Here is a 55,935-nt window from a genome sequence, read left to right on the forward strand (position 1 = left end):
TTTACGAAAATTAGTCACACCTAAGCTGCTGCTATCTACATGCACTTGAGGATGGTGCTGCAAAAAATCAAAAGCCACATCATTTTTTATCACTGCTATAGAATGCTGGTTTAATTGTGAAAGAGTCAGATCCGCTAAATCCTTTCGACTTGTTAAACGAAACAGAAATATTTGAGGACTCTCAATTAAAGGGCACAACCATTTAAATTGGTCTTCTCGTTCTGAGGTTTTAAAAATTGAAAAGATCATGGTATTGGGGATTTTTTTCGCGTGTTGAAGCGCTCTGACCCATGGATAGCTGTGAATTTCATAACTGACATTTGCATCACGCAAGAGTTGCTCGACCACTAATGTGGCGCGGCCAACAATGCGCCCCTCTTTATTGGTGTAATTAAAAGGAGGCCATTCTTCTGTAACTACCTGCAATTGCACTGACGCATCTGAAAATTGCGAGTAACCTAATAAGAGTGTGGTCAGGTAAAAAAACGTGGTTCGTAAGCTGAGTTTTAAGGAAGTGAACATGAGCGCCCTTATTTAGAATGACAGTGCTCAGAGTTAAACAGAGCAAGCAACCTAATATTTTTACCGCTAAGTTATGCTTTTATAGCATCGCAATTTTGTTATGATAAACCTCAACTTGAGTAAGGTCATCATAATGCTTGAATTAAAAACGCTTTTTATCACTAGTTTTTGTATCGTTATGGTGATGTGCCTACTTAACTTCCTGACTTGGCGAGCGAATAAAAATACACCTGGCACCCTATTATTTGTTTTTTATCCTCTCCTTATTTTACTCGCATTAGCATTATTTAAGTTTCATAACCATGAAAATGGTTGGGAAGATTATGCGTTAAGTTTCGGTTATTTATTGCTTTTTTTAGCATCCATTATTCAAGCTATCGCACTATGTCGATTTTTTCAATTTAAGCACCTAAGTTTAACACTTTTTTTGATTGCCACTCTTTGGTTAAGCGTTACGTTTAACTGGTTTTTGTTTGGCGATAACAACCTTCATGCACGAATTCTGATTTACGATTTGCAACGGATTATTGAAGGGGTTTTTGTAAGTTATTTATTTATTCAAGTTGCCTTAAAGCGCTATCCCAATGCCAGTATTATCTACTTAATTCATTGTTGTTTGTTAATCGGGATATTTAGCCTTCGCACCTTGTTACTCAAAGATTTAACCAGTGAAGAGATTATTAAAGATGGCTGGTTTAGTGCGGCTATCTTATTTATAGGTATTCTAACACCGATGTTTTATGCAACGGGTTTGGCGGTATTGTGTAATGAACGCCGTTCTGAAAACTTAAAAAGCTTAACCGAAAAAGCGCAAAAAGATGCGGAACTGCGCGGGCTTTTTTTATCGACGATGAGTCATGAAATTCGCACGCCTCTTAACGGTATTTTAGGCAGTGCACAATTGATTATGAATCAGTTATCAGACCCAAAAGGTAAGCCTTATTGTGAAGCCATCATTCACTCTGCTGAATCACTTAACTTTTTAGTGACCCAAGTGCTCAACTACGCCACCGTTGACCAAAGTACCAGTGCGTTATATGAAGAAGATGTTGAGCTTGAGCCTTGGTTAAAAAATATTTGTTTATTATCAAGCCCCATTGCAGAGCAAAAGCGCTTAAAGTTTGATCTTAACGTTAATTTGCCAGCCAAGTCTTGTTATTACTTTGATCAAGAGCGTTTGCGACAAGTTTTGAGTAATTTAATAAACAATGCCATTAAGTTTACCGATCAAGGCTCTGTGACTATCCAAGTCGATTTGCTGCATTCAAAAACATTGGAGCACACCTTGCACTTTTCGGTGCAAGACAGTGGTCCTGGTATTGAAGATGATGAAATTGAATATTTAACCGAGCCTTATGTACAAACTAGTAGCGGTAAGAAAAAAGGTGGTACTGGTTTGGGATTGGCGATCAGTAGTCGAATTTTAGCTAAGTTAGGCAGTCATCTTGAAATTCAAAGTGAGATTGGTAAAGGAAGTACCTTTAGTTTTAATTTAACAGCGGCTTTAGGTGAGCTGAGCTTGGTTGAGCAGCGCCATAAATCGAAGCAATACTTAACGGGGTTAAACATTCTGTTAGTGGAAGATTTGCCGCTTAATCAAAAAATTGCGATTGAGCTGATGGCGATGGACGAGCATAAAGTAAAATTGGCAGATACCGGTAAAAGTGCCATTGAGTTGCTGCAGCTTTATAAATTCGACGTTGTATTACTTGATATGAATTTACCCGATATTAGCGGTCAAACGGTGTTGCGTGAGCTGCAAGCTATTGCGCATTTAAATACAACCACACCTATTTTGGCTTTTACTGCCAGTTTAAGTAAATCTGAAACCGATGAGTACGAAGCGTTAGGTATTAAAGATGTCGTTGCAAAACCAATCAAGCAAGACAAGTTACGCCAAGCTATCACTAATTCGCAAAAAGGGTATTTACCAATTAGCGCTGTTGAGTTAAAGCCCGTTTTGTATGATGTAATTGCTGCGCACTCTCTGGCAACGTCGTTTAATGAGGATGAGTTGTCTTCGGTTTATAACGAGTTTGTTTTATCAGCGCGCAGCAAGCTCAATCGCTGCCAAGAAATTGCAACGACAGATCAAGAACAGTGCATCAAAGTATTGCATCGCCAAGCTAGCACCGCTTTGCAACTAGGTTTTAATTTGTACGGCCTTGAGCTTAAAAAACTAGAGCGTCGGTTACTCGATAAAAAAACACCGCTTGAGTTCAGCGAGGCGATTGAGATATGGCAGCAAAGTTTGGCGCAATACCTTCAGCATGTGCGTACCATGCTCTAGTAATCGATGTACCTGTGCTCAAATAGAGAGAAAATAGAGATAGAAGCTATTGTGTTTGTTTAAGTGTTTTGCTCTCATCTATCAGATCAATGTAAATGGAAGTCGATGGATGTTTCTTAGTAAAAAAATTACCTTATTTAGTATTTTTGCGTGTTTTTGCTTTAGTGCAATCACGGTTGCAAATGATGAAAAGCCAGTTAACACTGTACTTTATAACGATGGCCCTTATTTAATTGATGGGCAGGGTGTATTACAGCAATACACGATTGAACAAAACAAACTTAAAGTCTCGAGCTATGAGGGAGAGGCGCGTTTTGCGACCAAATACCCAATCAGTAAGTCAGACATTTACCAAAATGTAGATAAAATTGCAGCAATCAGTGATATCCATGGTCAAGTTGATATTTTTATTCAGCTGCTTGAAAAAAATGAAGTGATCGATGCCAATCACAATTGGCAATTTGGCAAAGGTCACTTGGTGATCACTGGTGATATATTTGACCGCGGCGATACGGTGACTGAGGCACTGTGGCTTGTTTATAAGTTAGAACAACAAGCCGAAAGGGCGGGTGGTAAAGTACATTATTTATTGGGTAACCATGAATATATGGTATTACGTGGGGATGAGCGTTATCTCCATGATAAATACCGCCAAACGTTGGTATTAATGCAGCGAGACTTAAAAAGCTTGTTGGGTGAAGATACTGTGCTTGGCCGATGGTTACGCAGCAAATCAACCATCATTAAAATAAATGATATGGTGTTTTTACATGGCGGGATTCATCAAGATTATCTCGATCTTAAGCTGAGTTTTGAGCAAGCGAATCAGCATTTTCGCGAAAGTATTGGCCTTGTAAGATCTGAGATGGTCGATAACCCAATTTATCAAACCTTACATGGCTCAACAGGGCCAGTGTGGTATCGCGGTTATTTTCGAGACGAACACCTTACTCAAGCCCAAGTCGATACCATACTTAAAGAACTTCAAGCGCAGTATATAGTTGTTGGCCATACGTCGTTTGAACAGCTAGAAACACGCTTTGATAATCGTATTATTGCCATTGATAGCTCAATTAAAAATGGTAAAAAAGGGGAGTTGTTGCTGTGGCAAAAACCACATTTTATCCGAGCGGATATGCAAGGTAAGCAAACCGAATTTATTCCTCTAAAAGCCCAATAATTAAGCGTGAGCAAAACTAAAGTTAGTGTTGCTCAATGCGATTGTTGTCAGTGCAACTTTAAGAGTGAGGTAGCATGACTAATACTGCTGCCCCCGCTATCAATATCAGGCCAATGGTGTCTTGTTTTTTAGGTATTTGTTTTAAAAATAAAACCGCAATAAGTAATGTGAAAAACACTTCAATTTGCCCCACCGTTTTGACAAAAGCAACGTGCTGTAAACTCATAGCACTAAACCAACCAATTGATCCTAAACAACTTGTTAAGCTAACCGCGGAGGTTGTTTTACGATGTTGCCATAGGTCTGTAAATGTTGATCTTTGCGCATAAAAAACATAAGCGCTCAGTAATACAGTTTGTAACGCGATAACTAACACTAACACCCAAGCAGCACTATGTGGAAATGGCAAGCCAAGGCTAATACTTGCTTCACGCACCCATAAAGAAGTAAGTGCAAAGGCGGTGCCACAGGCTAATCCTAGCAGCACCGTAGGTAGGTTGAGTTGTTTAATGCTTTTTACGCCGCTTAAAATGAAAACGGCAATTGTACCAATTAAAATACCCAGCCAGCCGATGGGAGCTAAAGTGCTACCAAAAAACCAGCTGCCAATTAATGCGGCCATTACCGCTTCACTTTTTGCAAGCCCTGCACCCACTGCGTAGTTTTGCAGTTTAAATAGCTTCACCATTAATGCGGTTGCGACAATTTGCATCAGTGCTGCGGCAAAAATAAAACCAATAAACGCGCCGCTAAAATCGGGGATGGTTGCAGGGATAAACCAATAAAGCGAGAGTAAGTAAAGCAACGCAATGGGACCAGCTAAAATAAAACGGGCCAAAGTGACGCCTAATACACTGACATAGGCGCTGAGTTTACTTTGTAAGGCGTTACGAAACGCCTGCATAAAAGCAGCAAAAAGAGTAAATGCAATCCACATTACAACAATGTCCTGTTATAGCAGCAGTAAACTACCTAGGCCTAAAAAGGTCACAAATCCAACAATGTCGGTTACTGTGGTTAAAATCACTGAGCCAGAAAGAGCAGGGTCGATTTTGAATTTATCTAAAATCCATGGGATCCATACGCCAGACATGGCCGCTGCAACTAAGTTTAATAAAATAGCGACCGTAATGGTGAAACTTAGCATGCCATCACTGAACCATAAATAAGTAATCGCACCAATGACTAACGACCACACTAATCCATTGAGCGCCCCGACGCGCAGTTCTTTTTTCAGTAATGCATTGCGGTTAGCGTCGGTGACTTGTCCAAGTGCTAACCCTCTAACAATAACGGTTAAAGTTTGGCTGCCTGCAATCCCCCCCATTGATGCGACTACCGGCATTAAAACCGCAAGTGCGACAACTTGCTCAATTGTGGCGCCAAATAAACCAATAAACCATGACGCTAAGAAGGCGGTGGCTAAATTAATGCCAAGCCAAATACCTCGGTTTTTCGCACTTTTACGTACGCTTGCGAATAAGTCTTCGTCTTTGCTTAAACCACCGGCATTGACTGCAGCAGAATCAATGCTTTCTTGACGTAATTCATACGCCGCAGCAACGGTTAAGCGGCCAATTAAGCGATTGTCAGCATTAACGATTGGAGTGGCCATATTGCCACTATGAATTACAACCTCAGCCGCCTCATAAAGGTCGTCTTCGGCTGATAAGCTCATAATGTCGTGATTGGCGAGGGTTAAAAGAGAATCTTGCTCATCAGCTTTAAGTAAATCATTAACTGCAACCTCACCCATTAAACGGCCTTGGCGTGTGACAAGATAAATGACCTCAGTAAATTGGGGGAGGCCTTTTAGCAGTAATTTTTTTGCCCCAGCAATAGTAAGCTTTTCAGATACTTTTAAAAAATCGAACCCAAGCCAGTGGCCTAGCTTATCTTGGCTATATTGTTGGGCGAGTTCGTATTGCTTGATTTGCGCTTCATCGAGTTGTTTTTTTGCATAATCAATAAAACGCTGTGGGATAACTTCTTCTAACTCTAATAATTCGGCAACATTCACTTCTTCAAGTAATGCGAAGCACGCTTCATCTTCAAGGGTGTGTAATAACCAGCGACAGCTATCATCGCCTAAATTAACAAATATCTCATGTTGGGTGTCATCATCAAGCAACTCCCAAATATCCATCCGCATCTCTTTTGGGATCGCTTCAAATAATAACGAGAGATGTTCGGTTGAGAGGTTTTGCTGAGCATCAAGGAGTAACTTATTTTTACGCTCAGCGGTATCACAAAGAATTAACTCGTTTATCAATTCGGGCAATTGGTCAATTGGATACTCTGTCATCGCGAGGCCTATGGTTGTTTTTTAATGAGGTTTACCTTTAGTTTACCTTAGTAATTAAAAAATAGTTGGCTAAGCTGGAAGTTATGAGATAAAAACTGAAGGTAAGTGATGCTTTTTCACTCAAGGAGAACCATATGCTTGTATCTCAAAAAAAATTATTTATCGGTTTGGCTATTTTTTCTTTATGTGTAGGAGCACTAAGCACTTGGTTATATCGGGTGATGGCAGTGGACCCGTTAGCAATATTAAATGCCACCAGTAAAACACCCGTGACCAGCTTACCTGATTTTGAACGCTATCAAGATGTGAATGAAAAAAAACAAGCCTTTTTTAATTTTTTGCGGCCAATTATTAAAGAACAAAATGATTTTATTCGCGCTCAACGAGTTCAAGTAAAACAATACGCCGAACAATTTAAACAAGGTAAAGCGCTGACTGAGCAGGATATAGCGATATTAAAAGCCTATGCAGACGCCTATCATATTGACGAACAAGATTTTGATGCGGATTTTTTTGCCGTATTAGTGCGCCGAGTTGATGTGATCCCTCCTTCTTTGGCGCTTGCTCAGGCTGCCATTGAATCGGGGTGGGGGACTTCTCGGTTTGCCAAAGAAGGAAATAACTTATTTGGTCATTGGTGTTTTAGTGAGGGATGTGGTTTTGTACCATTATCTCGCGATAACAATAAAGCGCATGAAGTCGCTAAGTTTGATACCGTCAATGAAGCAGTGCGTAAATATATGCGTAATTTAAATGCGTATTATCCTTATACGCCAATGCGCGAAATTCGCTTATCTAATCGTGCTGAACAGCAAGTTATTACTGGTTTAGCGTTGATCCACGGATTAATTGATTACTCTGAAATGAAAGATAAGTACATCACTAAAGTAGTCCGCATGATAAAACAAAATAAGTTATCTCAGTATGATAATGCGGTGGCTGTAGAAAAAGAGCTTACTGATAAAAGTGATGAGGCGTTTGATTGAGGCGGTTAGCGCACAACTAAACGTGTTTGATTTTTAGCGTGGTGAGCAAGAGTCTAACCGCTATATCAGCGACTTAAACATTCTAATTGTAACGGAAAATCAACCCACTCTGAATTATTATAAAAGAATGCCGTAGGTTTTGGCGTACTGCGACATGCGACAAAATGCCACAGGGCAAGATCAACCATGTTTGTTATACTCTATTTGAAACTACTGTTTATTTTTGCAACTGCCCTAACACAATGTTAGGGCTTTTTTATACATTAAATTGATACAGGCGTTAAATGGCGTTACTTTTTAATTGTATATGCGCTTTGCTGATGGCTTTAAATTCACCAGACTTTAAATTATCTAAGTGTAAATTGGAGATTCTAACCCGTTCTAATTCAATAACACGAAAGCCGCAGTATTTAGTCATTTTACGAATTTGCCGATTCAGCCCTTGGGTCAACGTAATATGAAACTCTTGCTCTGCAGTTTGCCACACAGTACATGCTTTGGTGATTTGGCCGTCAACTAGAATTCCCGCGGCCATTTTTTTGCAAAAATCAGCATCAATAGGGCGCTCTACCGATACGCGATATTCTTTTTCTTGATGGTGATCGGGGTGATTCATTTGATGATATAAATCGCCATCATTAGTCAATATCATCAACCCATAAGAATCTTTATCTAAGCGGCCAATCGGATAAATGCGTATATCAGGGGGAAGTAAGTGAATTAAGCTGGTTGGGTCGTTTGGTAATAAACGGCTATCAATCCCAACAGGTTTATTAAAAAGGTAATACACTTGTTCTGCTTGGTAGACCAGCAACTCATCATTAACGGTAATCATATCATTGGGGCCCACAAAGCAGATGTGATCGGCAATGGCGTTATTTACAGTGACTAAACCTTGGTCAATTAAACGCGATGCTTGGCGACGAGAGCACAAACCAGCATTGGCGATGTATTTTGCTAAACGAATCCCCTCATTCATGGTGTTTTAATTCATCAAGATTAATAGTTTGTTTAAGTGAGCCTTTAATTACCACTGTTGCGCTGATTTTATCTTGAATTGCTTGGCGGTTAGGGTCCCAATAAATCTGTAAAAAGCCCAATAAACCTGTAGCAAATCCAGCGCCATAACCACCATAACGGCCAAACGCCTCCCAAAGCGACAAATACTGACCCGATAAGGACACGACTCGGATATTAAGCAGCTTCTTACCCGGTGTTTGCCCACGCCACAATAATGGAAATAACGTGAAATACACCGCAGCCCAACCAAATCCCAACCCTAAATCCGATAAGATCCCTTTAGCCCATTCAATCAGGCTGTAGGCGGGTTGGTCGTTTTTTTGAGGATTGCTTTCTAGTTTATCTGTGCTTATTTTATCGGCCAAAGGGGCGAGTTTACTTTGCTCTGCAATGCTTGTTACTTTTTGTTCAGTTGAAGTATCGAGGTGGGTCAGCATGTTTAATACGAAGTGATTCAATTGTTTGGTGTCATCATCTACTAAGTCATCAAGATTCGGTGCTGCTTCAATTAACGTTTTTTGAGCGTGCTGTTGGCATTCTGGGGTGCAATTTTTATCTTCGGTTGTCGCTAAATATTGCTGTACTGCTTTTTTTTGTGCTGCAGTAAAATTGATATCTCCATTGATCCCGCTAATCAGCGGCTCGGGAGTGCCTTCAAAATAATCAACCCCTTCATTTAGTAACGAAAGAGAGGCGACAAACAAAAATGACGCAGCAATAATTTTTAAACTTTTCCTTACCCAGCCACTCATAGTGGGTAAATATTGCTCAGCAGTGCCTTTATAAAATGCCGTAGCTGCAACAAACGCAATAAGAGCAGCGCTTAGTTTTGCGGCTAAAAAAATCAGAGTCACATCAATGACCATTGCAAATCCTCTGCGATGAGGGTGTGCGAGCGGTAAGCCTAACAATGCTTCATTAATTTTAAATGCGTAGGGCGTGACTATTTCTCGAGTTTCGTCGCTGTTTAAATCAAGTTGTTTAAATTCACTGGCTTTCATGACATAAAAAGCCAGCTGTTAAGCTGGCTCCCTCTAACTGAATTAATGGTGACACGTTTAAGCCGTGCCTATGGTTAAAGACATTTGGTCAGCGCTTATTACTTTGACTCTGCTGCCCGCTTTAATATCTTGATCACTAAATGCTTTCCAGTAAGTATCACCGATCTGTAAGTGGTTTTCACCTTTTGTAATAGCTTGGCTTAACACCCACTCTTTACCGATTAAATGATGGCTACGTTGATTAAGCTCTATGTGGTCACTGTGTTGATTAAACCGCTTAAAAAATTTCCAATACAAAATAGATAAAATAACAGACAGCACGGCAAATAAACTCATTTGCCACTGCCAGCTCAGTTCTGGAAGGGCGAACTTTACTAACATTATGCATAAAGCGGCAATGGCAGCGCCTAGTAAAAAACCTGCAGTGCCTAATGCTTCAGCACCCAGCAACAACAGCCCTAATATTAACCAGTGCCATGCTTCTATTTGAGTAAAAAGTTCAAGCATTTTAACCTCCTACATAACTAATGTTCGCTATTATTTGTTGCCAAACGCATCTTTGGCTATTTCAGCAATACCTGCAATAGAGCCTAGCATGTTGCTTGCTTCTAGTGGGATCATCATGATTTTATTGTTATCAGATGCCGCAAGTTGGCCAAGTGCATCCATGTACTTTTGTGCAACAAAGTAGTTTATTGCACGTTGATCGCCATTTTTAATTGATTCAGAAACCAAGCGAGTGGCTTCAGCTTCAGCCCCTGCTAAGCGCTCTCGTGCTTCAGCTTCGCGTTTTGCCGCCTCTAATTGACCTTCTGCTTTTAAAATAGCAGCTTGTTTTTCACCTTCAGCCACTTTAATTGCGGCTTCTCGCTCACCTTCGGCTTCTAAAATAATGGCGCGCTTTTCACGTTCAGCCTTCATTTGGCGAGCCATTGAATCCACTAAATCTTGTGGTGGGGCAATATCTTTAATCTCGATACGGGTGACTTTAACGCCCCAAGGATCGGTTGCTTCATCAATTTTAAGTAATAAAGCGCCGTTAATACGGTCTCGGTTTGACAGCATTTCATCTAATTCCATCGAACCTAATACCGAACGGATATTGGTCATCACTAGATTTTGCATTGCACGTTCCAAATCATTCACTTCATATGATGATTTAACCGGATCAAGTACTTGAAAAAAGCATACAGCGTCAGTCGTTACTTGTGCATTGTCCGATGAAATAACTACTTGCGGGTCAACATCTAAGACTTGCTCCATCATATTTTGCTTGCGTCCTACCGAATCAACAAACGGGACGATAAAGTGCAAACCCGGCGTTAAAGTGCGAGTGTAGCGACCAAAACGTTCAACTGTGTAATGATAACCTTGAGGCACAATTTTAATTGCCGTTAAAATTACAATAAATGCTAAACCAAGTAGCACTAAAACCGACATATTTTCAGCCATAAATAACCCTTCCATTTTTATTTATTAAAGTTGCTGTGAAAGGGCGACCATGCCCCTCACAGTGTTGTAGTTCATTACAGTAATTACTTTTGTTTTTGCTCAAGATTCCAAAGAACACTTTGTTCAGAACCCATCACTGTGGTTGGCATTTGGCCATTCCATTGCTGTGCTTTGACATATTCGACCATTTCTTTAGAGCCTTTGAGTGCTTCCACTTTTTTCTGAATTGACTCGGCTTCAGCTAAGCCTTTTAGCTTGATTGCTTCGGCTTCTGCTTGAGCTTCGGCTTTAATCGAATACGCTTTACCATCTGCTTGTGCTTTTGCAGCATCACGCTGTGCAAAAGCAGTATTAACTTGTTGCTGAGCTTCGAGTTTTTGACGCTCTAAGCGGTGCATTTCGGCTGCTGCTAAGTTTTTCTCGGTTTGTTTCGTTTCTATCGATTGAATGTATTTTTGTGGTAATCCTAGATTCTCTAGCTGAGCTGAATCGAGCTTTACCGGGTAATCTTTCATTTCTTCTACGAGCAACTCTTCAATTTGTGCAATTACTTGTGAGCGATTTTGAATTAACTCTTCGGCTTTGTAACGTGCAAGAGCATCTTTGGTTGCTGAGCGCAGTTTTGGGTCTAAAATACGAGTTTCAAACTGAGTTAAACCACCATAACTTTTAAATAAATCAAAAGCTTGCTCACGCATTACCGTCCAGTTTATTGACACTTCAGCGGTCACAGGCATTTGCTCATGGGTCGATGCATTTAATGTTTCGACATTTTTACGTGTGCGAATTTCAAGTACTTCAACGGTATCTACAAATGGAATTTTAGTATGAAGCCCTGGATTGACTTGTTCGGTCGCTTCTCCAAATCGCTTGATAATTCCCACATGGCCTTCATCGACGGTGTAAAGTGATTGAAAGAAAATCACTAATGCTGAAATTCCAACGACCCCAGAAGCAATTATTCCTTTAGATTTTGTTGCTGCTTTAGCTATGTCTGGCAGCTCATTATTATTTTTAAGCATATTTAACTTCCTCTTTGTTTTGTTACACAAAAAGTAACAAATTATCAGCCGCAAAGGTACAAATAATGATTTTCGGTCTTTTTGTGGTCTTCAAAGGCTAAAAGGGACTGATTGACTGAAGATTTGGTGTGCTTAGTGCGTGTGGTTAAGTCGATTTCAGTATTCAATTGGATATAAAAATATACTTGCGTAATCTTGATTACAAGTGTAATTTTAATGTATTACAACTGTAATCATTAAGGTGAAAAGACAATGATTGAAATTAGTAAATCCGAATTTGAAGTATTAGAAGCAATCTGGTTTGCACACCCAGCCAGCGCCAGTGACATTATTGAGCGGTTAAATCAGCAAAAGCCGTGGCATGAAAAAACAGTAAAAACCCTTTTAAATCGAATGGTTAAAAAAGGAGCTATTGATTTTTCAAAGCAGCAGCGCAGTTATTTATATTCACCATTATTAGAGCGCGATAGCTACACACTTAAAGAAAGCCAAAGCCTGATTGAGCGGTTGTTTAGTGGGCGTATAGCCCCCTTGGTTGCCGGATTTGCCAAAACAGAGCAGCTTAGTCAAACCGATATTAATGAGTTAAAAAAAGTGATTGCTAACTGGGAAAAAGAAAATGATTGATTGGCTATTTAGTCAGCAAGTTGTGTTCAGTGGTGCAATTTTGCTGATGTTGCTTTTAGAGCGCACCATGATTAGGTCACTCAGTGCACGATTAACTTATTTACTTTGGTTGCTGCTCCCACTGGTATTAATTGTTAATAACTTACCTTCCGACCTCAAACCTCAAACTTCCTTTGAAATACCAAGTTATGTTGTGCAGCTTTCAGCTAATTCAGATGAGAGTTTTAATTATCATTTTAGTGAGTTGTTATGGTTATTTGGTTGTATTGGGACGGCGCTATTGTGTGCTTTTGCTCATAAGCAGCGTGTTGTTTTTAATGAAGAGTTGGATTTTTTAGTTAAAGATAATGAGTTGAAGCCAATCAAGATTGTGAGCAGCAGGGACGTTGCCAGCCCAATTTTACTTGGTTTTTTACGCCCTAAATTAGTACTTCCTGCGAACTATCAGCAGCTCTACAGTGCTCAGCAACTGAGCATGATTATAGAGCATGAGCTTTGTCATTATCGTCGTAAAGATGCCTTGTTTAATTTACTGGCAGTGATCTTGTTATGTTTGTTTTGGTTTAATCCACTCAGTTGGTTGGGTTATCAAAGTTATCGACGTTTACAAGAACTTGCTTGTGATGAAGCTGTGTTAGAAAACAAATCAGTCGAAGAATGCCTTGCTTATGGTAAAGCGATGTTATTAAGCATTGAAAATAACCAACATCAATTGTATGCCTATACCCACTATACGGAGAAACGCACCATGTTAAATCGTTTAAGTTTTATTAAAAATCGCGCTAGCAAAAAACCATTTGTACAGCTTGCAATGCTTAGTTTAATCACTGGATTATTAGGAAGTGTTGCGATTGCGGGTGATCACGCGACTCAGCAAGGCGCTCAAGTTGAACATAAAGTATCACCTGTGATGCGTATTGAGCCCAAATACCCTGCAGATGCTGCGGCACAAAAAATCGAAGGTTCAGTGGTTTTAAAATACGATGTAAATCCTGAAGGGCAAGTTAAAAATGTGTCAGTTGTCAGTGCGCAGCCTGAAAAGGTATTTGAACACAATGCGAAGGTTGCGTTAGAGCAGTGGCAATATAAAGCAACGCAACAAGGTGCACAAAACTTATTGGTGCAGTTGGATTTTATATTGTCAGAAGAAAGTGAAAAATCAGATTTACTTGAGCGAATTAAAGTCGTTCATTAAGTTAACAGTTTAATTTTATTGTTTAAAAAGGCGCTATTGCGCCTTTTTTGTATCTGAGTAATATTCTACTTCCTTAATAATGAGATTGGCTTTAGATGTCTAGCAGAGGAAAGTATGGAAAAATTTGAATGGTTAAATGCGGGCGATATACCTTTGTTACCTGCTAAAGCGGTTTGTGTTGGGCGAAATTATCGTGAACATGCCGCCGAATTAAACAACGCAGTCCCTGATAGTCCGATGTTATTTATCAAGCCTAGCTCGAGTTTTGTGGCGTTCAAAGGGCAAATACCATTAGCGCAGCGTTTGGGTGATCACCATTATGAGGCTGAGTTAGCGTTATTAATTGGCCAAACGATCGGTGCTGCAACTGAGCTTAATTTACAACAGCAAATTGCAGGCATTGGTGTGGCAATGGATTTAACCTTGAGGGATATGCAAACGGAGCTTAAAAGCAAAGGGCATCCGTGGGAAAAAGCTAAAGCGTATGACAACAGCTGCATTGTAAGCCCTTTTATTGAAGTTACTGATCAGACGGATTTTAATAATCTTGGGTTTACTCTCGCTATTAATAATGACGAACGCCAAGCGGGTAAAACGAGTGAAATGGTTTTTTCGATTGCTCAATTAGTCGATGAAATTCGTCAGTATTTTACGCTCGTGCCAGGTGATATTGTGCTTACAGGAACGCCAAAAGGGGTAGGAAAGCTCAGTTCTGGTGATCGGTTAGTGGTGACATTAGACAAAAATACACTGGCTTCAGGCCAAATAATTCTTGTATAGACAAGCGTGAGCTATATTCGCTGCGATATATCGCACTTACCTATTATTTGGTTTTTAGTCGTGTTACTTACACTTCAATAACAGTTTTTTACGACTTTGTAGTTCAATTACGTTTATTATTGGAACAAACGCAATCAAGGTTTCTCAAATGAAAAAATTAGTACTCGTTGCTGCACTATTGTCACTAGCGGCATGTTCTTCGGTGACGATTCAGCCCGAAAAAATCAGTAAATTGTCAACTCAACCAACCTATCAAGATAGCCGGCCGTTTTTTTTGTGGGGATTGGTCGGTGATGAACGTGTTGATGTAAAGCAAGTGTGTGGTGGCAGTAAGGTATTACAAATGCAGTCACAAGCAACTTTTACCGATGGTTTATTAGGTGGTATTACTCTGGGTATTTATGCTCCGCATACCGTAAAAGTGTGGTGTGATAATCAGGCTAATCTAGCAACCCCAATGGAGATAAATCATGCAAACTAAGATTCTTTTAATCGCAGCATTAACCTTGTTTGCAACGGGTTGTACCAGTATCCATTTTGATAATGGCAGTCAAGGAGTTAACGCACCAGCGACGAGCGAACAGTGGCATCACAATTTTGCATTAGCATTATATGAAGGCTCAAGCCCGGTAGATTTAAAAGCTAATTGCAATGGCGGCCAATGGCAAAGTGTTGAAACGCAATTGTCATTTATTAATGGTTTGGCGGCCGGTGCGGCCAATATTGTTGGGCCAATTTGGTACCCAAAAACTGTAAAAACCAGCTGTGCAATGACACAAGTGCCGATGGCGTCTGAATAAACTATTGAACCTGACTTTAGGATAAGATGTTTAATAAGGTCTTGAATTTAAGGTTTATTTATTATCCAGTACCCATATTATTAATGTTACAAATAAAAAGGCTGCACATTGCAGCCTTTTTGTTATCAACATACTGAATTGGTTATTCGTAACGTAGCGCATCGATAGGATTGAGTCGCGCAGCTTTAATTGCAGGCGCTAAACCAAACACAATCCCTATCATCGAAGTAAAACCAAATGACAGCATTATGGCCCACCCAGGAATAAACGCATCGGGCATACTTGGCACCATGGCTGAAATCATGGCCGCCATGCCATAACCAAGCGCTAAGCCAATGAGGCCGCCAAACAGTGATAATACAACGGCTTCCACTAAAAACTGCAGCATGATAAAGCCGGGTGTTGCACCTAATGCTTTGAGAGTACCAATGACACGGGTACGTTCAGTGACAGAAACAAGCATGATATTCATCACGCCAATACCACCAACAATCAAGCTTATCCCAACAATACCTGCGGTAATTGCGGTTGCGCTGCCTGTGAATTTATCAAAATTAGCCCGTGCTTTTTCAGCAGTCTCAAATTCAAAGTCGCTGTCTTGACCATCTTTAATTTTATGGCGTTGGCGCAAAATTCGGGTGATTTGAGCGGTAATTTGCTCTTCATTTGCATCGGGCTTAAGTCGAAACATAATTTGTACATTGCTTGAGCCCATAGCGCCTTCAAGCGCACTCATGGTACTGATTGGGATGTTAATATAATCATCCTGATCAAAACCTAAGAGGCTGCCTTGTGATTCTGCAACACCAATGATGCGGAACCATTCACCACCGAGTTTAATGTATTCGCCAACTGGGTTTTTCGGTAGGTTAAGTTTCTCGATTAAACTTGGGCCAATAAAAGCAACTCTGCGGCGTTTTTCATCGTCTTCAGCACGAATAAAGCGACCTTTATCAGGGTAAGTGCGGTAGGCTTTTTGATAATCTTGCTCGGTGCCCATCACGCGAGAATTATGGGTTTTATTTCCATATTGCGCCCCGCCAGCAAAGCGCCAAGTAAACATCAGTGCCGTCATGGTTTCGGCTTCTTTAATTTTACCTTTGAGTTCTAAAAAATCTTCGTAGGTGAGCTTGCTGCGTACACCGACCATTTCTTGCTCTGGGCTGGTAAATGGCTTAATAGTGGTGACGTCAGGCGCCATGTCAGCCATCATATTATTGATTTGTTTAGTGAAACCTTGCATCACTGCAACCACGGTGATGACCGCAGCAACGCCAATGATGATACCTAAACAGGTTAAGGCGCTGCGCATTGCGTTTGCGCGAATGGCTTGCAGGGCGGCTTTTGTCCCTTCCATTATGGCGATAAGAGATCTAAACATTAAGTTTTTCTCCATGATGATTGCGTGTATCGGCCACGACTTGGCCATCAACTAAACGAATAACCCGATGGCAATGGTCGGCAATTTCTTGCTCGTGAGTGACTAAAATAATGGTGTGCCCTTCTTGGTGCAGCTCATCAAATAGCGCCATAATTTCTTTTGTTGTTTTACTGTCGAGGTTACCGGTTGGTTCGTCGCCAAGCAAAATATGTGGCTTGGTAACCAGTGCGCGAGCAATAGCAACACGTTGACGTTGCCCACCAGATAGCTGATTCGATAAATGATTTACTTTATCGGCTAGACCCACTCGTTTTAGGGCTTCAAGTGCTTTTAGTTTGCGCTCTTTAGCCGGAATAAAACGATAAACTAAGGGCTGCATTACATTTTCAAGCGCAGTAGCACGTGGTAGTAAGTTAAAGCTTTGAAAAATAAAACCAACACTTTCATTACGTTGATGTGCTAACTCAGTTTCCGTCATGCTTTCTACTAGTTTGTTTTTTAAGTAATATTCACCGGTAGTTGGGATGTCTAAACACCCTATTAAATTCATCAAGGTCGATTTGCCCGAGCCTGAAGGGCCAATGATGGCGACGTAATCGTTAGCTTCAATTTCAATATTAACACCAGCAAGTGCTTTAAAGGTTTGGTCACCCATTTTGTAGTGTTTTTCAATGTTTTGAAGTTTGATGACGGCATCCATTATGCTTCATCCTTGGTTGATTTTTTCTCATCATCTTCAAGTTGGCTAATTATATCGCCCGCTTTGAGTTTACTGACTGGGCGAGCTGGGCCAATGACCACTTTGTCTTGCTCAGTTAAACCACTTTTAATTGCTTGCTCAACATCTGACGAAATACCGACTTCGATAAATTGCTTACTGACACTATTATTGCTATCAACAATCCATACAAAATGTTTGTCATCTTCTTTTTGAATCGCTTCAATTGGTAGCTTTAAGGTATCTTCAGCAATAAATGTGGCAATTTCAGCACGGCAGCTCATTCCTGCATAAAGTTGGCGATCAGTTGGGTCGAGTAATACTTTCACTCGAAAAGAGAGGCCTTGAGAACCCGCTTGATTTTTAGCTGATGTACCAATGTTTATCACTTTACCTTTAAAAGGTTGGTTTGGATAAGCTGCGGCATAGATATCGGCGATTTGGCCTTCTTTAATGCTGGCGATATCAGTTTCATCAACACGAAGTTCAGCCAAAATTGCACTTGGGTCGGCCACAAGCATTAAATCAGAACCAATGATATTAGTGGTACCTGCAATTACGGTTTCGCCTTCTTTAATATTAACTGATGCGAGTAAGCCGCTCATTGGGGCGCGAAACACACTTTTACTTAAGCGATCTTCAGCAATAGAAAGAGACGCTTTAGCTTGATTGAGAGATTCATATCGGGCTTCAATGTCAATCTTTGCTAAATCGCGGGCACTTTCAATGTTATCAAGAGTTTCTTGTTGGGCTAACCCGACTGCACTGAGCTCTTTTTGGCGTTTGAGCTGACGCTCAAAATTCACTAAACGTGTTTTTGCGTGTTTTATCTCAATTTCACTGGCGCGGACAATTGCTTGAATGCGTTCTACTTCTGACTCAAATGCTTGGGTGTCGAGTTGCATTAAAATGTCGTTTTCTTGTACGCTTTGGCCTTCTTCAACAAAGACTTTGGCGACACGCCCGGTTACTTCTGAACGTAATTGTACTTGGGTATTAAAAACTAGATTTCCAGAAGCAAGAATAGAGTCGGAAATTTTGCCAACCTGCGCTGATTGGATATCAACTTTTATTGCTTCTTTATTGCCATTGATTTGTTTTGAGACAATTAAGCCAACAAAACCTGCTATTGCTAGTGTAATAATGATTATTTTTTTCATAATTTACTCACAAAAAGCTGCACTTAAAGTGCAGCAATAATGGCCCAAATAACGTAAATAACCACGGTCGGTAAGGCGGCAAATACAATCGCTTTATTCATGTTGAAGTTAGTCCAAGTTTTCAAACCAATTGCAGCCAGAGCAATACTCCAAAATGAGAAGATGTTAAGGCTGTCGAGTAGTGCAGCAAATGGTTGGCCAGCTTCAATGCCAAAGATTAGTTGGTTTAGTGATGCATAGCTCATCATAGAAAGAGGCAGTTGATCAGTACTTGCTGTTAAAACAAGGGCCATTAAACCAATAGCGTAAAAAATTGTTGGCATCATGGTCCAAAGACCAAAACTGTACCAGTCACCATATTTATAGTCAGTGGTCATATCTTGTTTAGCCACAAAGTTGTAGTAGCCAGCGATAATTGCGTTCATAACCACAATGGCAATAATGCCACCGAACATGGCAAATAAATATTGCATATCTACAGTACTTGCCATTTGATTGCGCATCATTTTTTGCTCACCAGTGGTTAAATCTGCCCCAGCTTGAGCAACTTGTTGGTCGAGTAGAAACTCGGTATCGACATGGCTGAAATAAGTATATTGCGAAGCTGCCATTAAGCCGCAGACTAAAATCAGCGGCATTAAAAACCATCCTTTGGCTTCTTTTAAACCGGCAAAAGCTTTAGAGGGGGAGGTAAAGATATCGAGTATTGCACTAAATTGATTTGTTGATTGCATGTGTTTTCCCTTGTTGTGATTATTAGTTCTAATTCTTTATAAATTAACATTTAATTACAATTGCTGTATAAATTTATGATAAACGGTAAAATTTATCCATGAACGGTTAATCGCATAAATTGAGTCTCAAATAGGGAATTAAAATGATAAAAATTGGCACACCTTATTCAACTACCGCAAAACGAGTTTTACTTTGTGGAGGTGGTGAATTAGGTAAAGAGGTTGTAATAGAGCTTAAGCGTTTAGGTTGTGAAGTTATTGTACTTGATCGTTATGAGCACGCACCTGCTATGCAAGTTGCTGATCGTAGTTATGTATTATCTATGCTTGATGGTGTTGCACTCAGGGCCATTATAGAGCGTGAACAACCTGATTTAATCGTTCCAGAAATTGAGGCGATTGCTACCGATGAGCTTATTGCCCTAGAGCAAGAGGGTTTTACGGTTGTTCCAAGCGCGAAGGCTGCTCAGTTAACTATGAACCGTGAAGGTATTCGCCGTTTAGCGGCTGAGGATTTATCGATTCCGACATCGCAGTATCAGTTTGTTGATAGCGAAGCTGATTTTGTCAAAGCAGTACGCGCCATTGGTATGCCTTGTGTGGTTAAGCCAATCATGAGCTCTTCAGGTAAAGGACAAAGTGTGGTGCGATCAGAAGCTGACCTAAGTCATGCTTGGCATTATGCTCAAGAAGGTGGTCGTGCGGGGAAAGGCCGCGTAATTGTTGAAGGATTTGTTGATTTTGATTATGAAATTACACTTTTAACAGTATGTCATCGTAATGGCACCAGTTTTTGCCAGCCAATTGGCCATGTTCAGGTAAATGGCGATTATCAGCAAAGTTGGCAGCCGCAAGCAATGAGTGAGGTTGCTTTACTTAAATCTCAAGAGATAGCCAGTAAGGTGACTCAAGCATTAGGGGGCTTTGGCTTGTTTGGGGTTGAGCTTTTTGTAAAAGGTGATGAGGTTTATTTTAGTGAGGTTTCACCTCGTCCTCATGATACCGGCATGGTGACACTCATATCGCAGGATTTAAGTGAATTTGCCCTGCATGCCCGCGCTATTTTAGGGTTACCTATTCCTAATATTCACTTCAGGGGTCCTTCGGCATCGAGTGTTATTTTAGTGACGGGAGAATCGGCTAAGCTCGAGTTTGCGCAATTAGCCGAAGCATTAGCGTTAGAAAATACCGATTTACGCTTATTTGGTAAACCACAAGTGAGCGGTACACGCCGCATGGGGGTTGGCCTTGCTCGGGCTACAACGGTTGAGCAAGCGTTAAGTAATGCAAAATATGTTTCATCAACAGTCAAGGTTGTACTGTAATGATTGATGCAAAAAATAGTTCAGCAGAAGCGATTGCACCGATAGTACTTGGTTTTTGGCGTTTATTGGCTTGGCAATTAACGCCGCAGCAGTGCTTGCACTTTTTAGAGCAGAGCATTGAGTTGGGGGTTACTTGGACTGATCATGCTGATATTTACGGGGGCTATCAATGCGAAGCACAATTTGGTGCTGCACTGAAATTAAACCCCAGTGTGCGCGAACAAATTAAAATTGTGACCAAGTGCGGCATTCGACCTGCCTCTAAAGAGCAGCTTCAAGCGGGTAAAGTAAATCACTACGATTCAAGTGCGCAACATATTATTGCATCAGCGCAGCAATCGTTACGTCATTTTAATACAGATCGTTTAGATGCACTTCTCATTCATCGCCCTGATTATTTAATGCAAGCTGACGAAGTGGCAGAAGCATTTATGCAATTGTATAAAAATGGTGATGTGCTGGCTTTTGGTGTCTCTAATTTTACTCATTCGCAAGTTAGCTTGTTGCAATCGCGTTTATCACTGCCGCTGCTGACAAATCAAATTGAGTTTTCACCTTATGAAATGAAAGCCCTTGATGATGGAAGTTTAGAGCAGTGTCAAATGTTGAACATTCGTCCTATGTGTTGGTCACCATTAGCCGGTGGGCGATTGTTTTCAGATCAAGATCCAAAAGCGTTACGTTTACAAGCAACCTTAAGTGAAGTCGCGGCTGAAATTGGTGCTAGCAGTATTGATCAAGTTGTTTACGCATGGCTATTGGCGCATCCGAGTACACCTTCGGTAGTGCTTGGAACTGGTAATATTAATCGTGTTGCATCAGCTCTGCTGGCACAAAATTTAACATTATCGCGTGAGCAGTGGTACCGAATTTGGCAAGCTTCGACAGGGCACAGTGTTCCTTAAGGTAATTTCAAAATAAAGAAAAGCAGCGTAAAACGCTGCTTTTCTTATCTGAATGAGCGAATCACACCTTGGTTATAATTTAAAATCAAGGCTGTAACCGACAAACACTTTTAAATCATCATCAGCTAAGTTTGTTTTGATTAGCCCTAGAGAGAATCCTTCTTTTGCAATGCTAACACTGTAATCTAGGTAGGTGTCTTCACCATACCAATCATTAATTGTGTCACCGCTTGAGCGGCCTAAGTGAAATGCGAGTTCTGTCGCATTTAAAATTTCAAATGAGGCATTAAGTTCAAGGTACAGCATATCTTCTGATGTGCTTGAGTCACTTTGTGCGTGAGTAAGATAGCTAACTTTACCTGTAAGCCATTGCCAGCTTAATGACCCATAAAGCTCCCCCATGTCAATCGATGTATCAGCATCTGGATAGGCGTAATAAAGATAGCCCACGTCATAGGTAATTTCACCAATTGATTGGCTAAAGCCTGCATAAAGGTCAAGTTCATAACTTGCGCTTGTTGTTGGGCCAAAATCAATGTTCGAAGCCCAGCCGCCAGCATAAAAACCAGCCTCATTGGCATAATCGACACCGCCAGAGATCGCAGCTTGATCGGCTGACTGTGTGACACCACGCCAATAATAATTAGAGCTGGCAGCCATATTTGCAGTGACTTCGGCATACGAGTTAATACTAGTAAGTGTTAATAAAGAAGTGAGAGCCAAACTTATTAGTGTTTGTTTTTGCATGATATTTCCTTTTAATGATAGCGCATAAATTTTTCATTGAGGAAATTGCAAAAGATAAGCCATGATTTTAACAAATAATTAACTTGTAAATTATCAATAATATCAGTCGGTTATTTGTTTTTTTAAATTGGGATTAAAAAGATAAAACAAAAAACGCACTAAATAAGTGCGCTTTTTAATATGTTTGCACATTTATTATGCAACAAAGTGTAGGGGTCATTAACCAAAAATAGTTCGCATTAAAGCGATGGTTTCGTTAACGCTACGTCCTTTTGCAACTTCGGCAGTAATTGAATCTCGCATGGCTTTAATGTGTGCAGGAATATCGTCTGCCGCTAAAGCGCGATCTACTAAAATTTCAGCTGATTCTTGAGAGCGCTTTTGCCCTTTATTTAGGTTTGCTTTAGCTTTGGTTGATTTGGGCTTATTCAATGATTTGATGTAGTTTGAGCTATCAGCTTGTTGTTGATCGCAATAAAATAACAAGCTTGGTAATAATGCGCGAATTTTCCATAATTCATGCTCTTGCTCAATTTCTGGTGTCGCACTATTGAACCAAGGTGTATTGTTAAGTGTTTGAACGATATCAGACCAATAACGCTTAAAGTCGCGATTGTGTAATTTTGTAAAACCTAAGGCTTGACTCAATAACTCTAATTTTGGTTGAGATAATGTCGTAAACACATCAGGGCGACGCATTGCTAATAAGCGTGTAGCAGGGGCTAAAGTTGCTTTATCGTCATCTAATCCAACAAAAGCAGCTAGATAATCATTCAAAAAGCTCAAGTAATGCGCTTCTGTGATGTCGCCTTCAAGAGGAATATGGTTTAACGCAGTATCTAATTTCTCTGGCGCAGCTTCTAAAGCACAGTGAAATCCTTTGGCTGTTTTTGTGGAGCAAAACCACTCAACATCAAACGTATAAATAGCAGGATCGTGGTTAGGAACATGTTTGCCTGCAAATGCTAAGCGGTCTTCTTCAATCATACTCGCTAAATTTTGCTTTTTAATGCCTGCAATATAATGCATTAGGGCAAGTTGCTCATCGAGAGCGAGTGATTTCGCTTTATTAATAATAAAACTGGCCAAAACAGGCCATGGTGCAATGCGAAGCATTTTTAATTGTTGCAAGGTGATCGCTTGCTGGAGTTGCACGGCCATCTTTTTTACAACGGGCAGTTGTTTGTCTTCAAGTAAATTGAAGTTAATGCGATTTTGACACACATCTAATAACTCTTCACACCATGATGCAAAATCAGTCGGGTGGTTTTCAACTTTTACAGCCATTAAATTCAAACTAACTTCTGGGACTAACTTAAGAATATTTTGATAAATAATGTTTTCGCCATCAGATAATTTCATTTTTGAAGGGGAGGTCAGCAATTTTTTCATTAAGTAAATTCAACTCTGGCTAAAATTAAAAGTATTGCCACACAGTGCTGCGTGGGGCATGCATCATACCTAGTTCTTATTTGGATTCAATCTTGACACTTGAAATAGTCCGTTTTCACCTTCATAAAGTGTGGATTTATTTAATTTAAAATCAAGCAAACAGAGCATTTGTATTTGGAATTCAATTTTAGCTATCGGTTTGATAAAAGATCACGGCTATTATTAAGAAGCGTAGAGATATACACTTGGCAAAATGGTTTTAAAGGGATTGATATGAAAACATTATTTAAGATTTTAGCTGCATTACTTCTTGGCGTTGTATTATTGGTGGTCGCACTGCCTTTTTTAGTACCCGTTGATTACATTGTAGATAAAGTATCAGAGTCGGTTGAGAAAACGACGGGTCGCGCACTTGTGATTAAGGGCGATAAAACACTCTCGATATTTCCTTCATTGAAACTTGAATTAAATGAGGTGCACTTTACCAATATTAAGGGCTCAAAACATGCTGATATGGTTAGCATGAGTCAACTTGCTATTCAAATACCCTATTTATCGGCTATTTCTGGGGATATACAGTTAGAAAAGTTTGTTATCCGTAAGCCAAATATTATTTTAGAAAAAATGGCTAATGGTAAAGTTAACTGGCAATTATTTGATGGTGTTAATACTATTGATAATCAACAGCAAGCCACAAAAGGCTCAACGCAATTACCTCAAGGTTTCGATATTTCCTTAGGTGAGGTTGCAATTTATGATGCCACAATTACCTATATTGACCATCAAGAAAAAGTGGAGCATAAGCTTACAAATGCAGAGTTAGCGGTCGAATTACCTTCTCTTTATCAACCTTTGCAAGTGAGCGGGGAACTTGATTACCAAGGTCAAACATTTAAGCTGCAAACTCATTTAAACACCTTGGCAAAAGCTATCTCATCTGAAGACTTCTCACTTGGAAGTGAGATAAATTCACAATTGTTTAGCATTAAATTTGATGGCCAAGTCGCTAAAGCCGGCCAAGATTTTTCTGGAACATTGGATTTAAAAGGTGATTCAGTTAAAAACATTCTGGCTTGGCAAAAAGTAGCGTTAAGTGCAAAAGAGCAGGCTTTTAATGCATTTGAATTAGCAGCAACCATGCATTTTGCAAATCAAAAATTGACACTGAGTAAATTAACTCTTGCCCTTGATGAACTGGCTATTAATGGGCAAGCGACAGTCGATTTGGCTAAAAAACTGGTAGTAAACGCGAATGTAGATTTAGGCATGTTGAACTTGAACCCTTATCTATCAGAAAAGCCAACTCAAGCAGTGGTAGAGGGTAATAAAAAACAACCCGCTAAGCCTATTGTTTGGGATGGCACACCAATTGATTTATCAAGTCTCAATAGTTTAAATGCCGATATTAAGGTGCGCTCAACAGGTTTGGTTATAAATGAAATCAAGCTCGATGAAAATGTGTTAGCACTAAACATAAAGGAAGGCCTAGCAACCATCAATTTAACTAAATTTGGTTTATATGAAGGCAAGGGAGTGGGCAAGGTTCAAATTAACGCATTAAAAAAACCATATCAAGTAAGTACTGAGTTTAAGTTAACAGATATTTCAGCACTGCCTTTACTTACTGATGCAGTGGGTTTTGATAAATTGATGGGTAAGGGGAACTTAGAATGGCAATTAACTACAACAGGCACATCACAAAAAGAGTTTGTTAATGCCCTTAATGGCACTACTGCGTTTAGCTTTAATGACGGTGCGGTAAAAGGAGCCAATATAGCCGCTTTGGTTCGTAAAGCAAAAGATATGCTTAAAGGTGATTTATCAGCAGCGGCAGAAGGTTTAAATGCAGGGTTTGATAAGTCCGAAAAAACAGATTTTTCTGCGTTAACAGGTAGCTTTACTTTTAACCAAGGTATCGGTACCAATAGTGATTTAGCGTTAGTGAGTCCGTTAATCAGAGTATCTGGTTCGGGAGATGTTAATATGCCCCTAACGACAGTTAATTATCGCCTTGTCACAGGGATTGTGGATTCTATCGAAGGGCAAGGGACAACTGATAAAAGTACTGGTTTCAAAGTACCTGTTAAAATTAAAGGGCCTTTTCACGATGTTAAAGTGCAGCTTGATTTAAGTAAGGCTGCTGAGGAAGAAACGAAAAACAAAGTGAAAGACAAGGTAAAAGATAAGCTAAAAAGCTTATTTGGTTAAATCCACATATCTACTTAGGAGCTAAGAGGTATTTTAATACGTTTAGCTCCTTGAAAAGCCAAATTCCACCCACATATATTCCTTTGCAAAAATAATTCATCTTGCTGGTTAATTAATAACCATTTGACGAATAACAAGAAGCTTTTCACTGTTTAGTTTTTGATTCATTAATAAACCAATTAATTAAAATTTAACCTACCACTTCTTAAAGTTTGCTGGTACAATTGCCCGCCCTTGAGATGACCAAACGGTATTTTCGAGTGGAAATTGAACAATATGCCTTTATTTAATAATAAGTTAAGGCGTTTCCTAAACTACACAGGAGCACATTTAGATGATCCAAATGCAAACTCAGCTGGACGTTGCTTGTAATAGCGGCGCTCGCAAAGTGCAGTGTATTAAAGTCTTAGGTGGTTCGCACCGTCGTTATGCTGCAATTGGCGACATCATCAAAGTTTCTGTTAAAGAAGCAATTCCTCGCGCTAAAGTGAAGAAAGGTGATGTACTAAATGCAGTAGTTGTGCGTACACGTAAAGGCGTTCGTCGTCCAGACGGTTCTTTGATCCGTTTCGATGGTAATGCAGCTGTAATGTTAAACGCAAATCTACAGCCTATAGGTACTCGTATCTTCGGACCTGTGACTCGCGAACTTCGTACTGACAAGTTCATGAAAATCGTTTCACTAGCCCCAGAAGTACTATAAGGAGTCTATCATGGCAGCAAAAATCCGTCGTGATGACGAAGTAGTCATACTAGCTGGTAAAGACAAAGGTAAGCGCGGCAAAGTGCTTTCAGTTGTTTCTGAATCAGGCAGAGTATTTGTCGAAGGCATCAATCTTATCAAAAAGCATCAAAAGCCGGTTCCACAATTGAACCAAGCTGGCGGCATTGTTGAGAAAGAAGCGTCTATCGACGTATCAAACGTTGCGATCTTCAACCAGGAAACTGGTAAAGCTGATCGTGTTGGTTTCAAGATTGAAGACGGTAAGAAATTACGTATCTTCAAATCTACTGGTAAAGCTATTTAATTAGTTATTGGAGTAGACGATGGCGAAACTGCATGAAGTATATAACGACAAAGTAGTAGCTGAACTGCAAAAACAGTTTGGTTTCAGCTCTGTCATGCAAGTCCCTCGAATAGAGAAAATCACCCTGAATATGGGTGTGGGCGAAGCCCTTGCAGATAAAAAAATTCTAGAGAATGCTGTTAAAGATCTAGAAGCGATTTCTGGTCAAAAAGCCTTAATCACGAAAGCACGTAAATCAGTTGCTGGTTTTAAAGTTCGTGAAGGTTATCCGATCGGTTGTAAAGTAACCCTACGTGGCGAACGTATGTGGGAATTCTTGGAGCGTTTGGTAACAATCGCTATGCCACGAATTCGCGATTTCCGTGGTGTTAGTTCTAAGTCTTTTGATGGACGTGGTAACTACAGCATGGGTGTACGTGAGCAGATTATCTTCCCAGAAATTGATTATGATAAAGTAGATCGCGTTCGCGGTATGGATATCACAATCACTACTTCTGCTAAGAATGATGAGGAAGCCCGTGCGTTGTTAACAGCGTTTAACTTCCCATTTAAGAAATAAGGGTAGGGTTATGGCAAAGAATTCAATGAAAGCACGCGAATTTAAACGTGCTAAATTAGTTGTAAAGTTCGCTGAAAAGCGTGCTGATCTTAAAGCTATCATCAGCAGTGTTGAAACTTCTGATGAAGCACGTTGGGACGCGGTATTAAAGCTACAAAGCCTTCCGCGTGATTCTAGCCCTGCACGTCAACGTAATCGTTGTAACATTACGGGCCGCCCACACGGTTTCCTTCGTAAGTTCGGCTTAAGCCGTATTAAAACTCGCGAAGCAGCCATGCGCGGTGAAATTCCTGGCCTTAAAAAGGCTAGCTGGTAATAGAATCACGGGAGTAAGACTATGAGCTTGCAAGATCCAATCGCGGACATGTTTACACGTGTTCGTAACGGCCAAACAGCGAAAAAGGCAACTGTATTAATGCCTTCTTCAAAGTTAAAAATCGCTGTTGCAAAAGTGCTTAAAGACGAAGGCTATATTGCTGATTATTCAGTAACTGGCGACGTCAAACCTGAGTTAGCTGTTGAGTTAAAATATTTCGAAGGCAAAGCTGTAATCGAAACTATTCAACGTGTTAGCCGTCCAGGTTTACGTATTTACAAGAAACGTGGTGATTTACCAAAAGTAATGGGCGGTTTAGGCATTGCTATCGTTTCTACTTCTAAAGGCTTGATGACTGACCGTGCTGCACGTGGTGCTGGCGTTGGTGGTGAAATCATTGGCTTTGTAGCTTAATCGGAGGGAACTATGTCTCGTGTTGCTAAGGCACCAATCAATGTTCCTGCCGGTGTAGAAGTTACACTAAACGGCCAGGACATCAAACTTAAAGGCAAAAACGGTGAATTAAGCCGTACAATTAACGCTGCTGTTGAAGTTGTTGTTAACGATAACGTAATCACTACTCTTCCACGTGAAGGTGTAGAAAATGCATGGGCACAAGCAGGTACTGCACGTGCTTTAATCAATAACATGGTTATTGGTGTTGATGCTGGTTACGAGCGTAAACTTCAGTTAGTTGGTGTTGGTTACCGTGCGGCAGCAAAGGGTAAAGTATTAGACTTAACTCTTGGCTTTTCACACCCAGTGAACTTCAACGTTCCTGATGGAGTTACTATTGAAACTCCAAGCCAAACTGAAGTTCTTGTTAAAGGCGCAGATAAGCAACTTGTTTCACAAGTAGCTGCAAACATTCGCGCATACCGTAAACCTGAGCCATATAAAGGCAAAGGTGTTCGTTATGCTGATGAAAATGTGCGTCGTAAAGAAGCCAAGAAGAAGTAAGGTAAGACGATGGATAAGAAAACAGCTCGTCTGCGCCGTGCTAAACGCACTCGCAGAAATTATATTGAACAAGGCATCACCCGTCTTGTTATCCACCGCACGCCACGTCACATTTACGCTCAAGTAGTAACTGCTGAGGGTATCGTGGTGGCTGCTGCTTCTACTGTTGAAAAAGCAATTAGCGAAACAGTTAAAGGCACAGGTAACATCGAAGCAGCGCAAGCTGTGGGTAAATTTGTTGCTCAACGTGCAACTGACAAAGGTATCGAAAAGATTACTTTTGATCGCAGTGGCTTTAAATATCACGGCCGTGTGAAGGCGCTTGCTGATGCAGCGCGTGAAGCCGGTTTGCAATTCTAGGAGTAGACGATGGCTAACGTAGAAGCAAAGCAACAACAGTCAGACTTAGCTGAGAAGCTAGTTGCTGTAAACCGTGTGTCTAAAGTTGTTAAAGGTGGTCGTATCTTTAGCTTCACAGCACTAACAGTTGTTGGCGATGGCGCAGGTAAAGTAGGTTTTGGTTACGGTAAGGCACTTGAAGTTCCAGCTGCGATTCAAAAAGCAATGGAAAAAGCGCGTCGTAACATGATTAATGTTGACCTTAACGGTAATACTCTGCAGCACCCTGTAAAAGGTCGCCATGCAGGTTCATTAGTATTCATGAAACCAGCCTCTGAAGGTACTGGTATCATCGCTGGTGGCGCAATGCGCGCAGTGTTAGAAGTTGCTGGTGTACATAACGTATTATCAAAGTGTTATGGTTCAACTAACCCGATTAACGTTGTACGTGCAACTATTTCTGCGCTTGAGAAGATGACTTCTCCAGCTAAAGTTGCAGCTAAGCGTGGTCTTAGCGTAGAACAGATCAAGGGGTAAACCATGAAAACTGTAAAAGTAACACAAGTAAAGAGCTCTATCGGTCGTTTACCGAAGCATAAAGCTACATTACGCGGTCTTGGTTTACGTCGTATCAATCACACTGTTGAGTTAGAAGACACAGCATGTGTACGTGGTATGATTAACCAAGTTTCATACATGGTTAAGGTTGAGGGGTAATTCGAATGCATTTGAATACACTTTCACCTGCTGCTGGTGCAAAAACTGAGAAAAAACGCCCTGGTCGTGGTATCGGTTCTGGTCTTGGTAAGACTGGTGGCCGTGGTCACAAAGGTCAAAAATCTCGTTCTGGCGGTGGTGTGCGCGTAGGTTTTGAAGGCGGTCAAATGCCAATTCAACGCCGTCTACCTAAGTTTGGTTTTACTTCACGCAAATCTTTAGTATCTGCAGAAGTAAATCTTTATGAAATCGCTAAAGTTGAAGGCGATGTGGTAGAGCTTAGTACACTACAAGCAGCTGGTCTGGTTAAAAAGAACGTTCTGTTCGTTAAAGTAGTTAAATCTGGCGAAGTTTCACGTGCTGTGACTGTCAAGGGTCTTAAAGTGACCAAGGGCGCTCTAGAAGCAATTGAAGCAGCCGGAGGCAAGGTAGAAGAATAATAAGGAAAGTACCATGGCTAAACCAGGTCTAGATATGCAAAGTGCCCAAAGTGGTCTAGCGGAATTGAAGCGTCGCTTACTGTTCGTACTCGGAGCTATAATCATTTACCGTTTAGGTTCTTTTGTGCCAATCCCTGGTATTGACGCCGCTGTACTAGCCGAATTCTTCGAGCAACAAAAGGGCACCATTGTTGAGATGTTCAACATGTTCAGTGGTGGTGCGCTTGAGCGTGCATCTGTATTGGCTCTAGGTATTATGCCGTACATTTCAGCTTCAATTATTATGCAGCTATTAACGCACATACATCCTGCGATGATAGAGCTTAAGAAAGAAGGTGAACAAGGGCGTAAGAAAATAAGTCAGTACACTCGTTATGCAACGCTTGTGCTAGCAACTGTACAATCAATCGGTATTGCAACCGGTTTACCAAATATGATGCAGGGTCTGGTTGTAAATCCAGGTGCTGGGTTTTATTTCACCGCAGTGGTGAGCTTGGTAACGGGCACAATGTTCCTGATGTGGTTGGGCGAGCAAATTACAGAGCGCGGTATCGGTAACGGTATTTCAGTTCTAATATTTGTTGGTATCGTTGCTAACCTGCCGTCTGCTATTGGTTCGACAGCCGAAATGGCGCGCCAAGGTGATTTGAATGTTTTAATGCTGTTAGTAATTGCGGTGATTGTATTTGCTGTAACTTACATGGTTGTGTTTTTTGAGCGTGGTCAACGTCGTATCGTTGTTAACTATGCTAAGCGCCAGCAAGGCCGTCAGGTGTTTGCTGCACAAAGTACACATTTACCACTAAAAGTTAATATGGCGGGTGTTATTCCACCAATTTTCGCTAGTAGTATTATTCTGTTCCCTGGTACAATTGCCAGCTGGTTTGGTCAGGGCGAAGGTCCTATTGCAGACGCATTACAAACAATCTCATTAGCATTGTCTCCAGGGCAGCCGCTATATGCGATGGTTTTAGCAGCTGCTATTATCTTCTTCTGCTTTTTTTATACAGCGTTGGTATTTAACCCACGTGAAACAGCAGATAACCTGAAAAAATCTGGCGCATTTATACCAGGTATTCGTCCAGGTGAGCAGACATCTAAATACATTGATAAAGTGATGACACGCCTGACATTGGCAGGTGCTTTGTATATTACCTTTATCTGTCTGGTGCCCGAGTTCATGACAATGGCATGGCAAACGCCATTCTACTTCGGCGGTACATCAATATTGATTATCGTTGTTGTGATTATGGACTTTATGGCACAAGTACAGACGCATCTGATGTCACATCAGTATGATTCTGTGCTGAAAAAAGCTAATCTTAAAGGCTATGGTCGATAAGATAAGTTTACGGAGTTGAGTTATGAAAGTACGTGCTTCCGTTAAGAAAATTTGCCGTAACTGCAAAGTTGTTAAACGTGCCGGTGTTGTACGTGTAATTTGTAGTGAGCCAAAGCACAAGCAAAGGCAAGGCTAGTAAAAGTCGTGCAGACTGAGTATTCAATACTCGGTCTGCGTTCTTGGTTGAAGTTTGATTATTGGTTGAGTATCCTAACGGGCTTTTCAATAAAATATAGTCAAATTCTTTTATAGGAGATGTGTTAGTGGCCCGTATAGCTGGCATTAACGTCCCTGATCATAAACATGCTGTTATCGCTTTAACTGCAATTTATGGTGTTGGCAAAACTCGCTCTAAGGCTATCTTAGCTGCGACAGGAATCGCTGAAACAACTAAAATCGGCGAATTAAACGATGAAACTCTTGATGTACTTCGTGAAGAAGTGCTTAAGTACACCGTTGAAGGTGATCTTCGTCGTGAAATCACATTAAATATCAAGCGTCTTATGGACCTTGGTTGCTACCGTGGTCTTCGTCATCGTCGCTCTTTACCACTACGTGGTCAAAGAACTAAGACTAACGCGCGTACTCGTAAGGGTCCTCGTAAGGCTATCAAGCGATAAGGGTAAAGACAATGGCAAAAGCACCAATTCGTCGTAAGAAAGTTAAAAAACAAGTTGCAGATGGTATGGCTCATGTTCATGCATCTTTCAACAACACTATTGTAACGATTACAGATCGCCAAGGTAACGCGTTATCTTGGGCAACTGCAGGTGGTTCTGGTTTCCGTGGTTCACGTAAATCTACTCCATTCGCTGCACAGGTTGCTGCTGAGCGTGCAGGTACTGCTGCTCAAGAGTACGGTTTGAAAAACCTAGAAGTGTTCATTAAGGGACCAGGTCCAGGCCGTGAGTCTGCTGTCCGCGCTCTTAATGCTGTAGGTTACCGTATTACAAACATCACTGACGTGACGCCAATTCCTCATAACGGTTGTCGTCCACCGAAGAAACGTCGCGTATAACAATAGGTTAGTGGAGAAAGAACATGGCTAGATATTTGGGCCCTAAGCTCAAGCTAAGTCGTCGTGAAGGTACTGACCTGTTCCTTAAAAGCGGCGTTAGAGCAATTGATTCTAAATGCAAATTAGAGACAGCACCTGGTCAGCATGGCGCCCGTAAAGGTCGTTTATCTGATTACGGTTTACAGTTACGTGAAAAGCAAAAAGTACGTCGTATCTACGGTGTATTAGAAAAGCAATTCCGTAATTATTATAAAGATGCTGCTCGTATTAAAGGCAACACAGGCGAAAACCTTTTACAACTTCTAGAGCAACGCCTAGATAACGTTGTATACCGTATGGGTTTTGCAAGTACTCGTGCTGAAGCACGTCAACTTGTAAGCCACAAGTCGGTTATGGTTAACGGTTCTGTTGTTAACATTCCTTCTTACAGAATCACTGCAGATGATGTAGTAGTTATTCGTGAGAAAGCTAAGAAGCAAGCACGTATTGTTGCTGCTCTTGAGTTAGCAGAACAACGTGAAAAACCAACTTGGGTTGAAGTAGACGGTAGCAAAATGGAAGGCGTTTTCAAACGTTTACCAGAGCGTTCTGATCTGTCTGCAGATATTAACGAACAGCTAATCGTCGAACTTTACTCTAAGTAAAGTAAGAGTTAAGAGAGGATAAAATGCAGGGTTCTGTAACCGAATTCCTAAAGCCAAGATTAGTCGAAATCGACGCAGTCTCACCAACACGCTCTAAAGTTGTTTTAGAGCCGTTAGAGCGTGGCTTTGGTCACACTCTTGGTAATGCTTTACGCCGTATATTACTTTCGTCAATGCCAGGATGTGCAGTGACTGAAGTTGAAATTGATGGTGTATTGCATGAGTACAGCGCGAAAGAAGGCGTACAAGAAGACATCATTGAAATTCTGTTAAACCTTAAAGGACTAGCGGTTACTTTAGAAGGCAAAGATGAAGTTTTTCTAACCCTGACAAAATCAGGCGTAGGCCCTGTAACTGCGGCAGACATTCAGCATGATGGTGATGTTACGATCTGTAATCCAGATCACGTTATCTGTCATTTAACGACAGCTAACAGCAGTATCAGCATGCGTATTCGTGTTGAACGTGGTCGTGGTTATGTTCCTGCATCTAACCGTTTATCCTCTGATGACGATGAGCGCCCAATTGGCCGTTTGCTGCTAGATGCATCATTTAGCCCAGTTGAGCGTATTGCGTACTCGGTTGAATCAGCTCGTGTTGAGCAACGTACAGATTTAGATAAGTTAATTATCGACATGGAAACTAACGGTACTTTGGATCCTGAAGAAGCGATCCGTCGTGCCTCAACAATCCTAGCTGAGCAGTTAGATGCATTCGTAGATTTACGTGATGTAACTGAGCCTGTGGCGAAGGAAGAGAAGCCAGAATTCGATCCGATTCTACTTCGTCCTGTTGATGATCTTGAATTAACTGTACGTTCTGCGAACTGTTTGAAAGCCGAGCAAATTCAATATATCGGTGATTTAGTTCAGCGCACAGAAGTTGAGCTTCTTAAAACGCCTAATTTAGGTAAGAAGTCTCTGACGGAAATTAAAGACGTGCTAGCTTCACGTGGTCTTTCTCTAGGCATGCGCTTAGAAAATTGGCCACCTGCAAGTCTTGCTGAATAATATAATTCACTGAATTAAGTTTAGTTAGAAGGATAGGGTAATGCGCCATCGTAAGAGTGGTCGTCAATTAAATCGCAATAGCAGCCATCGTAAAGCGATGTTTAGCAATATGGCAGGTTCTTTGGTGAAGCACGAAATCATCAAAACAACTTTACCAAAAGCTAAAGAGTTGCGTCGTGTAATTGAACCTTTAATCACACTGGCTAAGACTGATAGCGTAGCTAATCGCCGTTTAGCGTTCGCACGCACGCGTGATAGCGAAGTAGTTGGTAAGTTGTTCACTGAGCTTGGTCCTCGTTTCGAAGGCCGTCCAGGTGGCTACACTCGTATTTTAAAGTGTGGTTTCCGTGCTGGTGATAATGCTCCAATGGCTTATGTTGAACTAGTAGGTCGTGTAATTACGACTGAAGAAGTTCAAGAAGACGCACAGTCTGCAGAGTAAGTCTGATATGATAAAAAAAGCCGAGCATTAGCTCGGCTTTTTTATATCTAAATTTTTGTAAACCATTTAATGTTTATAGTTAATTCACTTAAGAGAAGCTTAAACAATTTCTGTGTGGTATTTATTTAGAAATGATATTCATACAACAAGGTTGCTACATTATTTAACAATCAGCCCGAGATTCGAATGAAATATTAAGCAATGCTCTGAATTCGTAGTTTATTTTTATTGTTACAGATTTTTTGATTGGTAATAAGGCGTACTGACGCTTCAACAGCTGCTTCATAAATGTTTATTTAGATCTGATTATCAAATATATGCGCATGATAAATATCTGTAAGACCCCGCTCTCAAATATCTATTGTGGTAAATCTTTTATCAAGTTCAAACCATATACAAAGTTAACTCAATTTGGTTGCTTGAACTGTGTTCTTATTATTAAAATTTGATTTTTAGCATAGGGTTACAGGGGTACTGTGATTAAAGCACTGATCATTGACTTACTGGTTTCTATCGAAGAGTGCGTTTGATTCATTAAGTTATTAGAAGGCTAAAAGAGTTATTTACAGTATCAGACCTTAATAGTGAAGAATAAACGAATCTAAAGCAATTACGCTTATAGGTAACTATGTTGGACTAAATTCCACAGGATTCCTCTTGGTATGCAGATTTACTTTATTAGTTGAAAATCTCTGGGTTGAGATTAAAAATTACACATTTCATTTTATTAGTTGGTATAACGCTAATCCAACGTTGAGCTTATTGAATTGATATTTCTTTTAGCTGCTCTTATTACAGCCAAACTTTTGCACTAATAAACCTGTAATAATAAGCCCTAGCCCTATTGGGGTGGTGGTATGAATTTCTTCACCCAAAAGTGTATAGATAAATACTAAAGAAATGAAAGGTGATATGAAAATTAGGTTGCTAATTTTTGATGTGTTTTCTGCTTTTTTCATCGCAAATAGCCAGAGCACAAAAGTAATACCCATCTCAAATAAGCCAACGTAAATTGCAGCTAAACTGGCCTTGATTGATGGTAAAAGCCATGCATCTTGCCAGGTCATCACAAGCGATATAAGTGGCAGTGCAATGCTAAAGCATATAAAGAGGCTAACTACGGGTTTATCGGTATTTTTAGTATTAAAAATCCAATAAAGCGACCAAAGGAGTGTGCTTAGGAGCGCCAAACCAACACCTAGAGGGCTTTTAAAGTTTAGTTCGGTGATTTGACCCTGAGTGCAAATTATTAACACACCAAAATAAGCTAGGCTTAGCGAAATGAGATCGGCTTTACGTAGTTTTTGGCCAAGCAATGGTACCGCTAATAAGCTTAAGGTAATTGCCCAAGTATAATTTAAAGCTTGAGCTTGTTGTGCGGGAAGTAATTCATAAGCTTTAAATAAAATTAAGTAATAAAGAAAAGGATTAATACTACCAAGCTTTAAGTAGCGCCAAGGGTGTGCTTTAAAGCAATGCACCACGTTTGCAAAATCTTTTGTGTAATACAAAGAGCCCGCTAAAAAAAGCCAACTAACAAATGATGAAAAAAACAATAGTTGCAAAGATGTCAGCTGCTCAAGTGCAAGTTTAAATGCGGTAGCAACTGTTGACCATAATAAAACGGCAGCAAGACCAAAAAATAGAGCGTGGCGTTGATTTTTAACCATAATGGTGTGATTAAATTCTGTACGTATAAAAAGGCCGCTAAAAATACCATATTTAATATTTAAAGATAGTAAAACAATATACAATTTAATAAAGTTATTAAATATCATATAGATAAATAATAAGGTACAAGCTAAAGGATAACTCTTTTGATGTCATTTAGCCTCGACCATAACTAGCGTTCCAAATTTAAATCGATTAGACTTGCGTTATGAAAATTCTGCATATATTCATTTTTATTATTTTTTTGTTGAATATCGGTTTTACACCCACTGTAAATGCCGAGGATCAGAACTGTGCGATGCACCATCAGCAAATGAATAATATGGACAATGCATTAACTACAGTAGATATCGCTCAGTCTCATTCATGCTGTGATGAGGTTGTACAAGAAATGCAAAGTTGCCCTGAAGACTGCGGGCATTGTCAATCGCATTGTTCAGGAATGGCCATGTTACCTGTTATTGCGGCTCCTGATTTAGATGTTATGAACCAAAGTTCGGATAACCACTACCGAAATGTTTATTATAACGAGCCAACAGAAGGCTGGTTAATCCCTCCAATTTTTCACTCTTAAACTAAAAAAAGCCTACTGTTAGCAGTAGATAAATTTAATTTACAGAGTAATTTATTCATGAAGAATTTTTTGTGGCTCATCAGCCTTATTTTTATTTTTTCCGTTAACGTTCAATCTGCCTCTACAGCAGCCCCGTCAGAAACAACGGTTATTACTGATTTACTGCAACAGAATAGCCAGCAGCGCTATGTTTGCCCTATGCATAGCCATATTGTCAAAGATCACCCAGGTAAGTGCCCAATTTGTGGGATGGATTTAGTTTTGGTTGAGCCGACCGAGCAATCAGCTGATTTAATGGGAGGTTTAACAGTTCCAGGTCATACACAGCAAAGCATGGCTTTAACCACGGCTAAAGTTGTTAAAAGTACTTTGTGGCGTTATATCGAAACCTTTGGTGCTATTAATTATGATCAAAATGGTATTCATCACGTTCATCCGCGTGCGGCTGGGTGGATTGAAAACTTACAAGTTAAAACCTTGGGTGAAGAAATAAAAAAAGGTCAGTTACTGTACGAGATTTATTCACCTGATTTAGTCGTTGCTCAAGATGATTATTTATCAATGTTTAGGGATAACCATAAAGCAACGGATTACCTTAAGTTACGTGGCCGCACACGACTAAAGTTACTAGGTATGACAGATGCTTTGATTGAGGAGCTTCAAAAACGTAAGCAATCTTTTTTTCAGGTCCCCTATTATGCGCCTTTTGATTCGGTAGTTACTGAATTGGTAATTGGCGAGGGCATGTTTGTTAAACCTGAAGACCGTTTGATGACGTTATCTGATTTAAGTCGTGTTTGGGTACTTGCGGATGTGTTTGAGCATCAAATGGATTGGGTTAAAACAGGTAAGTGGGCTGAGTTCGATTTACCTGCGTTGGGAGTATACGCAGCTGAAGGGCAAGTGGAATACATCTACCCAGCATTGGATCCTAAAACTAGAACCCTGAAGGTGCGGTTAGCATTGGACAATAAAGATCATAAATTTAAACCAGCTATGATTGCCAATGTGCGAATTTACGGCGGTCCTAAAAATGACACGCTTAATATTCCTGTTGAAGCACTGATCCGAACCGAAAAACAAAACCGGGTAATTATCAAAACGTCAGATACTACTTTTGCAGCAAAAGAAGTGTCTATTGGCATGATCACCCAAGGGCGTGCTGAGGTTATTTCTGGATTAACGGAGGGTGAGCTAGTGGTGACCTCGGGTCAGTTTTTGATTGATTCAGAAGCAAATATCCGCTCTGCTATTTTAAGAATGGGCACTTCTGCATCAGCGATGCCTTCAACGCATCAGCATTAACTGGGGTTATAAAATGTTAAAAGCAATTATAGGCCTGAGCTTAAAACACAAAATGATGGTGGTGTTGATTGCACTACTTTGTGTTGTTCTTGGCTTTAAAGCAGTTAAAGAAACACCGCTTGATGCCATTCCTGATTTATCTGATATTCAAGTGATCGTTAAAACGAGTTACCCCGGCCAAGCCGCTGAACTCATTGAGCAGCAAGTCACTTTTCCATTAGCGACCAGTTTAATGGCTGTACCAAAAGCGAAAACTGTCAGGGGTTTTTCTTTTTTTGGTGATTCGTATGTCTATATTATTTTTGAAGATGATACGGATCTGTATTGGGCACGTTCTCGCGTTTTAGAGTACCTAAGTCAGGTTGCAGCTCAATTGCCTCCAGAGGCGAAGCCAGAGCTGGGTCCTGATGCTTCTGGGGTTGGTTGGGTTTATCAGTATGCGTTATCTGACCCAAGTGGTCAGCATAATCTAGCACAGTTAAAATCATTACAAGATTGGTTTTTAAAGTTTGAATTGCAATCGGTCGAGGGTGTCAGTGAGGTAGCTACGGTTGGTGGCATGGAGCAAACCTATCAAGTCGTTTTAGAGCCACTTCGCTTAATGCAATATGGATTGACCTTACAACAAGTAAAGCAAGCGATTGAGCAAGCAAATCAAGAGGTCGGTGGGTCGGTTCTCGAAATGGCCGAAGCGGAATACATGGTTCGCAGCCAAGGTTATTTGAAAAGTATAAAGGATTTTCAAGCCATACCTTTGGGTGTGACCAGTGAGCAGGGTACGCCGCTATTATTAGAGCATGTTGCTTCAATTCGCCTTGGGCCACAAATGCGCCGCGGTATTGCCGAACTCAATGGTGAAGGTGAAGTGGTCGGTGGAATAGTTGTAATGCGCTATGGTGAAAATGCCTTAACCACTATTGCCGGTGTAAAAGAAAAACTCAATAGTCTCAAAGCAAGCCTGCCAGATGGTGTTGTTATTACAGAAGTGTATGATCGCAGTCTTTTGATTGAGCGCTCTGTCACCACACTCAAAACCAAGTTGATTGAAGAGATGTTGGTTGTGGTTTTGGTTTGTTTTATCTTTTTACTCCATGTACGTTCAACTTTGGTTGCGGTGATTTGTTTGCCTCTGGCTGTTTTGATTGGATTTATTGCCATGAAAGCGATGGGGATTAATGCCAACATAATGAGTTTAGGCGGTATTGCGATTGCAATTGGCGCACTTGTTGATGCCGCCATTGTTATGGTGGAAAATTTACATAAGCATTTAGATGAGTTTCAACAGCAGCATGGTCGCAGTGCTAAAGGGGCTGAGCATTGGCAACTGGTTCATACTGCTTCGGTTGAAGTTGGGCCTGCTTTATTTCTATCTTTACTCTTAATCACATTGAGTTTTATCCCTGTTTTTGCCCTTGAGGCTCAAGAAGGCAAGCTATTTGCTCCTCTTGCATATACAAAAACATTTGTGATGGCGGCTGCAGCATTATTATCCATCACGTTAGTGCCTGTATTAATGGGCTTTTTGGTTAAGGGTAAAATACCAAGCGAGTCAGCAAATCCAATTAATCGAGGATTAATTGCCATTTATAAACCGATATTGCGTATTTGTTTAAAAGCACCTTGGACTGTAGTCGTTGTTTCACTCTTAATTGGTGCGTCCAGCTATTATCCACTGAGCAAAATGGGCGCTGAGTTTATGCCTGAACTTGAAGAGGGTGATTTGCTTTATATGCCAACCACGTTACCTGGAGTGTCAATAGCCCAAGCAGGGGCGATTTTGCAGCAAACCGATCGGTTAATTAAAACTCAGCCCGAGGTTGCTTCTGTATTTGGTAAGGTGGGCCGCGCAGAAACAGCAACCGATCCAGCGCCGCTCACTATGATTGAAACGACCATAGCGTTAAAGCCAAAATCAGAATGGCGAGAGGGAATTACCTTAGATGACATTATTGCCGAGCTTGATAGCAAAATTAAGTTTCCGGGTTTAACCAATGCATGGGTGCAACCGATTAAAACGCGAATTAATATGCTCTCAACAGGGGTTAAAACCCCTGTTGGCATTAAAATGTCGGGAGCCGATTTAGCGGTAATTGAGCAAATTGGTCAACAAATTGAAGCTATTTTAGCTCCGCTGCCTGGTACTAATTCGGTGTATTCAGAGCGTGCGCAATCGGGTCGTTATATTGATATTGTGCCAAGGCGTGCCGATGCGGCTAAATATGGTTTAAGCATCGCTGATATTCAATCGATTATAAAGTTTGCTTTAGGCGGCGCTAATGTCGGTGAGTCAATACAGGGGACAGAGCGTTATCCCATTAACTTGCGTTATCCGCGCCGTTATCGTGATCAAATTGAAAGTTTGGCAACACTGCCATTTGTAACCGCAAGCGGAGCGTGGGTGACACTTGAACAAGTAGCCGATATTGTCATTAAAGACGGGCCGGCTTTAATTAAAAGTGAAAATGGACGCACTATTGCTTGGACATTTATTGATATAAAACCAGATGTCAGCTTGGGTGACTATATAAAAACCGCTCAAGCAGCGCTTGATGAGCAGCTTGTTTTACCGGCTAAATACACCATAAGTTTTGCCGGTCAATATGAATATATGCAGCGAGTTGAAGCGAAATTGTTGTATGTTGTTCCGATTACGCTATTAATTATATTTGTGATTTTGCACTTAGCTTTTAGCTCGGTAACTCAAGCATTGCTCGTAATGTTGACGTTACCTGTCGCACTTGCAGGTTCAGTGTGGTTTGTTTTTTGGCTTGATTATCAATTATCAGTTGCACTTGCAGTAGGTATGATTGCATTAGCGGGTGTTGCAGCGGAGTTTGGGGTCGTGATGCTGATTTATCTAAATCAAGCATGGCAAAAAAACGCAGGGCAATTGGTTTTGGCTATTGAGAACGGCGCCGTGCAGCGAGTGCGCCCTAAAGCCATGACAGTCTTAACTATTATTGCAGGCTTGTTGCCTATTATGCTTGGAGCGGGCACAGGTAATGAGGTAATGCAAAAAATAGCTGCACCTATGCTCGGTGGCATGATATTAAGTCCTTTAGTATCAATGCTATTAATTCCTGTTGGTTTTTATATATTAAAACGACGGGGTTAGCCTGACAGATACAGCCCTCATCTTTGAGGGCTTTTTTGTTAGCGATTTTTGAAACGAAAGAATCCAATGGCTTGCCAACGCCCTTTATTTGGAATATTGTATGCAATATTGGTTTGGTATTGCTGTATTAATTGTTGAGAGTAAAGCTCGATAGGTTTGGTAGATATGAAGAGTATTTTTAGTACACGTCAGCATGCGTTAAAGCAGTCATTAGCGGTTAAAAAAATAGATGGTTTACTGATTTTAGGCCATGAAAATATCCAGTATATAACCGGGTTTACCGGTAATGCTGCGTACGCGATTATAACCGAAAAACATCAGTTTTTAATCACAGACTATCGCTATTTTGAGCGTGCCCAGTCTGAGTGCCAAGGCTTTGAGGTTATTTGTCGCGACCGTGATAACGAAGCGTTAGGGGCATGTATCAAGCGTCATTTAATTGATGTACGTAATTTAGGTTTTGACGCTGCATTTATTAACGTGCATGCATGGCAAGATATTGCTGTGCAATTAACTGAGATCACTCTGAGTCCAGTTGTTGGTTTAATTGAGCAGCAGCGCATGATCAAAGATGAGTGGGAAGTAAAGCAGATTGCCCTTGCTGCAGCGATTGCAGATCAAGCACTCAATGAAACGATGCCTTATTTCACAGAGGGTGCTACTGAGCGCGAGGTAGCGCTGGAGCTTGAATATCGCATGCAAAAACTTGGCTCAGAAGGTATGGCATTTAATACCATTATGTTATTTGCAGCGCGTACTTCGCTACCTCATGGTGTTCCGGGTGAGCAAAAATTACACGAGGGTGATTTTATTACGCTTGATTTTGGCGCAGTGGTGAATGGTTATCGCTCTGATATGACTCGAAGTTATATTTTAGGCGCTGCCAGCACTGAGCAAAAAGTGATTTACGATACGGTTGCAGCAGCACAACACGCTGCAGTGGCTACGTTAAAGCCAGGAGTGAGAGGCGTTGATGTTTATTTGGCTTCTAAAGCGGTGCTTGATGCTTCGCCTTATGCCAAATGGCAGGGCGAGGGCTTAGGTCATGGGGTTGGTTTATTTTTACACGAACAGCCTTTTTTAACAGCTAAAACAAACTATCAATTACAGCGCGGTAATATTATTACCATTGAACCGGGGATTTATATTCCAGGGCTTGGCGGCGTGCGTTTAGAAGATGATTATCTAATCACTGATAAGGGTTGCCAAGTATTAACACATGCCCCCAAACCTTTTGAAATTTAAGAGAGTGATATGTTAGTAATTGATAAAGCACAGGTTGAAAATGCTTTAGATTTTCCAAGTTTAATTGATGCGCTTGATTGCGGGTTTACTGGTAATTTCTCGATGCCCAAACGCCAAGTATTTGAACTTATACCTGATGATTCGGCGCACAATGCGTTTGCTGTTTTACCAGCTTGGAATGATGATGTGATTGGTGTGAAATCATTTACTTATTTTCCACAAAATGCCGCGCAGGGTTACGATTCACTTTATTCAAAAATTATGCTTTTTGAACGCAAGCACGGAGTGCCGTTAGCCTTAGTTGATGGTACTACTGTGACTTACTGGCGCACCGCTGCAGTATCGGCTTTGGCATCGCGTTATTTATCGCGAGAAAACAGTCAAAACCTTTTGTTTTTTGGTTCAGGTAACCTCGCTAGTTTTATGATCAAAGCACATTTGAGTGTTAGGGCGCTCACCAAGGTGGTGATTGCTGCACGAAATCAGGATAAAGCACAGGCGTTAATTACACAATTACAGGCAGAACACCCTGATGTTTTTTTTAGTCTATGCCAGGAGTTGCAATTAGCAGTTGGCAATGCGGATATTATTAGCTGTGCTACAGGGGCAAAAACGCCCTTGTTTGACGGTGCTTGGTTAAAACCCGGTGTGCATATTGATTTAATCGGTAATCATCATAGTGATCACCGTGAATGTGATACTGAAACTGTGCTGAGGTCGAGCGTTTACCTCGATAGCACAGTAAATGTGATGAATGAAGCCGGTGAATTACTCATCCCCATTGCACAAGGCGCAATAACGCAGTCGCACATAAAAGGCGAGCTTTCGAGCTTATGTACTAATAAACGCACAGCACGGCGCAGTGAACACGAAATCACCTTGTTTAAATCGGTGGGAACAGCGCTGAGTGATTTAGTGGCTGCTCATCTCGTTTATAAAAAAACAATTAGCGAAAGCTAAGGCATCCATTTTTTGCTGCAACGCTTTATTTAAAGAAGTTAGTGCGCATTAGTATAAATCTGATGTGATTAATCCATTCACTGAATCCTAAAAAAATAATAAAAGGATCAAAAGATGAAGTTAGAGTTAACCTTGGTTGGTGTTGTTATTTTATTATTAGGATTGGAGCCTTTTATTCGCCAAGCCATTCAGAGTATGAAAAAGCGAACGTGGCGCGTGTGTAAAATTGAAGCGGTCACTCTGATATCAAGTAATAAAGCCATGCCATTTAGTAACCTTGCCAATCAGCAGATGTTGGTTGAATACTCGTTTGAACAGCAGCGCTTAAGTGTGGTGATGAATTATAATAAGCACTTTTATAATAACTATGCCGCAAATACTGACAGCCATTTATTAGTGGATCCTGACGCGCCTAAACGAGTTCAAATGCGCACGTTAAAACACCCAAATGTGAGTGTTGTTTTTATCATTATAGGTGTTTTTGTGGTGTTTTATGCTCAGCTTGGTGGATATTAACGATAAAAGAGTTTATTTATCAAATTGTTATAAATAAAAGCCGATAAGGTAAGTATCGGCTTTTATTTAACGGTAAGCAGTTCAAAAAAGCGTTTATGTGAATCGCACTTTGGTGTTAAACACCTATTTAAAAGCGGTAACCCACACCTAAAGTAATCACAGGGTAAAATTCAAAGTCAGCAATATCTTCTTCTAGGGTGTTTTTTTCAGTCGTTAAGTTCGCGTTGAACTCTTGTACTAGTGGGTTAGTTGTATCTGAAATATCAAAGTAATTAGGTGTTCCATTAACATATACGACAGCATTGCCACTGGCAGTTAGATCAACTTTGGGGCTGCCGGTAAATAAAACACCTAACTCAAACGAAAACATCCAGCCCGCATCGGTTGTATTACCCCAGCCCATCCCAAGATAGCCACTGCCAGAGTTACCTAGCTCCATGTTGGCATTCAGTGATAGTGGGTTTGCAGTATCTGAAAAATAAGTAACGTCGCCTAATTCATAACCTTCAGAACCTGCATCTTTGGCTGTGGCTTTTATTTCGTTATTATTGATGTAATAACCACCGGTTAGTCTGAACGTGCCGCTAAATGGGCGCCAATCTACTAAAATGCCGGCTGTTGATAAATCAATCTTACCTGAGTAGTTAATATCATCTTCTTCAATATCATCGCTGTAATTTAATGCATTGGCTTGTAAGCGCACATTAAAGTTTTCATTAAAACGATAATCTAGCTCAGCACCCGCACCTAAAGTCCCAGCTTTTAAGCTTGCACCAATTGCGCTTGCTTCTAGGTTTGTTGATGTGGCTAATAATGCAACCAAGCTTAAACTTGGTAGTAAAAAAGTAGATGACTTCATGTTTTATCCTTATTAAACAGTTGGAAGATAAGTATATCTTCTATTTACAATAGTGATAATTGAGTAATGTTATTTTCTTTGAATGAATAGGCTTAATGTGTATTTTTCTCAAGCGCGTGTTTAAAAAACCACAGATTAAGCAATACGTTCATCAACAAATCTTGCTCCGATTGAGGAAGAGCTTTATTAATCCAAACATCGCCGGGTTCAGCCATTGCTACAGCAGCAAGTTTTTCAGTCCCTTTTAAGATTTCAAAGCCAATAAAGGTTCGTTGGGGAACAGGCATTAAATCGTAATTAACAGGCCGAATGTCATAAGCGTTATTGCTTTGGTCATAAAGTTTGAACTCAGCTTTGCCGTAATTATCAGCAAGGATCAGCAGCTGCCATGGTTGTTCTGAGTTGCTAAATTGGCAGTGGTAGCTGTAACTGGCATCAAAATTTAGGGGTAATGAAAACCGCGAGTTGAATGACCAAGATTGCTCGTTGGAGCGAATGCTTTGGCGACAACGATTTTTACTGTTATTGGTTGGGCTGTTTAATTGGTAGCTAAACGACTGCTCCTTATTCATGCTTTGGTCGTTATAGCCAAGCTTATCCATGCCAATAGACGTGCCTGAGGCGGTACTGGTTTGCCAGCTGATATCCATTTCTGAGACTGAGTAAGGGCCTACCGTGATATTGAGTTTATCCTCAAGCCAAAAACCTTTGTTTGTGATAATTGAATAGTGGTTACTTGAACCAACAAACTGCGGGGAATGCGGCATTAAGGGTAAGAATTCAGTTGTTTTGCAAGCTGTTAATGCCAGTCCTGCGGTAATTATTAAGGCGATGCGTAACATGTTAAGCTCCTTTTCTAGTGCAATTGAATGTAATAATACAATTGAACGAGGAGTTTGTTGTTATAAATTGTCAGGCTAGTTCAATATTATTGTTGAACTAGCCTGTTTATCGTCATTTAGTTGATTTTCATCACGACACGGCCAGTGATGTCGCCTTTAATCATGTCTGTAAAAATATCATTAATATCTTCAAGTGACCTTTCAATGGTGATGGCTTTGACCTTACCGCGCGCTGCAAAATCCAGGCATTCCACTAAATCTTGGCGAGTGCCAACAATCGATCCAATGATACTCACGCCATTGAGCACAGTATCAAAAATAGGGATTGGCATTTCTTCTGGCGGTAGGCCAACCAATACGCATTTACCACCACGACGAATGGCGCGGTAACTTTGTTCAAATCCTGCTTTGCTCACCGCGGTGCAAATTGTTGCATGCACACCTTGAGTTTGTTTGAGTATTTGACCAATCACGTCATCGGTTTTGAAATCAAGGCAGATTTCAGCGCCCAGCTCTTTAGCTAAAGATAGTTTTTCAGCACCAGTATCTACCGCCACCACATTAAACCCCATAGCAACAGCATACTGTACAGCTAGGTGGCCTAGTCCACCGACACCAAAAATAGCCACCCAGTCGCCTGGTTTAATGTTGGCAACTTTTAAAGCCTTATACGTTGTAACGCCAGCACAAAATAAAGGCGCGGCTTCAACATAGGTTAAATTATCAGGTATTTTAATAACGTAGTCACCGTGAGCTTTGCAGTACTGCGCATAACTACCATCGACCGAATAACCCGCATTTTGTTGTGCTAAACATAAGTTTTCATCACCGCTGAGGCAATATTCACAGTGACCACATGCACTGTATAGCCAAGGAATACCGACTCGATCGCCAACTGCTAAGTGCGTGACTTGTGAACCTAAAGCCACAATTTCACCTACGCCCTCATGGCCTGGTACTAACGGCAGTTTGGCTTTTACAGGCCAATCACCATGACACGCATGTAAATCAGTATGGCATACTCCACAAGCATGAATTTTAACTAAAATATCTTGTGGATTTAATGTTGGCGTAGGGCGCTCTTCAATGACAAGAGGTTCTTTGTAACCATGGGTGACAGCTGCTTTCATATAATCCTCCAAATTAATTGCCTCTATCTTAAAGTAAAGCGCATCCGCTAAATCCGAACTAGATCAATTTATGTTGAGATAGCAGTAAATTATGAGCGAAAGGTTTGTTTACAAAAAAAGCACAGACAGCGCAAAAACACAGTGTTAGCATTCACTATTGCCGTTTTTAAAAGTTAGATTGGGTCATGAAACAAAAAATAGCTTCGTTATTTATGGTTGTGTTGGCGCTTGGGTTGTTGATACCTGGTATTACTTTACCTGTACTCACTTTGCAGGGACACATTGAAAAGTCACAATTAGCGCAAGCGGGTATTGAAATGCTGGCTGAAGATGGCAATAGCCGTTCACGCGGTATGTTACAAATGGTCTCGGGGATGTTGGGGCTTGATCAGCTAGAGGGCCAAGTGCAGGTGTATCACAAAACGCGCAGCATCTGGGGTACTGTGAACGAGCTAAAAGCAAATAATAACGTCTTAGTAGCTTGCTTAGTAGCGCTGTTTGCGGTGATTGTGCCGCTTATCAAGTTGTTGTCACAGTTATTATATACCTTATTACATCCTTGCAAGTTTAAGCGTTTTGTTGGGTGTTTTACCCAATTGGTCAGCAAATGGAGTATGGCTGATGTCTTTGTTATAGCACTGATTGTGACTTATTTGGCGGGTAATGCGGATGGTCAAATGGGTGAGTTGTTAATTATGAAAGCAGAGCTTGGTGCTGGTTTTTGGTATTTTGTTGGTTATTGTGTGTGCGCTATTTTATCGGGATATTTAGTGTCGGATAATTAAAAAACATTAATTAAAAAACAGCACAGTCATCAATGTTTTCCTTTTTAGCATTTATGCTTTTTAAAAATGGCGCAGCTAATCCTGCGCCATTTTTATGATTCTTGCTAAAGCGGGTTGCTGATGCTGCGTTAATTGCGCGCGAATCTCCGCGACCGTAACCGCAGATTTATTTTGGCTTAATTTTAAATGGCCGTTTAATTGCGTAACTTCAATGGTAAATACGCTAATTACGTTTAACATGGCGCGAAAGCTTGGTGTTGGCAGGGTGCTAATTGACCAAGGTTTAACTGCAAACTGTTGTTCGAGTTGATGCTCGAAGTGATCACTAATTATGCTCATCAGTACTTGTTTATCGTGTGATTCACGCACGATTGTTGCGATGCCATCGACCTCTAGTTTGGCGTAATTCCAGGTCGGCACTTTTTGCTCTCGTGGGCTATAGCTGGGTGAAATATATCCGTCAGGACCGTTAAAAATGAGCTTTATAGCGGGGTTTTGTTGCTCAAGAGCTAACGCTAGGGGGTGAGCACGGCTAAGGTGGCCAAGTAGTTTGCCGTCATGCCAAATAAACGGTAAATGACTTATGTGTGGCCAACGACTGTTACCTTGTTGAAACATTACAGTTGCTAGCGGAAACTCAGCCACTAAGGTATGCAGCAATGCGGTATTATCTGATTGGTAATGTGCTGGTGGATACATTATTAATATTCCTTCATTTTTAGTTCAAGAGTTTGTTTTATTTCGGGCCAGTCGTCATCGGTGATACTAAATTGAGCGCTACTGCGGTATTCACCATTGGGTAATAATCGACACTTTCGGATTACGCCTTCAAAGTGAGCGCCTAAACGAGTAATGGCGCTGCGAGATTGCTGATTATGTTGATGAGTAATAATCGATACACGCACGCAGCCTAATTGCTCAAAGGCGTGGCGCAACATGGCGTATTTAGCGTGGGTATTAATATGGCTTCGTTGCCACTGCGGGTTAATAAAAGTATGGCCAATTTCAAGGCTGTGATTGATTGGGTCTAAGCGAAAGAATCGAGTGGTGCCGACTAAGGTTTGGCTGGTTTTATCAAAGGTGGCAAATACGAGTTGTTGTTTGGCATTAAACTGGGCTGTGTCGGTAAACCAAGTTTCGATTGTTTCAGCTGATTGGCAGTAATTTTCAAACAGCCATTGCCAAATTTTTGGGTTTTGCCCTGCGATTAATAATTGGGGTAAATGTGCAGCTTCAAGTGGTATTAAGGCCACTCTTTCAGTCTGTAAGGCTAATTTATCAAATTGCATGTTGTCGCTCATTCATTAGTAATGAGGCGATTATTTAATTATTCTGGTATAAGTTTAACAACCAGTTTTAAATAATTAACTAGACCAAAATGCACCCGCTAGAACTGACTTTAATACCATCATCAATCCCCAAATATTTACAGTTGGCGCAAGCGTTACGCGAGGCAATTAAAAGCGGCTTATTACAACCAAATGAAAAGTTGTGCTCTGCTCGTGAATTTGCCATTGCATTAAAAATGAACCGGCATACGGTTATGAATGCCCTAGCCGAATTGGTGGCTGAAGGCTGGTTAGTCTCGCAGCAGCGATCGGGTTATCGCGTTAATCATGCGCTGCCGATTGAGCAAAGTCGTGCAACAGCAAAGGCACATGCACTCAAAGTGCATCAATTTGAATTTGCTCGCCCTTTACCGTATCAAGTAATGCGCAAAATCACTGATTATCCGTATTGTTTTGCTGGCGGCTTGCCCGATTTAGCATTGTTTCCTTATCGAGAATTTCAGCGCTACTTAGTAAAGGCTAGCCAGCAAACAGAGCTAGCGTCGTTTCATTATGGCCAAACCGATGGAGCAAGCGAATTAAAACATCAAGTCAGTGAATATTTAAGGCGTGCAAGAGGTATAAAGCCGCATGCGAGTAAGCAAATTATGATCTGTAATGGCTCACAAGAGGCGTTGTTTTTAATTGCTAAAATCTTTATTAATCCAGGTGATAAGGTTGCTGTTGAAGCATTGGGTTACCCGCCGGCACGGGCTGCTTTTAAAGAGTGCGGCGCCAACCTCGTTGCAATAGCCCAAGACAGTGAAGGAATATGCGTTGATGATTTTGAACGGCAATTAAAGCTCGGTGGAATTAAATTAGTGTATTTAACGCCATTGCACCAATACCCAACGACGGTAACTTTATCGATTGTAAGACGAATGCAGCTGTATCAACTTGCTTGTGAGTATGGCGTGGTGATCATTGAAGATGATTACGATCATGAATTTCATTATGCCTGCCAGCCCTTGGTACCAATGGCAGCCGATGACCCTGCTTTACGTGTGATTTACCTTTCAACCTTTTCGAAGTTAATGTTTGCTGGTGCACGTATTGGTTATATGTATGCTGCATCTGAGGTTATTGCCCAGCTCTGTGGTCTTAAGCAAATTATTAACCATAAAAACGATATTATGATGCAGCAAGCGGTGGCTTTTTGGATGAAAGATGGCGCGTTTGAGCGCCACCTAAGGCGCATGACTAAGCTGTATCACAGTCGTTTAAATGCGATGGTCGCTGAACTTCAGCACTATCAAGTTTTGGGCTATCCGATTGAATTTACCATTCCCGATGGTGGTATGGCGCTTTGGATTAAGATTAATCGTTCTGTGGTCGGAGTAAAAGAGGCGCTTGCAGCACAAGGTCTGTATTTACAGAGCGAAGATGAGTTTGTGCTTGGTAAAGTTGATGAGCCAACTCACCTTAGGTTGGGGTTTGCTGGGCAAGATGAGCATAAAATGAAAGCGGGGATAAAACTAATGATGTGTTATTTATTTGATTATAGAACAACACCTTGTGTTCATAATGGGGTCTAAAGTATTATGACCCACTATTTTATTTAAGGACGAAGATAACAGTGAAGAATTATATAGCGGCTATTTTATCATTAGCTCTAGTGGGTTGCTCATCGGTTGATTATAGCCAAATAGAAAGAAGCACCGCGCAAGTAGATTATGTTTCACATGAGCGCTCGGGTGATAAATCAATTAATGTATCATTCAATTACGCGATTGATAATTTCTCAAACGTTGAAAACTTATATGGCTGCACACTGCATTATTTAACAAAAACTGGGTTTACAGTATTAATCGAAAAGCGAGGGTATTATCAAAAAGCGTGTGAGTTTAACGCAGCAAGCGGCCAAGCTACCATGCAATGGAAGATCTTCCTCAATGAAGATGATGAGTCGAAAATGAAAGAATTTACTCACCCCTTACAAGCTCAAATTAGGTTAACTCAGAAAACAGCGTCAAATAATCAACCTGCAACAATCATCGGCAGCTCTGCACTTTTTGTTATCAGTAAATAATATCGTCGTAAAGTGCTTAGGTGAGTAGCGATACTCACTTTGCGCGGCAAAACATTTCTCTTCCTCTTAATAATCCAGTTACAATAGCGCACCAACAAAAATGTGCTGTATATCATGAAACAATTACAACTTGAGATGTTTGGCCAAGCGCTACGCATTGAATTTTATCCTGATTTTACTCAAAAAATATTTGCCAATAGTGAATTAAAAAGTGAAGTGGCCGCTGCGGCCGACACGTTAGTGACGCATCAATTTTCTGTTGAACATCAAGGGCAAGACCATGATGTTGCTATGGTATTACAACCTGATTTTGACAATGACACAGTTAAAATGCAGTTGTCGGTTAATGGTGAATATGTTGAAGGAGTGCAATATCCTCTGATTAATGTCACAGGTGATTCTGCTACAGCAAAAAGAGGTTGGTTTGGCCTTGCGGCGCTGGGTTTTAAGTTGTTCAAAAGTGCCAAAGTGATTAAAGCAGCCTTGGCTGGCGCGTCGATAGCCGGTTATGCCTGGTTATTTACCCTTGAATTTGCGTTAGTGCTGGTAGCGTGTTTAGTGGTACATGAATACGGTCATGTGCGAGCGATGAAGTATTTTGGTATTAAAACTAAAGGGATTTATCTGATCCCATTTGTCGGTGGGCTTGCGGTTTCGGACGAAAAAATTACCACTCGTTGGCAAGATGTGGTGATTTCAATAATGGGTCCGGTATTTGGCTTGTTTATGTCGATATTGTGTTTGGTGTTGTATTACGCCACTGATCTTGAGCTTTTTGCTGGTGCTGCGGTATTGAGTGCTTTACTTAATTTATTCAACTTGTTGCCTATGCTGCCGCTTGATGGTGGTCACGTCCTTAAAAGTATTAGTTTTTCGATGCGCTCTTGGATTGGTTTATCGGTGTGTTTAGCGGGTGTAGCACTGGGGCTTTGGATATCGTACGTCTTTGGCTTAACGCTACTAGTATTCTTTTTGTTTTTAGGAGCACTTGAAGTGGTATTTGAGTGGCGCCAGCGTCATTTTTCACATTTGGTTCCTTTAGATACTTATGGTCGGGTGTTTTCGGCAGTGTGGTATTGCGTGGTAGTAGCGGGACACATTGCGATTATTTATCACTTTGCTGATTCACAAAGTGCCATTTTATCGTTACCGATGAAAATATTATCAAGTTAACGTGAGTGTTCAGTCTTTGTTGATGCTTTTAAAAAACAACGCAGCCTAAGCTGCGTTGTTATTTTTTGGGGCTGTTATAATTCTACTTCTTGCAGATACTCTGCAACGCAAGCTTCAATTCCTAGTTGCTCTTCTAAATGACAGCGCATGGTATCGCTAGCTGTTGGCTCGCCATGGGTAATGAATATTTTTTTTGGTAATTGCTCAGCTTGCTTGAGCCAATCAATAATATCTTGATAATCGCCATGAGCTGAAAAGTTATCAAGCGCCAAAATTTCAGCTTTTACCGGCACATATTCGCCATGCAGCTTGATACGTGTTGCGCCATTGACTAGCGCTTCACCACGAGTTCCCGCAGCTTGAAAGCCTAAAAATGCGACCGTATTTTTATCGTTAGGCAGTAAATTTTTTAAGTGATGTAAAACACGGCCTCCGGTTGCCATGCCACTGGCTGAAATAATAATTGCAGGCATCACTTTGCTGATCAGCAGGGTCGATTGCTCCATAGTTTTCACATATTCAGTGCCATCATCAATCGCCTTGCATTGCTCTGCGGTTAGTTTGTGTTCTTTATTAAAGTGGTTATAAACGCTGGTGGCTTTAATCGCCATGGGGCTATTGAGATAAACAGGAATATTAGGAATAAGCGCTGCTTGTTTTAATTCTTGAATTAAATGCAGCATCAGCTGTGCTCGGCCAACGGCAAAAGCAGGCATTAAAAAAATACCACCGCGTTTAAGCGTTGCGTTAATCGCATTGGCTAAAAACTCGAGGCTATCAATTGGGTGGTGGCGACGGTCGCCATAAGTGGATTCAACCACCAAGGTATTACAGGCAGGGATTGGCTCGGGTGCGTGCATAATGATGTCATCATGGCGGCCTAAGTCTCCGCTAAATATAATATTATCTTGCTGATTGCTCAGCTCAACAGTCGAAGCACCTAGAATATGCCCGGCGTGGCGCAGTGTTAAAAATACCCCATCGGCTATTTCGGTATGTTGGTGAAAATCAACGGGAGTAAAAAGATTTAAACAGGCCTTAGCATCATCAACAGTGTACAAAGGCTCTGCAGGATGGTGTTTGCTAAAGCGATTGTCATTGGCGTATTTTGCATCTTCTTCTTGTAAGTAACCGGCATCGGGTAACAGTATTTCACATAACTTAAAGGTGCCGTGAGAGCAAAAAATAGCACCACGATAGCCATTTTTGTACAGTACTGGTAGATAACCAGAATGATCAATGTGTGCATGCGTAAGCACAATGGCATCAATTTGGCTTTCATCAATTGGCAGCTTGGCCCAATTGCGTTCACGGTAATTTTTGACACCTTGGTAGAGCCCGCTATCGATTAAAATGGTTTTATTATTAATGTTAAGTAGATATTTTGAACCAGTCACTGTGCCTGCAGCACCTAAGAAACGTAATTGCATAAGTAAGACTCCTGTTTTTAATAGCATAACGGGTTATTGGGGAGGAGGGATTGATTTTGCGCAATAAGTGGGCAGGTTAGAGTCGTGTATTTGACTAAAAAATTAAAATATTGACTAAATATGCGCGTTAAATTTTTATTTTTATTATTATCCTATTGTTTTTAAACACATGTTTTTTTGGCACAAAATGTGTAGAGTTTAAATATGAAAAACAAAATGTAACTTAGTAGCAAGTTACTTTATTATCTAACCTCAGTTCTGGATAAGAGATTTATTATCCCGTATTTAGGTTATCTAACACGATTTGAGCTTGATGCTCGTAGAGTTAACAAAAAAATTAATAAGAGGTAGTTATGTCAAGACAAGGTTCAGGCGGTAATGTAATCGCAGCAATTTGTAATATATTTTTCCCTGGTCTTGGCCAGCTAGTACAAGGTCGTATTTTACCCGCCCTTATTTTTGCAATCATTGCATTTGGTGGTTATGCGCTGTGGTTTTTGATTGTGCCGCCCATTATTGGTGCTATCGCACATTTATGGGCAATCATTGATGCGGCCAAATTTAAAGCCGATTAGGCTGCAAAAAAACGCGCTATCACAGCGCGTTTTTTGTATGTTTAATTAACTGTTTAGCTTGGCAATAAAATACTGAGCCACACACTAAAGCCAATAACACTTAATAAGGTCGAAAGTACCACGGTACTTGCCAATGTCGCTTGATGTTGGCCAATTTGATTGGCAACTAAATACGCATTTACCCCTAAAGGTGCCGCACTGAGTAGCACGACGATTGCCAATTGATCTTGAGGTAGTGCCATCACAAAGCGGCCAAAAGCAAAGACTAGCGCGGGTAAAATAGCAATTTTAATTACGCTTGCCAGCAAAGCTTGCTGCCAATCTTCACTCATTCGATAAAACGCCAAATTTGCACCCAATACAAACAATGCGCAGGCAATTGCAGGCTGTGCCAGCAATTCAATACCACGAGCTAAGTCGTTCAATAAGGTAATACCGAGCATATTGATGATTAAGCCTGATGTGATACTCATCACCACAGGGTTTAACAACATGGTCTTGGCAAATTGACGCCAAGAAAAAGCGTGATCTTGCCCTTTGGCACTCAACAGAAAAGTTAATGCAAATAAGAGCGCACTATGAAACGTAATAATCATAAAGACATTGCCTATGATTGTTTTGCCCATAGCGGCAATAATAATCGGCAAACCGACTAATACCGTATTGGAGTAGCTGCAACCTAGTGCGTATACCGCATGCGATGATGCTTTATAAGGTTGCTTTCTAAATACGTACCGATCAATTACCGCACCGAGTAGAAAAATAATTAACACCGGTATATAAAAAGCCCAAAGCGTATCAGCATTAAAGCTTTGCGCTAAGTCTGCTTGCGCCATATTTAGAAATAAAAATGCGGGCACACAGATATAAAAAGTAAATTTACTGAGACCTGCAATGTGTATTTGATCTAAAAACTGGGTTTTTGCCGCGCTATAACCGAATAACACAATAAAAATCAATGGGAAAACAATAGAAAATACACTCATAGATGGCTCATTGGTCTTGGGGAGCCTTATTATGACTGATTGCATGCGCACAATTACACTCTTAATTACCGATATTTTCCCTCTTTGTAAATCACATGTTTATGCAATGTTTGTTTAGGATTTTTTTAAGTTAGGGGTTCGTTACGATTACTATTTTTAAAGGTTCAAACCCTATTGTAAACAAGTGTAAATGATAAATTTGGTTGTTAAATTAAGTGGTGGTTATTATCTTTTTATTCACATATGCAATGCTTTGAATTTAAGGTTAATTAAGAATTTCCTTGTTAAAAAGTAATCACTTGTTATTTTTTTGTTTATAAACAGTGATTTATGTTGTTCTTTTTTATATTCACAAATGTGGTAAAAAAGAGCCGTTAGTAAGCCTTGAGCATATTTATTCATATTTACTAAACAAAAAACAACGAGTTCAAATTACTTCAGGGAAATCATTTTGAAAAAATTTAGTTTATTAGCAATGGGGGTTAAAACCGCATTGTGTGTTGGAGCTTTTGGAAGCTTTGGCGTTATGGCCGCAGATCAAGCGGCAACAGAAGATAAAGTTGAACGTATTGAGATTACCGGTTCAAAAATCAAGCGTTTAAGTTCTGAAGCTCCAACACCGGTTGTTGTAATTGGCCGAGTTGAATTAGAAAACGCTGGTGTGAGCAATGTAAATGACTTTTTAGCAGAGTTGCCATCAGCAGAGGTTGGCTTAAGCCCTGAAAATTCAAACAATACAATTTATGCTAACGGATTAAATACGACTGATTTACGTGGTTTAGGCAGTTCAAGAACGCTCGTACTGGTCAATGGTCGTCGTTTTATTGGTGGCCAAGCAGGTGGCAAC

62 protein-coding genes (2 of these 62 only partly in view) are annotated in these 55,935 nt (G+C 40.6%); 40 read left to right on the forward strand and 22 right to left on the reverse strand.

Annotated elements, in window-relative coordinates:
- Positions 1-522 carry the 5' portion of a substrate-binding periplasmic protein gene (locus tag AC3KZC_RS01155; RefSeq protein ID WP_490578265.1) on the reverse strand. Its footprint begins 213 nt before the window's first position, so only the first 522 of its 735 coding nucleotides appear in the window; the start codon lies at positions 520-522; its stop codon lies beyond the left edge, outside the window.
- 133 nt (positions 523-655) lie between these two features.
- On the opposite strand from AC3KZC_RS01155, the gene AC3KZC_RS01160 reads away from it, so the two are divergent.
- Complete coding sequence (locus tag AC3KZC_RS01160; RefSeq protein ID WP_490578264.1) at positions 656-2,812, forward strand: ATP-binding protein; 2,157 nt, start codon at positions 656-658, stop codon at positions 2,810-2,812.
- Positions 2,813-2,921: 109 nt separating this feature from the next.
- Positions 2,922-3,992: a metallophosphoesterase gene (locus AC3KZC_RS01165; protein ID WP_490578263.1), complete on the forward strand. Its 1,071-nt coding sequence runs from the start codon at positions 2,922-2,924 to the stop codon at positions 3,990-3,992.
- Positions 3,993-4,050: 58 nt separating this feature from the next.
- Here the strand turns inward: AC3KZC_RS01165 and AC3KZC_RS01170 are convergent, their stop codons facing one another.
- A complete protein-coding gene (locus AC3KZC_RS01170) occupies positions 4,051-4,929 on the reverse strand; it encodes a DMT family transporter (RefSeq protein WP_490578262.1) in 879 nt (292 codons plus the stop codon).
- A gap of 15 nt (positions 4,930-4,944) precedes the next feature.
- On the reverse strand, positions 4,945-6,297 hold the full coding sequence (locus AC3KZC_RS01175) for a magnesium transporter (protein WP_490578261.1): 1,353 nt from the start codon (positions 6,295-6,297) through the stop codon (positions 4,945-4,947).
- Between the two features lie 134 nt (positions 6,298-6,431).
- On the opposite strand from AC3KZC_RS01175, the gene AC3KZC_RS01180 reads away from it, so the two are divergent.
- The gene (locus AC3KZC_RS01180; RefSeq protein ID WP_490578260.1) at positions 6,432-7,283 is read left to right on the forward strand and encodes a glucosaminidase domain-containing protein; all 852 of its coding nucleotides are present in this window, start codon (positions 6,432-6,434) and stop codon (positions 7,281-7,283) included.
- A gap of 280 nt (positions 7,284-7,563) precedes the next feature.
- Here the strand turns inward: AC3KZC_RS01180 and AC3KZC_RS01185 are convergent, their stop codons facing one another.
- The 5 genes from AC3KZC_RS01185 to AC3KZC_RS01205 all read right to left on the reverse strand — a co-directional run bounded on the left by AC3KZC_RS01185 (position 7,564) and on the right by AC3KZC_RS01205 (position 11,778).
- Entirely contained in the window at positions 7,564-8,262 is a 699-nt protein-coding gene (locus tag AC3KZC_RS01185) for a pseudouridine synthase (RefSeq protein WP_490578259.1), read from the reverse strand.
- A complete protein-coding gene (locus AC3KZC_RS01190; protein ID WP_490578258.1) occupies positions 8,255-9,304 on the reverse strand; it encodes an RDD family protein in 1,050 nt (349 codons plus the stop codon). Before AC3KZC_RS01190 ends, AC3KZC_RS01185 begins: the two co-directional genes overlap by 8 nt.
- 57 nt (positions 9,305-9,361) lie before the next feature.
- Positions 9,362-9,811 carry an NfeD family protein gene (locus AC3KZC_RS01195; protein ID WP_490578257.1) on the reverse strand — a complete coding sequence of 150 codons (450 nt, stop codon included), beginning with the start codon at positions 9,809-9,811 and terminating at the stop codon, positions 9,362-9,364.
- A gap of 30 nt (positions 9,812-9,841) precedes the next feature.
- Positions 9,842-10,756, reverse strand: a complete 915-nt coding sequence (locus AC3KZC_RS01200) for an SPFH domain-containing protein (RefSeq protein ID WP_490578256.1) — start codon at positions 10,754-10,756, stop codon at positions 9,842-9,844.
- 83 nt (positions 10,757-10,839) lie between these two features.
- Complete coding sequence (locus tag AC3KZC_RS01205; protein WP_490578255.1) at positions 10,840-11,778, reverse strand: prohibitin family protein; 939 nt, start codon at positions 11,776-11,778, stop codon at positions 10,840-10,842.
- Positions 11,779-12,030: 252 nt separating this feature from the next.
- Between AC3KZC_RS01205 and AC3KZC_RS01210 the strand changes: the two genes are divergently transcribed.
- From AC3KZC_RS01210 to AC3KZC_RS01230, 5 genes are all read left to right on the forward strand, one after another.
- A complete protein-coding gene (locus AC3KZC_RS01210; RefSeq protein WP_490578254.1) occupies positions 12,031-12,405 on the forward strand; it encodes a BlaI/MecI/CopY family transcriptional regulator in 375 nt (124 codons plus the stop codon).
- Positions 12,398-13,600, forward strand: coding sequence for a M56 family metallopeptidase (locus tag AC3KZC_RS01215; protein WP_490578253.1), 1,203 nt, complete (start codon positions 12,398-12,400; stop codon positions 13,598-13,600). Before AC3KZC_RS01210 ends, AC3KZC_RS01215 begins: the two co-directional genes overlap by 8 nt.
- 114 nt (positions 13,601-13,714) lie before the next feature.
- Positions 13,715-14,380, forward strand: coding sequence for a fumarylacetoacetate hydrolase family protein (locus tag AC3KZC_RS01220; RefSeq protein WP_490578252.1), 666 nt, complete (start codon positions 13,715-13,717; stop codon positions 14,378-14,380).
- 148 nt (positions 14,381-14,528) lie between these two features.
- The gene (locus AC3KZC_RS01225; protein WP_490578251.1) at positions 14,529-14,861 is read left to right on the forward strand and encodes a Bor family protein; all 333 of its coding nucleotides are present in this window, start codon (positions 14,529-14,531) and stop codon (positions 14,859-14,861) included.
- Positions 14,851-15,180, forward strand: coding sequence for a Bor/Iss family lipoprotein (locus tag AC3KZC_RS01230; RefSeq protein ID WP_490578250.1), 330 nt, complete (start codon positions 14,851-14,853; stop codon positions 15,178-15,180). Before AC3KZC_RS01225 ends, AC3KZC_RS01230 begins: the two co-directional genes overlap by 11 nt.
- A 142-nt stretch (positions 15,181-15,322) precedes the next feature.
- Here the strand turns inward: AC3KZC_RS01230 and AC3KZC_RS01235 are convergent, their stop codons facing one another.
- The 4 genes from AC3KZC_RS01235 to AC3KZC_RS01250 are packed head-to-tail and all read right to left on the reverse strand — an operon-like array spanning position 15,323 to position 19,173.
- Entirely contained in the window at positions 15,323-16,561 is a 1,239-nt protein-coding gene (locus tag AC3KZC_RS01235; protein ID WP_490578249.1) for an ABC transporter permease, read from the reverse strand.
- Complete coding sequence (locus AC3KZC_RS01240; protein ID WP_490578248.1) at positions 16,554-17,261, reverse strand: ABC transporter ATP-binding protein; 708 nt, start codon at positions 17,259-17,261, stop codon at positions 16,554-16,556. Before AC3KZC_RS01240 ends, AC3KZC_RS01235 begins: the two co-directional genes overlap by 8 nt.
- Complete coding sequence (locus AC3KZC_RS01245; protein ID WP_490578247.1) at positions 17,261-18,439, reverse strand: efflux RND transporter periplasmic adaptor subunit; 1,179 nt, start codon at positions 18,437-18,439, stop codon at positions 17,261-17,263. Before AC3KZC_RS01245 ends, AC3KZC_RS01240 begins: the two co-directional genes overlap by 1 nt.
- Positions 18,440-18,462: 23 nt before the next feature.
- Complete coding sequence (locus AC3KZC_RS01250) at positions 18,463-19,173, reverse strand: Yip1 family protein (protein WP_490578246.1); 711 nt, start codon at positions 19,171-19,173, stop codon at positions 18,463-18,465.
- Positions 19,174-19,316: 143 nt separating this feature from the next.
- On the opposite strand from AC3KZC_RS01250, the gene purT reads away from it, so the two are divergent.
- The gene (gene purT / locus AC3KZC_RS01255; RefSeq protein WP_490578245.1) at positions 19,317-20,498 is read left to right on the forward strand and encodes a formate-dependent phosphoribosylglycinamide formyltransferase; all 1,182 of its coding nucleotides are present in this window, start codon (positions 19,317-19,319) and stop codon (positions 20,496-20,498) included.
- The gene (locus tag AC3KZC_RS01260; protein WP_490578244.1) at positions 20,498-21,403 is read left to right on the forward strand and encodes an aldo/keto reductase; all 906 of its coding nucleotides are present in this window, start codon (positions 20,498-20,500) and stop codon (positions 21,401-21,403) included. The genes purT and AC3KZC_RS01260 overlap by 1 nt, the downstream gene beginning before the upstream one ends.
- A 72-nt stretch (positions 21,404-21,475) precedes the next feature.
- Here AC3KZC_RS01260 and AC3KZC_RS01265 read toward each other — a convergent pair whose 3' ends face one another.
- Both AC3KZC_RS01265 and AC3KZC_RS01270 read right to left on the reverse strand, forming a co-directional pair.
- Complete coding sequence (locus tag AC3KZC_RS01265) at positions 21,476-22,150, reverse strand: TorF family putative porin (RefSeq protein WP_490578243.1); 675 nt, start codon at positions 22,148-22,150, stop codon at positions 21,476-21,478.
- 219 nt (positions 22,151-22,369) lie between these two features.
- Positions 22,370-23,542 (reverse strand): hypothetical protein, encoded by a 1,173-nt coding sequence (locus AC3KZC_RS01270; RefSeq protein ID WP_490578242.1) that lies wholly within the window; start codon positions 23,540-23,542, stop codon positions 22,370-22,372.
- Between the two features lie 273 nt (positions 23,543-23,815).
- On the opposite strand from AC3KZC_RS01270, the gene AC3KZC_RS01275 reads away from it, so the two are divergent.
- The 18 genes from AC3KZC_RS01275 to rplQ all read left to right on the forward strand — a co-directional run bounded on the left by AC3KZC_RS01275 (position 23,816) and on the right by rplQ (position 34,565).
- Positions 23,816-25,750, forward strand: a complete 1,935-nt coding sequence (locus AC3KZC_RS01275; protein ID WP_490578241.1) for an AsmA family protein — start codon at positions 23,816-23,818, stop codon at positions 25,748-25,750.
- A 334-nt stretch (positions 25,751-26,084) separates the two neighbouring features.
- Positions 26,085-26,453 carry a 50S ribosomal protein L14 gene (gene rplN / locus AC3KZC_RS01280; RefSeq protein WP_490578240.1) on the forward strand — a complete coding sequence of 123 codons (369 nt, stop codon included), beginning with the start codon at positions 26,085-26,087 and terminating at the stop codon, positions 26,451-26,453.
- A gap of 10 nt (positions 26,454-26,463) precedes the next feature.
- Positions 26,464-26,778, forward strand: a complete 315-nt coding sequence (rplX, locus tag AC3KZC_RS01285; protein WP_490578239.1) for a 50S ribosomal protein L24 — start codon at positions 26,464-26,466, stop codon at positions 26,776-26,778.
- Positions 26,779-26,797: 19 nt separating this feature from the next.
- Positions 26,798-27,337: a 50S ribosomal protein L5 gene (rplE, locus tag AC3KZC_RS01290; RefSeq protein ID WP_490578238.1), complete on the forward strand. Its 540-nt coding sequence runs from the start codon at positions 26,798-26,800 to the stop codon at positions 27,335-27,337.
- 10 nt (positions 27,338-27,347) lie between these two features.
- On the forward strand, positions 27,348-27,653 hold the full coding sequence (gene rpsN, locus AC3KZC_RS01295; RefSeq protein WP_490578237.1) for a 30S ribosomal protein S14: 306 nt from the start codon (positions 27,348-27,350) through the stop codon (positions 27,651-27,653).
- A 21-nt stretch (positions 27,654-27,674) separates the two neighbouring features.
- Complete coding sequence (gene rpsH, locus AC3KZC_RS01300) at positions 27,675-28,067, forward strand: 30S ribosomal protein S8 (protein ID WP_490578236.1); 393 nt, start codon at positions 27,675-27,677, stop codon at positions 28,065-28,067.
- Positions 28,068-28,079: 12 nt separating this feature from the next.
- Positions 28,080-28,613 carry a 50S ribosomal protein L6 gene (gene rplF, locus AC3KZC_RS01305; RefSeq protein WP_490578235.1) on the forward strand — a complete coding sequence of 178 codons (534 nt, stop codon included), beginning with the start codon at positions 28,080-28,082 and terminating at the stop codon, positions 28,611-28,613.
- A 9-nt stretch (positions 28,614-28,622) separates the two neighbouring features.
- The gene (rplR, locus tag AC3KZC_RS01310; RefSeq protein WP_009839389.1) at positions 28,623-28,973 is read left to right on the forward strand and encodes a 50S ribosomal protein L18; all 351 of its coding nucleotides are present in this window, start codon (positions 28,623-28,625) and stop codon (positions 28,971-28,973) included.
- 9 nt (positions 28,974-28,982) lie between these two features.
- Positions 28,983-29,489, forward strand: coding sequence for a 30S ribosomal protein S5 (gene rpsE, locus AC3KZC_RS01315; protein WP_490578234.1), 507 nt, complete (start codon positions 28,983-28,985; stop codon positions 29,487-29,489).
- A gap of 3 nt (positions 29,490-29,492) precedes the next feature.
- Positions 29,493-29,669, forward strand: coding sequence for a 50S ribosomal protein L30 (gene rpmD, locus AC3KZC_RS01320; RefSeq protein ID WP_009839387.1), 177 nt, complete (start codon positions 29,493-29,495; stop codon positions 29,667-29,669).
- A 5-nt stretch (positions 29,670-29,674) separates the two neighbouring features.
- Positions 29,675-30,109, forward strand: a complete 435-nt coding sequence (gene rplO / locus AC3KZC_RS01325) for a 50S ribosomal protein L15 (RefSeq protein WP_490578233.1) — start codon at positions 29,675-29,677, stop codon at positions 30,107-30,109.
- Positions 30,110-30,122: 13 nt separating this feature from the next.
- Positions 30,123-31,451: a preprotein translocase subunit SecY gene (secY, locus tag AC3KZC_RS01330; RefSeq protein WP_490578232.1), complete on the forward strand. Its 1,329-nt coding sequence runs from the start codon at positions 30,123-30,125 to the stop codon at positions 31,449-31,451.
- A gap of 22 nt (positions 31,452-31,473) precedes the next feature.
- Positions 31,474-31,587 (forward strand): 50S ribosomal protein L36, encoded by a 114-nt coding sequence (gene rpmJ / locus AC3KZC_RS01335; protein WP_009839384.1) that lies wholly within the window; start codon positions 31,474-31,476, stop codon positions 31,585-31,587.
- Positions 31,588-31,714: 127 nt separating this feature from the next.
- The gene (gene rpsM / locus AC3KZC_RS01340; RefSeq protein WP_009839383.1) at positions 31,715-32,071 is read left to right on the forward strand and encodes a 30S ribosomal protein S13; all 357 of its coding nucleotides are present in this window, start codon (positions 31,715-31,717) and stop codon (positions 32,069-32,071) included.
- 11 nt (positions 32,072-32,082) lie between these two features.
- Entirely contained in the window at positions 32,083-32,469 is a 387-nt protein-coding gene (gene rpsK, locus AC3KZC_RS01345) for a 30S ribosomal protein S11 (RefSeq protein WP_009839382.1), read from the forward strand.
- Positions 32,470-32,492: 23 nt separating this feature from the next.
- Positions 32,493-33,113, forward strand: a complete 621-nt coding sequence (rpsD, locus tag AC3KZC_RS01350; protein WP_009839381.1) for a 30S ribosomal protein S4 — start codon at positions 32,493-32,495, stop codon at positions 33,111-33,113.
- 23 nt (positions 33,114-33,136) lie between these two features.
- A complete protein-coding gene (locus AC3KZC_RS01355; RefSeq protein WP_009839380.1) occupies positions 33,137-34,123 on the forward strand; it encodes a DNA-directed RNA polymerase subunit alpha in 987 nt (328 codons plus the stop codon).
- Positions 34,124-34,163: 40 nt separating this feature from the next.
- The gene (gene rplQ, locus AC3KZC_RS01360; RefSeq protein ID WP_490578231.1) at positions 34,164-34,565 is read left to right on the forward strand and encodes a 50S ribosomal protein L17; all 402 of its coding nucleotides are present in this window, start codon (positions 34,164-34,166) and stop codon (positions 34,563-34,565) included.
- A 779-nt stretch (positions 34,566-35,344) separates the two neighbouring features.
- On the opposite strand, the gene AC3KZC_RS01365 is transcribed toward rplQ, so the two are convergent.
- On the reverse strand, positions 35,345-36,235 hold the full coding sequence (locus AC3KZC_RS01365) for a DMT family transporter (RefSeq protein ID WP_490578230.1): 891 nt from the start codon (positions 36,233-36,235) through the stop codon (positions 35,345-35,347).
- Positions 36,236-36,444: 209 nt separating this feature from the next.
- Here AC3KZC_RS01365 and AC3KZC_RS01370 point away from each other — a divergent pair, with 209 nt between their 5' ends.
- The 6 genes from AC3KZC_RS01370 to AC3KZC_RS01395 all read left to right on the forward strand — a co-directional run bounded on the left by AC3KZC_RS01370 (position 36,445) and on the right by AC3KZC_RS01395 (position 43,951).
- The gene (locus tag AC3KZC_RS01370) at positions 36,445-36,810 is read left to right on the forward strand and encodes a hypothetical protein (protein WP_490578229.1); all 366 of its coding nucleotides are present in this window, start codon (positions 36,445-36,447) and stop codon (positions 36,808-36,810) included.
- A gap of 57 nt (positions 36,811-36,867) precedes the next feature.
- Positions 36,868-38,115 carry an efflux RND transporter periplasmic adaptor subunit gene (locus tag AC3KZC_RS01375; protein WP_490578228.1) on the forward strand — a complete coding sequence of 416 codons (1,248 nt, stop codon included), beginning with the start codon at positions 36,868-36,870 and terminating at the stop codon, positions 38,113-38,115.
- Positions 38,116-38,128: 13 nt separating this feature from the next.
- A complete protein-coding gene (locus AC3KZC_RS01380; RefSeq protein WP_490578227.1) occupies positions 38,129-41,230 on the forward strand; it encodes an efflux RND transporter permease subunit in 3,102 nt (1,033 codons plus the stop codon).
- Positions 41,231-41,395: 165 nt separating this feature from the next.
- A complete protein-coding gene (locus tag AC3KZC_RS01385) occupies positions 41,396-42,475 on the forward strand; it encodes a M24 family metallopeptidase (protein WP_490578226.1) in 1,080 nt (359 codons plus the stop codon).
- A 9-nt stretch (positions 42,476-42,484) separates the two neighbouring features.
- Complete coding sequence (lhpI, locus tag AC3KZC_RS01390) at positions 42,485-43,435, forward strand: bifunctional Delta(1)-pyrroline-2-carboxylate/Delta(1)-piperideine-2-carboxylate reductase (protein ID WP_490578225.1); 951 nt, start codon at positions 42,485-42,487, stop codon at positions 43,433-43,435.
- Between the two features lie 114 nt (positions 43,436-43,549).
- Positions 43,550-43,951 (forward strand): hypothetical protein, encoded by a 402-nt coding sequence (locus AC3KZC_RS01395; protein WP_490578224.1) that lies wholly within the window; start codon positions 43,550-43,552, stop codon positions 43,949-43,951.
- A 127-nt stretch (positions 43,952-44,078) separates the two neighbouring features.
- Here AC3KZC_RS01395 and AC3KZC_RS01400 read toward each other — a convergent pair whose 3' ends face one another.
- From AC3KZC_RS01400 to adhP, 3 genes are all read right to left on the reverse strand, one after another.
- Positions 44,079-44,810, reverse strand: a complete 732-nt coding sequence (locus AC3KZC_RS01400) for a hypothetical protein (protein WP_490578223.1) — start codon at positions 44,808-44,810, stop codon at positions 44,079-44,081.
- A gap of 92 nt (positions 44,811-44,902) precedes the next feature.
- On the reverse strand, positions 44,903-45,652 hold the full coding sequence (locus AC3KZC_RS01405; protein ID WP_490578222.1) for a hypothetical protein: 750 nt from the start codon (positions 45,650-45,652) through the stop codon (positions 44,903-44,905).
- Between the two features lie 116 nt (positions 45,653-45,768).
- Entirely contained in the window at positions 45,769-46,782 is a 1,014-nt protein-coding gene (gene adhP / locus AC3KZC_RS01410; RefSeq protein ID WP_490578221.1) for an alcohol dehydrogenase AdhP, read from the reverse strand.
- Between the two features lie 185 nt (positions 46,783-46,967).
- Between adhP and AC3KZC_RS01415 the strand changes: the two genes are divergently transcribed.
- Positions 46,968-47,567 carry a paraquat-inducible protein A gene (locus AC3KZC_RS01415; protein ID WP_490578220.1) on the forward strand — a complete coding sequence of 200 codons (600 nt, stop codon included), beginning with the start codon at positions 46,968-46,970 and terminating at the stop codon, positions 47,565-47,567.
- A 75-nt stretch (positions 47,568-47,642) separates the two neighbouring features.
- Here the strand turns inward: AC3KZC_RS01415 and AC3KZC_RS01420 are convergent, their stop codons facing one another.
- Positions 47,643-48,266, reverse strand: a complete 624-nt coding sequence (locus AC3KZC_RS01420; protein ID WP_490578219.1) for an FMN-binding negative transcriptional regulator — start codon at positions 48,264-48,266, stop codon at positions 47,643-47,645.
- 2 nt (positions 48,267-48,268) lie between these two features.
- Positions 48,269-48,856, reverse strand: a complete 588-nt coding sequence (locus AC3KZC_RS01425) for a GNAT family N-acetyltransferase (protein WP_490578218.1) — start codon at positions 48,854-48,856, stop codon at positions 48,269-48,271.
- 89 nt (positions 48,857-48,945) lie between these two features.
- On the opposite strand from AC3KZC_RS01425, the gene pdxR reads away from it, so the two are divergent.
- The 3 genes from pdxR (at position 48,946) to AC3KZC_RS01440 (ending at position 52,097) form a co-directional block, all read left to right on the forward strand.
- Positions 48,946-50,430: a MocR-like pyridoxine biosynthesis transcription factor PdxR gene (gene pdxR, locus AC3KZC_RS01430; RefSeq protein ID WP_490578217.1), complete on the forward strand. Its 1,485-nt coding sequence runs from the start codon at positions 48,946-48,948 to the stop codon at positions 50,428-50,430.
- Positions 50,431-50,471: 41 nt separating this feature from the next.
- Positions 50,472-50,924, forward strand: coding sequence for a hypothetical protein (locus AC3KZC_RS01435; RefSeq protein WP_490578216.1), 453 nt, complete (start codon positions 50,472-50,474; stop codon positions 50,922-50,924).
- A gap of 114 nt (positions 50,925-51,038) precedes the next feature.
- Positions 51,039-52,097, forward strand: a complete 1,059-nt coding sequence (locus tag AC3KZC_RS01440) for a metalloprotease (protein ID WP_490578215.1) — start codon at positions 51,039-51,041, stop codon at positions 52,095-52,097.
- Positions 52,098-52,171: 74 nt separating this feature from the next.
- On the opposite strand, the gene AC3KZC_RS01445 is transcribed toward AC3KZC_RS01440, so the two are convergent.
- Positions 52,172-53,527, reverse strand: a complete 1,356-nt coding sequence (locus tag AC3KZC_RS01445; protein ID WP_490578214.1) for an MBL fold metallo-hydrolase RNA specificity domain-containing protein — start codon at positions 53,525-53,527, stop codon at positions 52,172-52,174.
- 353 nt (positions 53,528-53,880) lie between these two features.
- Between AC3KZC_RS01445 and AC3KZC_RS01450 the strand changes: the two genes are divergently transcribed.
- Complete coding sequence (locus AC3KZC_RS01450) at positions 53,881-54,102, forward strand: hypothetical protein (RefSeq protein ID WP_490578213.1); 222 nt, start codon at positions 53,881-53,883, stop codon at positions 54,100-54,102.
- A 53-nt stretch (positions 54,103-54,155) separates the two neighbouring features.
- On the opposite strand, the gene AC3KZC_RS01455 is transcribed toward AC3KZC_RS01450, so the two are convergent.
- Complete coding sequence (locus tag AC3KZC_RS01455) at positions 54,156-55,088, reverse strand: AEC family transporter (protein ID WP_490578212.1); 933 nt, start codon at positions 55,086-55,088, stop codon at positions 54,156-54,158.
- A 451-nt stretch (positions 55,089-55,539) separates the two neighbouring features.
- On the opposite strand from AC3KZC_RS01455, the gene AC3KZC_RS01460 reads away from it, so the two are divergent.
- Positions 55,540-55,935, forward strand: the 5' end (the start) of a protein-coding gene (locus AC3KZC_RS01460; protein ID WP_490578211.1) for a TonB-dependent receptor domain-containing protein. It continues 2,478 nt past the right edge of the window; 396 of the gene's 2,874 nt are visible here — the first part of the coding sequence; it begins with the start codon at positions 55,540-55,542; the stop codon falls past the right edge of the window.

The sequence above is a fragment of the Pseudoalteromonas sp. J2K-J031 genome (assembly GCF_058197095.2).

Bases quoted from the DNA above. Each gene is read 5' to 3' on its own strand.
- AC3KZC_RS01160 (WP_490578264.1), top strand. From the start codon at position 656: ATGCTTGAATTAAAAACGCTTTTTATCACTAGTTTTTGTATCGTTATG.
- AC3KZC_RS01165 (WP_490578263.1), top strand. From the start codon at position 2,922: ATGTTTCTTAGTAAAAAAATTACCTTATTTAGTATTTTTGCGTGTTTT.
- AC3KZC_RS01170 (WP_490578262.1), bottom strand. From the start codon at position 4,929: ATGTGGATTGCATTTACTCTTTTTGCTGCTTTTATGCAGGCGTTTCGT.
- AC3KZC_RS01175 (WP_490578261.1), bottom strand. From the start codon at position 6,297: ATGACAGAGTATCCAATTGACCAATTGCCCGAATTGATAAACGAGTTA.
- AC3KZC_RS01180 (WP_490578260.1), top strand. From the start codon at position 6,432: ATGCTTGTATCTCAAAAAAAATTATTTATCGGTTTGGCTATTTTTTCT.
- AC3KZC_RS01185 (WP_490578259.1), bottom strand. From the start codon at position 8,262: ATGAATGAGGGGATTCGTTTAGCAAAATACATCGCCAATGCTGGTTTG.
- AC3KZC_RS01190 (WP_490578258.1), bottom strand. From the start codon at position 9,304: ATGAAAGCCAGTGAATTTAAACAACTTGATTTAAACAGCGACGAAACT.
- AC3KZC_RS01195 (WP_490578257.1), bottom strand. From the start codon at position 9,811: ATGCTTGAACTTTTTACTCAAATAGAAGCATGGCACTGGTTAATATTA.
- AC3KZC_RS01200 (WP_490578256.1), bottom strand. From the start codon at position 10,756: ATGGCTGAAAATATGTCGGTTTTAGTGCTACTTGGTTTAGCATTTATT.
- AC3KZC_RS01205 (WP_490578255.1), bottom strand. From the start codon at position 11,778: ATGCTTAAAAATAATAATGAGCTGCCAGACATAGCTAAAGCAGCAACA.
- AC3KZC_RS01210 (WP_490578254.1), top strand. From the start codon at position 12,031: ATGATTGAAATTAGTAAATCCGAATTTGAAGTATTAGAAGCAATCTGG.
- AC3KZC_RS01215 (WP_490578253.1), top strand. From the start codon at position 12,398: ATGATTGATTGGCTATTTAGTCAGCAAGTTGTGTTCAGTGGTGCAATT.
- AC3KZC_RS01220 (WP_490578252.1), top strand. From the start codon at position 13,715: ATGGAAAAATTTGAATGGTTAAATGCGGGCGATATACCTTTGTTACCT.
- AC3KZC_RS01225 (WP_490578251.1), top strand. From the start codon at position 14,529: ATGAAAAAATTAGTACTCGTTGCTGCACTATTGTCACTAGCGGCATGT.
- AC3KZC_RS01230 (WP_490578250.1), top strand. From the start codon at position 14,851: ATGCAAACTAAGATTCTTTTAATCGCAGCATTAACCTTGTTTGCAACG.
- AC3KZC_RS01235 (WP_490578249.1), bottom strand. From the start codon at position 16,561: ATGTTTAGATCTCTTATCGCCATAATGGAAGGGACAAAAGCCGCCCTG.
- AC3KZC_RS01240 (WP_490578248.1), bottom strand. From the start codon at position 17,261: ATGGATGCCGTCATCAAACTTCAAAACATTGAAAAACACTACAAAATG.
- AC3KZC_RS01245 (WP_490578247.1), bottom strand. From the start codon at position 18,439: ATGAAAAAAATAATCATTATTACACTAGCAATAGCAGGTTTTGTTGGC.
- AC3KZC_RS01250 (WP_490578246.1), bottom strand. From the start codon at position 19,173: ATGCAATCAACAAATCAATTTAGTGCAATACTCGATATCTTTACCTCC.
- purT (WP_490578245.1), top strand. From the start codon at position 19,317: ATGATAAAAATTGGCACACCTTATTCAACTACCGCAAAACGAGTTTTA.
- AC3KZC_RS01260 (WP_490578244.1), top strand. From the start codon at position 20,498: ATGATTGATGCAAAAAATAGTTCAGCAGAAGCGATTGCACCGATAGTA.
- AC3KZC_RS01265 (WP_490578243.1), bottom strand. From the start codon at position 22,150: ATGCAAAAACAAACACTAATAAGTTTGGCTCTCACTTCTTTATTAACA.
- AC3KZC_RS01270 (WP_490578242.1), bottom strand. From the start codon at position 23,542: ATGAAAAAATTGCTGACCTCCCCTTCAAAAATGAAATTATCTGATGGC.
- AC3KZC_RS01275 (WP_490578241.1), top strand. From the start codon at position 23,816: ATGAAAACATTATTTAAGATTTTAGCTGCATTACTTCTTGGCGTTGTA.
- rplN (WP_490578240.1), top strand. From the start codon at position 26,085: ATGATCCAAATGCAAACTCAGCTGGACGTTGCTTGTAATAGCGGCGCT.
- rplX (WP_490578239.1), top strand. From the start codon at position 26,464: ATGGCAGCAAAAATCCGTCGTGATGACGAAGTAGTCATACTAGCTGGT.
- rplE (WP_490578238.1), top strand. From the start codon at position 26,798: ATGGCGAAACTGCATGAAGTATATAACGACAAAGTAGTAGCTGAACTG.
- rpsN (WP_490578237.1), top strand. From the start codon at position 27,348: ATGGCAAAGAATTCAATGAAAGCACGCGAATTTAAACGTGCTAAATTA.
- rpsH (WP_490578236.1), top strand. From the start codon at position 27,675: ATGAGCTTGCAAGATCCAATCGCGGACATGTTTACACGTGTTCGTAAC.
- rplF (WP_490578235.1), top strand. From the start codon at position 28,080: ATGTCTCGTGTTGCTAAGGCACCAATCAATGTTCCTGCCGGTGTAGAA.
- rplR (WP_009839389.1), top strand. From the start codon at position 28,623: ATGGATAAGAAAACAGCTCGTCTGCGCCGTGCTAAACGCACTCGCAGA.
- rpsE (WP_490578234.1), top strand. From the start codon at position 28,983: ATGGCTAACGTAGAAGCAAAGCAACAACAGTCAGACTTAGCTGAGAAG.
- rpmD (WP_009839387.1), top strand. From the start codon at position 29,493: ATGAAAACTGTAAAAGTAACACAAGTAAAGAGCTCTATCGGTCGTTTA.
- rplO (WP_490578233.1), top strand. From the start codon at position 29,675: ATGCATTTGAATACACTTTCACCTGCTGCTGGTGCAAAAACTGAGAAA.
- secY (WP_490578232.1), top strand. From the start codon at position 30,123: ATGGCTAAACCAGGTCTAGATATGCAAAGTGCCCAAAGTGGTCTAGCG.
- rpmJ (WP_009839384.1), top strand. From the start codon at position 31,474: ATGAAAGTACGTGCTTCCGTTAAGAAAATTTGCCGTAACTGCAAAGTT.
- rpsK (WP_009839382.1), top strand. From the start codon at position 32,083: ATGGCAAAAGCACCAATTCGTCGTAAGAAAGTTAAAAAACAAGTTGCA.
- rpsD (WP_009839381.1), top strand. From the start codon at position 32,493: ATGGCTAGATATTTGGGCCCTAAGCTCAAGCTAAGTCGTCGTGAAGGT.
- AC3KZC_RS01355 (WP_009839380.1), top strand. From the start codon at position 33,137: ATGCAGGGTTCTGTAACCGAATTCCTAAAGCCAAGATTAGTCGAAATC.
- rplQ (WP_490578231.1), top strand. From the start codon at position 34,164: ATGCGCCATCGTAAGAGTGGTCGTCAATTAAATCGCAATAGCAGCCAT.
- AC3KZC_RS01365 (WP_490578230.1), bottom strand. From the start codon at position 36,235: ATGGTTAAAAATCAACGCCACGCTCTATTTTTTGGTCTTGCTGCCGTT.
- AC3KZC_RS01370 (WP_490578229.1), top strand. From the start codon at position 36,445: ATGAAAATTCTGCATATATTCATTTTTATTATTTTTTTGTTGAATATC.
- AC3KZC_RS01375 (WP_490578228.1), top strand. From the start codon at position 36,868: ATGAAGAATTTTTTGTGGCTCATCAGCCTTATTTTTATTTTTTCCGTT.
- AC3KZC_RS01380 (WP_490578227.1), top strand. From the start codon at position 38,129: ATGTTAAAAGCAATTATAGGCCTGAGCTTAAAACACAAAATGATGGTG.
- AC3KZC_RS01385 (WP_490578226.1), top strand. From the start codon at position 41,396: ATGAAGAGTATTTTTAGTACACGTCAGCATGCGTTAAAGCAGTCATTA.
- lhpI (WP_490578225.1), top strand. From the start codon at position 42,485: ATGTTAGTAATTGATAAAGCACAGGTTGAAAATGCTTTAGATTTTCCA.
- AC3KZC_RS01395 (WP_490578224.1), top strand. From the start codon at position 43,550: ATGAAGTTAGAGTTAACCTTGGTTGGTGTTGTTATTTTATTATTAGGA.
- AC3KZC_RS01400 (WP_490578223.1), bottom strand. From the start codon at position 44,810: ATGAAGTCATCTACTTTTTTACTACCAAGTTTAAGCTTGGTTGCATTA.
- AC3KZC_RS01405 (WP_490578222.1), bottom strand. From the start codon at position 45,652: ATGTTACGCATCGCCTTAATAATTACCGCAGGACTGGCATTAACAGCT.
- adhP (WP_490578221.1), bottom strand. From the start codon at position 46,782: ATGAAAGCAGCTGTCACCCATGGTTACAAAGAACCTCTTGTCATTGAA.
- AC3KZC_RS01415 (WP_490578220.1), top strand. From the start codon at position 46,968: ATGAAACAAAAAATAGCTTCGTTATTTATGGTTGTGTTGGCGCTTGGG.
- AC3KZC_RS01420 (WP_490578219.1), bottom strand. From the start codon at position 48,266: ATGTATCCACCAGCACATTACCAATCAGATAATACCGCATTGCTGCAT.
- AC3KZC_RS01425 (WP_490578218.1), bottom strand. From the start codon at position 48,856: ATGCAATTTGATAAATTAGCCTTACAGACTGAAAGAGTGGCCTTAATA.
- pdxR (WP_490578217.1), top strand. From the start codon at position 48,946: ATGCACCCGCTAGAACTGACTTTAATACCATCATCAATCCCCAAATAT.
- AC3KZC_RS01440 (WP_490578215.1), top strand. From the start codon at position 51,039: ATGAAACAATTACAACTTGAGATGTTTGGCCAAGCGCTACGCATTGAA.
- AC3KZC_RS01445 (WP_490578214.1), bottom strand. From the start codon at position 53,527: ATGCAATTACGTTTCTTAGGTGCTGCAGGCACAGTGACTGGTTCAAAA.
- AC3KZC_RS01450 (WP_490578213.1), top strand. From the start codon at position 53,881: ATGTCAAGACAAGGTTCAGGCGGTAATGTAATCGCAGCAATTTGTAAT.
- AC3KZC_RS01455 (WP_490578212.1), bottom strand. From the start codon at position 55,088: ATGAGTGTATTTTCTATTGTTTTCCCATTGATTTTTATTGTGTTATTC.